General features: G+C 61.0%; 45 protein-coding genes (1 of these 45 running past the window's edge). 23 read left to right on the forward strand and 22 right to left on the reverse strand.

The window, feature by feature from the left end; all coding sequences use genetic code 11:
• Together DXT77_RS16225 and rlmKL are read right to left on the reverse strand one after the other, a co-directional pair.
• Positions 1-2383: diguanylate cyclase (locus DXT77_RS16225; RefSeq protein WP_119428398.1), on the reverse strand; the 2383-nt coding region annotated here is incomplete at its 3' end.
• A gap of 144 nt (positions 2384-2527) precedes the next feature.
• Positions 2528-4798, reverse strand: coding sequence for a bifunctional 23S rRNA (guanine(2069)-N(7))-methyltransferase RlmK/23S rRNA (guanine(2445)-N(2))-methyltransferase RlmL (gene rlmKL, locus DXT77_RS16230; protein WP_119428399.1), 2271 nt, complete (start codon positions 4796-4798; stop codon positions 2528-2530).
• A gap of 529 nt (positions 4799-5327) precedes the next feature.
• Here rlmKL and rmf point away from each other — a divergent pair.
• Positions 5328-5543, forward strand: coding sequence for a ribosome modulation factor (rmf, locus tag DXT77_RS16235; RefSeq protein ID WP_003223300.1), 216 nt, complete (start codon positions 5328-5330; stop codon positions 5541-5543).
• Positions 5544-5682: 139 nt separating this feature from the next.
• On the opposite strand, the gene DXT77_RS16240 is transcribed toward rmf, so the two are convergent.
• The gene (locus DXT77_RS16240) at positions 5683-6702 is read right to left on the reverse strand and encodes a quinone-dependent dihydroorotate dehydrogenase (protein WP_119428400.1); all 1020 of its coding nucleotides are present in this window, start codon (positions 6700-6702) and stop codon (positions 5683-5685) included.
• Positions 6703-6923: 221 nt separating this feature from the next.
• Between DXT77_RS16240 and DXT77_RS16245 the strand changes: the two genes are divergently transcribed.
• From DXT77_RS16245 to cobA, 8 genes are all read left to right on the forward strand, one after another.
• Positions 6924-8135 carry a CmpA/NrtA family ABC transporter substrate-binding protein gene (locus tag DXT77_RS16245; protein WP_119428464.1) on the forward strand — a complete coding sequence of 404 codons (1212 nt, stop codon included), beginning with the start codon at positions 6924-6926 and terminating at the stop codon, positions 8133-8135.
• 15 nt (positions 8136-8150) lie between these two features.
• Complete coding sequence (locus DXT77_RS16250) at positions 8151-8726, forward strand: ANTAR domain-containing response regulator (RefSeq protein ID WP_007916390.1); 576 nt, start codon at positions 8151-8153, stop codon at positions 8724-8726.
• Between the two features lie 334 nt (positions 8727-9060).
• The gene (locus DXT77_RS16255) at positions 9061-10272 is read left to right on the forward strand and encodes a NarK/NasA family nitrate transporter (RefSeq protein ID WP_119428401.1); all 1212 of its coding nucleotides are present in this window, start codon (positions 9061-9063) and stop codon (positions 10270-10272) included.
• A gap of 7 nt (positions 10273-10279) precedes the next feature.
• Positions 10280-11950, forward strand: a complete 1671-nt coding sequence (locus DXT77_RS16260) for a bifunctional protein-serine/threonine kinase/phosphatase (protein WP_119428402.1) — start codon at positions 10280-10282, stop codon at positions 11948-11950.
• Positions 11951-12261: 311 nt separating this feature from the next.
• Complete coding sequence (gene nirB, locus DXT77_RS16265) at positions 12262-14730, forward strand: nitrite reductase large subunit NirB (protein WP_119428403.1); 2469 nt, start codon at positions 12262-12264, stop codon at positions 14728-14730.
• Positions 14727-15044 (forward strand): nitrite reductase small subunit NirD, encoded by a 318-nt coding sequence (gene nirD, locus DXT77_RS16270; protein WP_064586764.1) that lies wholly within the window; start codon positions 14727-14729, stop codon positions 15042-15044. Before nirB ends, nirD begins: the two co-directional genes overlap by 4 nt.
• Entirely contained in the window at positions 15044-17758 is a 2715-nt protein-coding gene (locus tag DXT77_RS16275) for a nitrate reductase (protein WP_119428404.1), read from the forward strand. The genes nirD and DXT77_RS16275 overlap by 1 nt, the downstream gene beginning before the upstream one ends.
• A gap of 13 nt (positions 17759-17771) precedes the next feature.
• On the forward strand, positions 17772-18524 hold the full coding sequence (gene cobA, locus DXT77_RS16280; RefSeq protein WP_119428405.1) for a uroporphyrinogen-III C-methyltransferase: 753 nt from the start codon (positions 17772-17774) through the stop codon (positions 18522-18524).
• A 74-nt stretch (positions 18525-18598) separates the two neighbouring features.
• Here the strand turns inward: cobA and DXT77_RS16285 are convergent, their stop codons facing one another.
• From DXT77_RS16285 to ppsA, 8 genes are all read right to left on the reverse strand, one after another.
• The gene (locus tag DXT77_RS16285) at positions 18599-19648 is read right to left on the reverse strand and encodes an OmpA family protein (protein WP_085711904.1); all 1050 of its coding nucleotides are present in this window, start codon (positions 19646-19648) and stop codon (positions 18599-18601) included.
• A gap of 107 nt (positions 19649-19755) precedes the next feature.
• Positions 19756-20346 (reverse strand): RNA polymerase sigma factor SigX, encoded by a 591-nt coding sequence (sigX, locus tag DXT77_RS16290; RefSeq protein ID WP_011333251.1) that lies wholly within the window; start codon positions 20344-20346, stop codon positions 19756-19758.
• A 90-nt stretch (positions 20347-20436) separates the two neighbouring features.
• The gene (locus DXT77_RS16295) at positions 20437-21261 is read right to left on the reverse strand and encodes a mechanosensitive ion channel domain-containing protein (protein WP_065259736.1); all 825 of its coding nucleotides are present in this window, start codon (positions 21259-21261) and stop codon (positions 20437-20439) included.
• Between the two features lie 2 nt (positions 21262-21263).
• A complete protein-coding gene (locus DXT77_RS16300) occupies positions 21264-21512 on the reverse strand; it encodes a CrfX protein (protein ID WP_119428406.1) in 249 nt (82 codons plus the stop codon).
• 63 nt (positions 21513-21575) lie between these two features.
• Entirely contained in the window at positions 21576-22571 is a 996-nt protein-coding gene (locus tag DXT77_RS16305; protein WP_119428407.1) for a zinc transporter ZntB, read from the reverse strand.
• A 24-nt stretch (positions 22572-22595) separates the two neighbouring features.
• Positions 22596-23087 carry a ribonuclease E activity regulator RraA gene (rraA, locus tag DXT77_RS16310; RefSeq protein WP_085711902.1) on the reverse strand — a complete coding sequence of 164 codons (492 nt, stop codon included), beginning with the start codon at positions 23085-23087 and terminating at the stop codon, positions 22596-22598.
• A gap of 226 nt (positions 23088-23313) precedes the next feature.
• The gene (locus tag DXT77_RS16315) at positions 23314-24303 is read right to left on the reverse strand and encodes an alpha/beta fold hydrolase (RefSeq protein WP_119428408.1); all 990 of its coding nucleotides are present in this window, start codon (positions 24301-24303) and stop codon (positions 23314-23316) included.
• A 98-nt stretch (positions 24304-24401) separates the two neighbouring features.
• Positions 24402-26774 (reverse strand): phosphoenolpyruvate synthase, encoded by a 2373-nt coding sequence (gene ppsA, locus DXT77_RS16320; RefSeq protein WP_085711900.1) that lies wholly within the window; start codon positions 26772-26774, stop codon positions 24402-24404.
• Between the two features lie 174 nt (positions 26775-26948).
• On the opposite strand from ppsA, the gene DXT77_RS16325 reads away from it, so the two are divergent.
• From DXT77_RS16325 to DXT77_RS16335, 3 genes are all read left to right on the forward strand, one after another.
• Positions 26949-27767 carry a pyruvate, water dikinase regulatory protein gene (locus tag DXT77_RS16325; protein ID WP_085711899.1) on the forward strand — a complete coding sequence of 273 codons (819 nt, stop codon included), beginning with the start codon at positions 26949-26951 and terminating at the stop codon, positions 27765-27767.
• Positions 27768-28063: 296 nt separating this feature from the next.
• The gene (locus tag DXT77_RS16330; protein WP_119428409.1) at positions 28064-29809 is read left to right on the forward strand and encodes an ABC transporter permease subunit; all 1746 of its coding nucleotides are present in this window, start codon (positions 28064-28066) and stop codon (positions 29807-29809) included.
• 14 nt (positions 29810-29823) lie between these two features.
• Positions 29824-31146 carry an AAA-associated domain-containing protein gene (locus DXT77_RS16335; protein ID WP_119428410.1) on the forward strand — a complete coding sequence of 441 codons (1323 nt, stop codon included), beginning with the start codon at positions 29824-29826 and terminating at the stop codon, positions 31144-31146.
• A 20-nt stretch (positions 31147-31166) separates the two neighbouring features.
• Here DXT77_RS16335 and prpD read toward each other — a convergent pair whose 3' ends face one another.
• The 6 genes from prpD to DXT77_RS16365 form a co-directional block, all read right to left on the reverse strand.
• A complete protein-coding gene (gene prpD, locus DXT77_RS16340; RefSeq protein WP_119428411.1) occupies positions 31167-32651 on the reverse strand; it encodes a 2-methylcitrate dehydratase in 1485 nt (494 codons plus the stop codon).
• Between the two features lie 118 nt (positions 32652-32769).
• Positions 32770-33972, reverse strand: coding sequence for a 2-methylaconitate cis-trans isomerase PrpF (prpF, locus tag DXT77_RS16345; protein ID WP_119428412.1), 1203 nt, complete (start codon positions 33970-33972; stop codon positions 32770-32772).
• A 54-nt stretch (positions 33973-34026) separates the two neighbouring features.
• A complete protein-coding gene (gene acnD / locus DXT77_RS16350) occupies positions 34027-36621 on the reverse strand; it encodes a Fe/S-dependent 2-methylisocitrate dehydratase AcnD (protein WP_119428413.1) in 2595 nt (864 codons plus the stop codon).
• A 216-nt stretch (positions 36622-36837) separates the two neighbouring features.
• Positions 36838-37965 carry a 2-methylcitrate synthase gene (prpC, locus tag DXT77_RS16355; protein WP_119428414.1) on the reverse strand — a complete coding sequence of 376 codons (1128 nt, stop codon included), beginning with the start codon at positions 37963-37965 and terminating at the stop codon, positions 36838-36840.
• A gap of 43 nt (positions 37966-38008) precedes the next feature.
• Positions 38009-38899: a methylisocitrate lyase gene (gene prpB, locus DXT77_RS16360; RefSeq protein ID WP_085732387.1), complete on the reverse strand. Its 891-nt coding sequence runs from the start codon at positions 38897-38899 to the stop codon at positions 38009-38011.
• Positions 38896-39618, reverse strand: a complete 723-nt coding sequence (locus tag DXT77_RS16365) for a GntR family transcriptional regulator (protein WP_169432611.1) — start codon at positions 39616-39618, stop codon at positions 38896-38898. The genes prpB and DXT77_RS16365 overlap by 4 nt, the downstream gene beginning before the upstream one ends.
• Before the next feature lie 298 nt (positions 39619-39916).
• On the opposite strand from DXT77_RS16365, the gene DXT77_RS16370 reads away from it, so the two are divergent.
• The 4 genes from DXT77_RS16370 (at position 39917) to pabB (ending at position 44432) form a co-directional block, all read left to right on the forward strand.
• On the forward strand, positions 39917-40453 hold the full coding sequence (locus DXT77_RS16370) for an ATP-dependent zinc protease (RefSeq protein WP_065258027.1): 537 nt from the start codon (positions 39917-39919) through the stop codon (positions 40451-40453).
• A gap of 5 nt (positions 40454-40458) precedes the next feature.
• On the forward strand, positions 40459-41994 hold the full coding sequence (locus DXT77_RS16375; protein ID WP_085711890.1) for an inactive transglutaminase family protein: 1536 nt from the start codon (positions 40459-40461) through the stop codon (positions 41992-41994).
• The gene (locus tag DXT77_RS16380; RefSeq protein WP_119428415.1) at positions 41994-42980 is read left to right on the forward strand and encodes an alpha-L-glutamate ligase-like protein; all 987 of its coding nucleotides are present in this window, start codon (positions 41994-41996) and stop codon (positions 42978-42980) included. Before DXT77_RS16375 ends, DXT77_RS16380 begins: the two co-directional genes overlap by 1 nt.
• Positions 42981-43088: 108 nt before the next feature.
• Positions 43089-44432, forward strand: coding sequence for an aminodeoxychorismate synthase component I (gene pabB, locus DXT77_RS16385; RefSeq protein WP_119428416.1), 1344 nt, complete (start codon positions 43089-43091; stop codon positions 44430-44432).
• Between the two features lie 41 nt (positions 44433-44473).
• Here pabB and thrH read toward each other — a convergent pair whose 3' ends face one another.
• On the reverse strand, positions 44474-45091 hold the full coding sequence (thrH, locus tag DXT77_RS16390; RefSeq protein WP_119428417.1) for a bifunctional phosphoserine phosphatase/homoserine phosphotransferase ThrH: 618 nt from the start codon (positions 45089-45091) through the stop codon (positions 44474-44476).
• A 162-nt stretch (positions 45092-45253) separates the two neighbouring features.
• Here thrH and DXT77_RS16395 point away from each other — a divergent pair, with 162 nt between their 5' ends.
• The 3 genes from DXT77_RS16395 to DXT77_RS16405 all read left to right on the forward strand — a co-directional run bounded on the left by DXT77_RS16395 (position 45254) and on the right by DXT77_RS16405 (position 48795).
• Positions 45254-45988, forward strand: coding sequence for a phosphoadenylyl-sulfate reductase (locus DXT77_RS16395; protein ID WP_085711886.1), 735 nt, complete (start codon positions 45254-45256; stop codon positions 45986-45988).
• A 479-nt stretch (positions 45989-46467) separates the two neighbouring features.
• On the forward strand, positions 46468-48012 hold the full coding sequence (locus DXT77_RS16400) for an NCS1 family nucleobase:cation symporter-1 (protein WP_119428418.1): 1545 nt from the start codon (positions 46468-46470) through the stop codon (positions 48010-48012).
• Positions 48013-48066: 54 nt separating this feature from the next.
• The gene (locus tag DXT77_RS16405; protein ID WP_119428419.1) at positions 48067-48795 is read left to right on the forward strand and encodes an aspartate/glutamate racemase family protein; all 729 of its coding nucleotides are present in this window, start codon (positions 48067-48069) and stop codon (positions 48793-48795) included.
• On the opposite strand, the gene DXT77_RS16410 is transcribed toward DXT77_RS16405, so the two are convergent.
• The gene (locus DXT77_RS16410) at positions 48764-49705 is read right to left on the reverse strand and encodes a LysR family transcriptional regulator (RefSeq protein WP_119428420.1); all 942 of its coding nucleotides are present in this window, start codon (positions 49703-49705) and stop codon (positions 48764-48766) included. The genes DXT77_RS16405 and DXT77_RS16410 overlap by 32 nt on opposite strands.
• Before the next feature lie 125 nt (positions 49706-49830).
• On the opposite strand from DXT77_RS16410, the gene DXT77_RS16415 reads away from it, so the two are divergent.
• Positions 49831-50577 carry a 3-oxoacyl-ACP reductase family protein gene (locus DXT77_RS16415; RefSeq protein WP_119428421.1) on the forward strand — a complete coding sequence of 249 codons (747 nt, stop codon included), beginning with the start codon at positions 49831-49833 and terminating at the stop codon, positions 50575-50577.
• A gap of 76 nt (positions 50578-50653) precedes the next feature.
• On the opposite strand, the gene DXT77_RS16420 is transcribed toward DXT77_RS16415, so the two are convergent.
• Positions 50654-51349, reverse strand: coding sequence for an HAD-IA family hydrolase (locus DXT77_RS16420; protein ID WP_007960113.1), 696 nt, complete (start codon positions 51347-51349; stop codon positions 50654-50656).
• A 238-nt stretch (positions 51350-51587) separates the two neighbouring features.
• On the opposite strand from DXT77_RS16420, the gene DXT77_RS16425 reads away from it, so the two are divergent.
• Genes DXT77_RS16425 through DXT77_RS16435 form a run of 3 tightly spaced genes read left to right on the forward strand, consistent with a single transcriptional unit; the run spans position 51588 to position 57193 of the window.
• Positions 51588-56372, forward strand: coding sequence for an RHS repeat-associated core domain-containing protein (locus DXT77_RS16425; protein ID WP_119428422.1), 4785 nt, complete (start codon positions 51588-51590; stop codon positions 56370-56372).
• A 2-nt stretch (positions 56373-56374) separates the two neighbouring features.
• Positions 56375-56770: an Imm50 family immunity protein gene (locus tag DXT77_RS16430; RefSeq protein ID WP_119428423.1), complete on the forward strand. Its 396-nt coding sequence runs from the start codon at positions 56375-56377 to the stop codon at positions 56768-56770.
• A 42-nt stretch (positions 56771-56812) separates the two neighbouring features.
• Complete coding sequence (locus DXT77_RS16435) at positions 56813-57193, forward strand: hypothetical protein (protein WP_119428424.1); 381 nt, start codon at positions 56813-56815, stop codon at positions 57191-57193.
• Between the two features lie 79 nt (positions 57194-57272).
• Here DXT77_RS16435 and DXT77_RS29925 read toward each other — a convergent pair whose 3' ends face one another.
• Both DXT77_RS29925 and DXT77_RS16445 read right to left on the reverse strand, forming a co-directional pair.
• Positions 57273-57440 (reverse strand): hypothetical protein, encoded by a 168-nt coding sequence (locus DXT77_RS29925; RefSeq protein ID WP_167443766.1) that lies wholly within the window; start codon positions 57438-57440, stop codon positions 57273-57275.
• A 120-nt stretch (positions 57441-57560) separates the two neighbouring features.
• Positions 57561-57671, reverse strand: partial view of a hypothetical protein gene (locus DXT77_RS16445; RefSeq protein WP_085710667.1) — the end only. It continues 306 nt past the right edge of the window; only the last 111 of its 417 coding nucleotides appear in the window; the start codon falls outside the window, past its right edge; the stop codon is at positions 57561-57563.

Consider the following 57671-nt stretch of genomic DNA (forward strand, 5'->3'; position numbering starts at 1 on the left):
CGTCGGCAGCGTCAGATGTGTATAAGAGACAGCCCTGCTTCGCCGCGTAAACCCCCGAATCCGCCCGCAACAACAGCGAATCGGCGCCCTCTCCCGGCCGCCAGCTGGCAATCCCGAAACTCGCCGTCACCACACCCACCACATCCACCGGCGCCCCGCGCAGGCCTTGCCACAACTCCACGGCCAGCATGTACGCGTGATCACCGTCGATGTCCGGGCACAGCACCATAAACTCTTCGCCACCCAGACGACAGAACACATCGGTCCGCCGCAGGCGATGGCCGATGCGCTCGCACACCGCCTGCAACACCCGGTCGCCGACCGCGTGGCCGTACTGATCGTTAATCCGTTTGAAGTGGTCGATATCGAGCATGATCACCGACAGTTCGCCACCGCCACGCTCGACCCGGGCCATTTCGGTGGTCAGGCGCTCCTGGAAATAGCGCCGGTTGTGGATGCCGGTCAGCGCATCGGTCACCGACAGTGCGCGCAGTTCTTCCTCCACGCGCTTCAGGTCGGAGATGTCCGAGATGTAGCCATGCCAGAGCACGCCGCCGCCCGGCAGTTCCTCCGGTGTCGCTTCGCCGCGCACCCAGCGCAGGCCACGCTCGGGCAATTGCACGCGGTACTCTTCACGCCACGGACTGAGATGGTCCGCCGAGGCACGGATCGACTTGCGCACGCGGCTGACGTCCTGCGGATGAATCCGGGTGAAGATTGATTCGGCATTGAGCAGCAGCACGTCGGGTTCCAGCTCGTAGATCTCGCGAATGCCGTCGCTGGCGTAAATCACGCTGAAGCGCCCGTCGAATTCCATCTTGAACTGATAGATGCCGCCGGGAACGTGGGCACTGAGCTTCTTCAGCAGCACGTCCCGCGCCGCCAGGGCCTCGTGTACGCGCTTGCGTTCGGTGATATCGATGCAGATCGCCAGGTGCCCGACCCACAGACCCTGCTCGTCCAGCACCGGGGTGGCGAGCATGTTCACCGGCAGATGGCTGCCATCCTTGCGCACCAGCGTCCACTCGCGCGCCTCATGCCCGCCGACTTCGCCGCCCTCTACCAGCATCGCCTGGCAGGTCGGGATGGCCTTGCCATAGCGGGCGCTCAGCTCCGCCGCTCGGGTAATCAGCTCACGGGGGAAATGCAGGTTTTCCAGGGTCATGTGGCCGACCACTTCAGCGCTGCGATAGCCGAGCATCTGCTCCGCGCCGGGGTTGAAGGTGTTGATCACGCCGCGCAGGTCAGTGGCGATGATCGCCACTTGCGTGGCCGCGTTTAGCACTCCGCGCAACTGGCCATGGGTGCCCCGCAGTTCCTGCTCGCGCTCATGCAGCTCCTGAGTGCGCAACTCGACCATGCGCAAGGCCCGCTGACGCTGACTGACCAGCACATACAGCAGCGCACTGAGCAGCAGGCTGAGCAAGCCACCCAGAATGACCACGCTGCCAACCGACGAATGGTTGGCTTGCAGGAAGGCATCGCTGGGTGTGATATCAACCTGATAATCATGGTCGGCCATGCGCACCAATTGCGTGGCCGACAGATCACTGGGTGCCGGCTCATTGGTCGACTCGAACAGGACCTCATGCTGATCGTTGGTCGACAGATCGAGGATGCGTACCGACAGGTAATCATGCAGCGCGTCCGGCAATCCATCGGCGAGCAACTGGCGCATGCTGATCACCGCCATCACATAACCGAAGGACTTGGGCTCACCCTCGCGCCGCACCGGCGCCACCAGCAGCACGCCCCGCGCATAGGCCGGTTCGATACTGACCAGATGCATCGGCTGCGACACCGCCAGGCCGCCGAGCTGATCGGCGCGCTCCAGGGTCGAACGACGCAGCGGCTGGGCCAGCAAGTCATAACCCAGCGGTGAACCGAGGCGGCTCTGGGTCTGGCTGTACACCACGACGACGTATTCATCCCGGGCGGCGGCCAGTTGCAGTTCGCCGCGGGCATTGAGTTCGCGCACGCTGAAGGTGGTAATGCCTTCGTCACGCACCCGCTGCTCGAAAGCGGCGCGCTCGGCACCGCTCACCCGCAAGGCGAACGAATAGGCCTGGGTGCGCAGCAATAAAGGTTGGGTGTAGCCGTCGAATTCGGCGCGGGACACCGATTCGGAGTTGGCGAAGAACCGGCGCAGGCCGTCGAGGCGTTGTTCCTGATCCTGAAAGCGTTCTTCAATGCGGCTGTAGCGCTCGTTGGCCAGCAGTTGAAAACGCTGGCGCAACTGGCTGTGAAACTGATTGAGGGTGGCCCAGGCCAGCAGTCCCGTGAGAATCCCGCCGGCGAGCAATACCAGCAGCGCGACCAGCCAGGCCGAGACTTCTTCGCTGATGAAACCCAGAATCTTTGGGCGCACGGGGTGCAACGACATATGGGCCACTCACTACGCCAGTACTTGCGGGATAACCCCATTGGCCGTGAGTGAGTTATAGCTATTAGCCATTAATTTGGCTAGCTCTGATCGGATCCAAGAACCTTTAAAATCAAGGCTCTGTGGATCCAATCAGACAGAGCGTCAACGAGCCGTGATTTTCCAGGCGCGGTGGATCTTGCCGTTGCGGGCGAAATCCGGGTCGATGGTGCTGGCAGTGATCTCCTCGACCGCGTAACGCTCGGCCAGGTTGTCTTCCAGCTGGAACTTGCGGAAGTTGTTGGAGAAGTACAACACCCCGCCCGCAGCCAGACGGGCCATGGCCAGGTCGATCAATTGCACCTGGTCACGCTGCACGTCGAAGATCCCTTCCATGCGCTTGGAGTTGGAGAAGGTCGGCGGGTCGATGAAGATCAGGTCGTACTCTTCCCGGCTGCTTTCCAGCCACGCCATAACGTCGCCCTGCTCCAGACGGTTCTTGTCGGAGAAACCGTTGAGCGACAGGTTGCGGCGCGCCCAGTCGAGGTAGGTTTTCGACAGATCGACGCTGGTGGTGCTGCGCGCGCCGCCCTTGGCCGCGTGCACACTGGCGGTCGCGGTGTAGCAGAACAGGTTGAGGAAGCGCTTGCCGGCCGCCTCTTTCTGGATCCGCATGCGCATCGGCCGGTGATCGAGGAACAGACCGGTGTCGAGGTAGTCGGTGAGGTTCACCAGCAACTTCACGCCGCCTTCGGTGACTTCGTTGAACTTGCCCTGGGCCGCCTGACGCTCGTACTGCTTGGTGCCGCTCTGACGCTCGCGGCGCTTGACCACTACGCGGCTCTTGTCGATGTTCAGTGCCTGCGGGATGGCCGCCAGGGCGTCGAACATGCGGATCGAGGCTTTTTCCGGATCGATCGACTTCGGCGCGGCGTATTCCTGGACGTGCACCCAGTCGTGGTACAGGTCGATGGCCATGGCGTATTCCGGCATGTCCGCATCGTAGACGCGGTAGCAGTCGATGCCTTCGCGCTTGACCCACTTGCCCATGGCCTTGAGGTTCTTTTGCAGGCGGTTGGCAAACATCTGCCCGCCTTCACTCAGGCGTGGCTGCTCGATCACCGGAGCCGGGGCCGGCGTCGGTTTGATCGGGTTGCCGTTCTTGTTGAACTTGCGCTCTTGCGGCTCGTTCGGCGTCTGATCATAGGCAGCCTGCTCGCGTTCGGCCTGACGCTGCTCCGGGGTACGACGCTCGCCGGTGACGAACTGGTCCGGCAGCACTTTGATCAACAGCAGCTTGCACGGCAGCGCGCCGTTCCAGAACGAATACTGTTTGTGGCTGCGGATGCCCATGCGCTTGCCCAGGTCCGGCGCGCCGGTGAACACCGCCGCTTCCCAGTTCAGGCAGGCCTGACGCAGGCGCTCGCCAAGGTTCTGGTAGAGGTACAACAGGCTGGCTTCGTCACCCAGACGCTCGCCGTACGGCGGGTTGCAGATGACCAGACCTTTCTGGTTCTGGTCCGGACGCGGCTCGAATGTCGCGACTTCGCCCTGATAGATCTTGATCCACTCGCTCAGGCCGGCGCGCTCGACGTTGTTGCGGCCCGGCTGGATCAGCCGTGGGTCCGCTTCATAACCACGGATCCACAGCGGCGGCTTGGCCAGACCGGCGGCAGCACGCTCGACGGCTTCTTCGTGCAGTTTCTTCCACAGCGCCGGTACGTGACCCAGCCAAGCGGTGAAACCCCACTGCTCGCGGCGCAGGTTCGGCGCCATATCGGCAGCGATCATGCCGGCTTCCACCAGGAACGTGCCGACACCGCACATCGGGTCAGCCAGCGCGCCACCTTCGGCAGCAATGCGCGGCCAGCCGGAACGGATCAGGATCGCGGCTGCCAGGTTTTCCTTCAGCGGTGCAGCACCCTGCTGCAAGCGGTAGCCGCGCTGGTGCAGGCTGTGGCCGGAGAGATCGAGAGAGAGGATCGCTTCGCCGCGATCCAGACGCAGGTGAATGCGCAGGTCCGGGTTGAGCTTGTCGATGCTCGGGCGGTCGCCCTGCGGGGTGCGCAGTTTGTCGACGATGGCATCCTTGACCTTCAGGGCGCCGAAATGGGTGTTGTCGATGCCCGAACCGTGGCCGCTGAATTCAACGGCCAGGGTGCCGTCGGCGAGCATGTGGTCCTGCCAGTCGACGTCGAGTACGCCGTGATACAGGTCTTCGGCGTTTTTCATCGGGAAGCGCTTGAGCACCAGCAACACGCGGTTGGCCAGACGCGACCAGAGGCACAGGCGATAAGCGGTTTCCATGGTCGCCATGCCACGCACGGCGGAGGTGTGCTCGCGGGCGTCTTCAAGGCCAAGCCCGACGGCTTCCTCGATGAGCAGGCCTTCAAGGCCTTTGGGGCAAGTGAGGAAGAGTTCGAAACGGTCGGACATGGTTTTTCCAGAGCCTTTGGCTAATGAACCGGCAACGCATTGCCGATCCGGTTTTCAATCAGGCGCTTTTCTACAAGAGCGCCCGCGTGGCACGAAGTGTGCCGTTCCATCCCCGCTGCTCGGGTCAAAGGAGCTTAGATGCCGGGACAGATAAAAAAGTTGATGCAACAAAATGACTCAAAGCAACCCTTCGTCGAAAAGTACCCGACGGTAAACGTGGGTCATTCTCACTAAGGCATTAAACCTGTCATACAGCGCAGGGCCGATCATACCGGGGTTTGGTGAATAAACATTCATGAAACCTGCCGTTACTTATCGCCATAGCACCCTTTTCGTTACGTCCTTATGACAAAACGGTCATTCCCTCGATGTGACTCATTGGTTAGAACTGGACACAGGTTGACGTCGCAACGGCGTCAACACCTTGGCTCGCCACGCCGGCAGCGAGCCGCCAACGGCAGAGTTTTTCTGCCAGACCTCAATTGAGGTCGACGCGACAAAAACAGTCAACAAGTGAGGGAAACACCCTATGAGAAGACTTAAGCGTGATCCGTTGGAAAGAGCATTTTTGCGCGGATATCAATATGGCGTTGGTGGCAAATCCCGTGAGCTTTGCCCATTTACTCTACCGTCGGTACGTCAAGCCTGGATCAACGGCTGGCGAGAAGGACGCGGCGACAACTGGGACGGTATGACCGGCACTGCGGGAATCCACAGACTCAACGAACTTCACGCCGTCGGCTGACACAGGGCACTTATTCCGACACGACAATCTGATTTCGCAACACCCTGATCACCATGCACGTCCTTCCCGGACGGCGGGCTACGGCCCAGGGGCTCCTTCGAGGAGCCCTTTTTTATGCCTGCCTTTTAATGTCCGAAGATCAGCGTTTGGCGGCGATGGCATCCACGGACTCGCGGATCAGCGCCGGGCCCTTATAGATGAAACCAGAGTAGATCTGCACCAGGCTCGCGCCGGCAGCGATCTTCTCGGCCGCATGCTTGCCTTCGGTGATACCGCCCGCCGCGATGATCGGCAGTTTGCCGACCAGCTCGGACGCCAGCACTTTCACGGTGTGAGTGCTCTTCTCACGCACCGGCGCACCGGACAGACCGCCCGCCTCGTCACCGTGTTCCATGCCTTCGACGCCCACGCGGCTGAGGGTGGTGTTGGTGGCGATTACCGCGTCCATCCCGGTTTCGATCAGTGCTTGCGCGACTTGCGCGGTTTCTTCGTCGGTCATGTCCGGCGCGATTTTGATTGCCAGCGGTACGTGTTTGCCGTGGCGCAGGGCCAGTTCGGCGCGGCGTGTGGCCAGATCTGCCAGCAATTGCTTGAGCGAATCGCCGAATTGCAGGCTGCGCAGGCCCGGGGTGTTCGGCGAACTGACGTTGACCGTGACGTAACTGGCGTGGGCGTAGACCTTGTCCAGGCAGATCAGGTAGTCATCCACAGCACGCTCGACCGGGGTGTCGAAGTTCTTTCCGATGTTGATCCCCAGCACGCCCTTGTATTTGGCCGCCGCCACCCGCGCCAGCAGGTTATCCACACCGAGGTTGTTGAAACCCATGCGGTTGATGATCGCCTCGGCTTCCGGCAGGCGGAAAATCCGTGGTTTCGGGTTGCCCGGCTGCGGACGCGGAGTCACGGTGCCGATTTCGACAAAACCGAAACCCAACTGCGCGAAGCCGTCGATGGCCGCGCCGTTCTTGTCCAGACCAGCCGCCAGACCCACCGGGTTCGGGAACTGCAGGCCCATCACGTTCACCGGCAGCGACGCCGGCGCCTTGCACAGCAAGCCGTTGAGGCCCAAACGCCCGCCCGCGCCGATCAGATCCAGCGACAGATCGTGGGAGGTTTCCGGGGAAAGTTTGAACAACAGCTGACGGGCCAGGGTGTACATGGGCGGCTATGACTCGGGCGGCGAAAAGAGGCGGCGATTATAGCCGGGCATCGCCCCGCCGCGCGAGGCGCATGCGCAAATCCGCTGCGCTGGCATATGCCTTGCACCTGCTCCTGCATCAGCCCGCAGGCCAATGGTGGCGTGCAGGCAAGGACAATGGCGTCGTCTCTCGGTTTTGCGCGGGCAAAGCCTCGGACGGCGTTTTTTTTGAGGGTGGCTTCATGACTCAAACCTCCGTCGGGCCACTGGCCTGGGTCAACGGCAGCGATGCCCCGGAAAAAAGCGCGATCAACCTGGGTTTCATGGCCCTGAGCGACTGCGCTTCGGTGGTGGTCGCCGCCACGCAGGGCTTTGCCCAGCCTTACGGCCTGACCCTGAACCTCAAACGCCAGAGCTCATGGGCCAACCTGCGGGACAATCTGGTCAGCGGCGAACTCGATGCCACCCACAGCCTGTACGGTTTGATCTACGCGGTACATCTGGGCATCGGCGGCATCGCACCGACCGACATGGCGGTGCTGATGGGCCTGAACCAGAACGGCCAGAGCCTCAACCTGTCACACGGCTTGCAGGGGCTGGGCGTGACCGGTCCTGAGGCGCTGCACCGCCATGTGCACCAAACCCGCGCAAGGCTGACCTTCGCCCAGACCTTCCCCACCGGCACCCATGCCATGTGGCTGTATTACTGGCTGGCGAGTCAGGGCATCCATCCGTTGCAGGATGTCGACAGCGTGGTAGTGCCGCCGCCGCAAATGGTCGCGCACCTGCAGGCCGGTCGCATCGACGGTTTCTGCGTGGGCGAGCCGTGGGCCGCCAGCGCCGTACAGCAAAATCTAGGGTTCACCCTGGCGACCAGCCAGACCATCTGGCCCGACCATCCGGAAAAAGTCCTCGGCTGCACCCGCGCCTTCGTCGAGCAATACCCCAACACGGCCCGGGCGCTGGTGATGGCGATCCTCGAAGCCAGCCGTTTCATCGAAGAAAGCCCGGAAAACCGCCGCAGCACCGCGCAACTGCTCAGCGCCGCCGAGTACCTCGACGCTCCGGTTTCATGCATCGAGCCGCGTTTTCTCGGCGCCTACGACGACGGTCTGGGCAACCGCTGGCAAGACCCGCACGCCCTGCGCTTTCACGGCGATGGTGCGGTGAATCTGCCGTATCTGTCGGACGGCATGTGGTTCATGACCCAGTTCCGCCGCTGGGGATTGCTGCGCGATGACCCGGACTACCTCGCCGTTGCACGTCAGGTGCAGCAACTGACGCTGTACCGCGACGCCGCCAGCGCGGTCGGTGTGCCGGTCGGCACCGAGGACTTGCGCAGCAGCCAGTTGATCGACGGCAAGGTCTGGGACGGCAGCGACCCGGCCGCTTACGCGCAGAGTTTCAAGTTGCATGCGTTGAGCAACAACGCCCCTCTTCTCGCCCGTTGCTGACAGGAGACCGCGAACATGTTGCGCATTCTGCTGATCAACGACACCGCCAAAAAAGTCGGGCGCCTGAAAGCTGCGCTGACCGAGGCCGGTTTCGAGGTCATCGACGAGTCCGGCCTGACCATCGACCTGCCGGCGCGCGTCGAAACGGTGCGCCCGGACGTGATCCTGATCGATACCGAGTCACCGAGCCGCGATGTGATGGAGCAAGTGGTGCTGGTCAGCCGCGACCAGCCCCGACCGATCGTGATGTTCACCGACGAGCACGACCCTGGCGTGATGCGTCAGGCGATCAAGTCCGGGGTCAGTGCCTACATCGTCGAAGGCATCCACGCACAACGCCTGCAGCCGATTCTCGATGTCGCCATGGCCCGCTTCGAAAGCGACCAGGCCCTGCGCGCCCAGCTTCAGGCCCGCGACCAGCAACTGGCCGAGCGCAAGCGCATCGAACTGGCCAAAGGGCTGTTGATGAAAATGAAGGACTGCAACGAAGAAGAGGCCTACACCCTGATGCGCCGCCAGGCCATGAGCCGTCAGCAGAAACTGATTCAGGTGGCGGAGCAGATCATTGCCATGAGCGAGTTGCTTGGCTGAAGGGCTGCGCCGCTTGCCATACCGCAATCGCGAGCAGGCTCGCTCCCACAAGGGATTGCATTTCAAATGTGGGAGCGAGCCTGCTCGCGATTGGCCGCAACGCGGTTTCAGACTGTTGGCACAAATCTCGCTAAGCAACTCTTACAGGTAACCAACGGCGGTTGCCCCACCCACGACAAAGACGTCGCTCACCTTCTTCGCCCCTTTCGGCGATCCGGGTAGCGGCGTTTTTGCGTTTTGGCCCCATTGACCGGGGCCGGTGGTGCGGCCGAGGCGGCGCCCCACTGTGCTGGTTCTGACTCCTTCTCGAGATTCTCTACCGCTGAGGTGCGCGATGAATAAAAGCTTCTGGAAATCCGGCCACACCCCGACCCTGTTCGCGGCCTTCCTGTATTTCGACCTGAGCTTCATGGTCTGGTATCTGCTCGGCCCGTTGGCGGTGCAGATTGCCGCCGACTTGCACCTGACCACCCAACAGCGCGGCCTGGTGGTGGCCACGCCGATTCTGGCTGGCGCCGTGTTGCGCTTTGCGATGGGCATGCTCGCCGATCGCCTGTCGCCGAAAACCGCCGGGCTGATCGGTCAGGTGATCGTGATTGGCGCGCTGTTCGGTGCCTGGAAACTCGGTATCCACAGCTACGAACAGGCCCTGCTGCTTGGCTTGTTCCTCGGCATGGCCGGCGCCTCGTTCGCCGTGGCCCTGCCGCTGGCCTCGCAGTGGTATCCGCCGGAGCATCAGGGCAAGGCGATGGGCATCGCCGGGGCCGGCAACTCCGGCACCGTGTTCGCGGCGCTGATCGCACCGGTACTCGCGGCGGCGTTCGGCTGGAGCAATGTGTTCGGTTTCGCCCTGATCCCGCTGATCCTGACCCTGGTGCTGTTTGCCTGGCTGGCGAAAAACGCCCCGGAGCGACCAAAAGCCAAATCCACGGCCGACTACTTCAAAGCCCTGGGCGACCGCGATAGCTGGTGGTTCATGTTTTTCTACAGCGTCACCTTCGGCGGTTTCATCGGCCTGGCCAGCGCCCTGCCCGGCTACTTCAACGATCAATACGGCTTGAGCCCGGTCACCGCCGGTTACTACACCGCTGCCTGCGTGTTCGGCGGTAGCCTGATGCGCCCGCTGGGCGGCGCGCTGGCCGACCGTTTCGGCGGAATTCGCACGTTGTTGGCGATGTACACGGTAGCCGCAGTTTGTATCGCAGCGGTTGGATTCAACCTGCCAAGTTCCTACGCGGCGCTGGCACTTTTCGTCTGCACCATGCTCGGTCTCGGCGCGGGTAATGGCGCGGTGTTCCAACTGGTGCCGCAGCGCTTTCGCCAGGAGATCGGCGTGATGACCGGGCTGATCGGCATGGCCGGCGGCATCGGCGGTTTTGCGTTGGCGGCGGGCATGGGCGCGATCAAGCAAAGTACCGGCAGCTATCAACTGGCGCTGTGGTTGTTTGCCAGCCTTGGCGTGTTGGCATGGTTCGGCCTGCACGGGGTCAAACGTCGCTGGAGAACCACCTGGGGTTCGGCGGCCGTGACCGCTGCCCGGGTCTGAGGCCCGCATGGCCCTGCAACTGAGCTTCGCCGAAGCCAGCGCCACCGGACCACGCGCGGAGAATCAGGACGCCTTGCGCCTGGTCACGCCGGCCCCGGCGCTGGCCGCCAGCAAGGGTTTTCTGTTCGCCATCGCCGACGGCGTCAGCCAGTGCGCCGATGGCGGGCTGGCGGCGCGCTCGACCTTGCAGGCGTTGGCGCTGGACTACTACGCCACCCCGCAGACCTGGAGCGTGGCCCAGGCGCTGGATCGCCTGTTGCTCGCGCAAAACCGCTGGTTGCAGGCCAATGGCGGCGGCCAGCCGTTGCTCACCACCGTCAGCGCCCTGGTTCTGCGCGGCAGACGCTTCACGCTGGCGCATGTGGGGGATTGTCGAATCTATCGCTGGCACGCCGCCACCCTGCAGCGGATCACCGAGGATCACGTCTGGGAGCAACCGGGCATGCAGCACGTGCTCAAGCGTGCACTGGGCCTGGATCAGCATCTGGTGCTGGATTTTCTCGACGGCGAACTGCGTGAGGGCGAAAGCTTCGTGCTGCTCAGCGACGGTGTCTGGGCCGCACTTGGCGACACGGCCATCGCCGGGATCCTGCGTGATCAACCGGATCTGCACAGTGCGGCACAAACGCTGGTCAACGCCGCGCATCTGGCCGGCAGCCAGGACAACGCCAGCGCCTTGCTGGTGCGGGTGGATACCGTGGGGGAAGCGAGCATCGGCGATGCGCTGATCCAGCTGCAGCAATGGCCGCTGCCCCCGACGCTCAAACCGGGTCAGACCTTCGAAGGCTGGCAAGTGCAAGGCATCGTCAGCCAGAGCCAGCAATCGTTGCTGTATCGCCTCCTCGACAACCAAGGCCAGGCGTGGCTGTTGAAGACCTTGCCTACACGGCTGGCGGACGATGCCCACGCAGGTCAGGCCTTGCTGGCGGAGGAATGGTTTCTCAAACGCGTGGCCGGGCGACACTTCCCTGAAGTCCATGGCGCAAGTCAGCGTCAGCATTTGTACTACGTGATGCGTGAATATTCGGGGATTACATTGGCGCAGCTGTTCGAGCGAGCCGGCCCACTGCCGCTGGCTCAGTGGCAGGACGTGGCCGAACGCCTGTTGCGGGCCGTCGGCCTGCTGCATCGGCGGCAGATTCTGCACCGCGACATCAAACCGGAGAACCTGCTGCTGGGGGATGACGGCGAGTTGCGTCTGCTGGATTTCGGTCTGGCGTATTGTCCCGGCCTGTCGCAGGACACTCCGTCGACGCTGCCGGGAACCCCTAGTTATATCGCCCCGGAGTCTTTTCGGGGCGATGCGCCCGAGGCTCGTCAGGATCTGTATGCGGTGGGCGTGACGTTGTATTTCCTGCTCACCGGGCACTATCCCTACGGCGAGATCGAAGCGTTTCAGCGACCGCGCTTCGGTGTGCCGGTGAGTGCGGCGCGTTATCGGCCGGATCTGCCGGAGTGGCTGGCGCAATGTCTGGAACGTGGCGTCTCGGCCGATCCGTTGCAACGTTATGAAACCGCCGAAGAATGGCTGCTGACGCTGGAAAAGGGTGAACGCCGTAGCCTGAATGTACGCCCTCGCCCCTTGCTCGAACGGGAGCCGCTGAAGGTCTGGCGGACATTGGCGTTACTGGCACTGCTGGGCAATCTGGTGCTGATGTTTCTGTTGTTTCATGGTTAATCCAGCGCTCCATTAACGGGCGTACCGCTTCCATTCAGTGCAAAAACCACAATGAACATCTGGCCAATTCCAGCACTCCCCCAGTGAATTCGGGGCTCACCGCGACTTGGCACAACCACTGCATTATCGTTTTCAACTGACATAAAGCCCGACCTTCAACGACGAAGGCCAGGCTTCCCGAGAGAACGGGACAAGGACAAAGGCGTCCTCGCTAGGTAACTGGCGGGACGCCTTTTTTGTTTGCGCCATTTTTTGTCGAGCAAGGCCTGACCGCCCACAAGAGGCAAGCCCGAAGCTCCCCGGAGAACCTGATGAAAAAACTCAAACTGGTGATGATCGGCAATGGCATGGCCGGGGTCCGTACTCTGGAAGAACTGCTCAAGCTGAGCAACGAGCTGTACGAGATCACGGTCTTCGGCGCCGAACCCCACACCAACTACAACCGCATCCTGCTGTCACCGGTGCTGGCCGGCGAACAGACCTTCGAAGAGATCGTGCTCAACGACCTCGACTGGTACCTGGAAAACGGCATCAAATTACTGCTCAACCGCAAAGTGGTGGAGATCGACCGGGTCAGGCGCCGGGTGATCGCCGAGGACGGCACCGAGGCCGAGTACGATCGCCTGCTGATCGCCACCGGCTCGACCCCGTTCATCCTGCCGATCCCCGGCAACACCTTGCAGGGCGTGATCGGTTACCGCGACATCGCCGACACCCAGGCGATGATCGACACCGCCAGGACCCACAAGCACGCCGTGGTGATCGGCGGCGGCCTGCTCGGCCTCGAAGCAGCCAACGGCCTGATGCTGCGCGGCATGCACGTCACCGTGGTGCACCTCGGTGAATGGCTGCTGGAACGGCAACTGGACAAGACCAGCGGCCAGCTCCTGCAAACCGCCCTCGAATCCCGTGGCCTGCACTTTCGTCTGTGCGAACAGACCCAGGCCCTGCACGACGCCGGCAACGGCCGGGTCGGCTCGGTGCAATTCAAGAACGGCGACATCATCCCTGCCGACCTGGTAGTGATGGCTGCCGGCATTCGCCCCAACACCGAACTGGCAGAAAAGGCCGGCATCCCGTGCAATCGCGGGATTCTGGTCAACGATACCCTGCAGACCTACGACCCGCGCATCTACGCCATCGGTGAATGCGCCAGCCACCGCGGCATCGCCTACGGTCTGGTCGCGCCGTTGTTCGAACAGGCCAAGGTCTGCGCCAACCACCTGGCGCAACTGGGTTTTGCCCGTTATCAGGGCTCGGTGACGTCAACCAAATTGAAGGTCACCGGCATCGACCTGTTTTCCGCCGGCGACTTCATGGGCGGCGAAGGCACCGAGACCATCACCCTCTCCGACCCGATCGGCGGGGTGTACAAAAAACTGGTGATCAAGGATGACGTTTTGGTCGGCGCCTGTCTGTACGGCGATACGGCAGATGGCGGTTGGTATTTCCGGCAGATTCGTGAGAATCACGACATTCGGCAGATCCGCGATCACCTCATGTTCGGCGGCTCTTCTTCTATGGAGCATGCCCTCGGCGATGTAGGACATCAGGGCCAGGACAAAGCCATGAGCATGGCCGACAACGCCGAAGTCTGCGGCTGCAACGGCGTGTGCAAGGGCACCATCGTCAAGGCGATTCAGGAACACGGTCTGTTCAGCGTCGACGAAGTGAAGAAACACACCAAGGCCGCCAGCTCCTGCGGCTCCTGCGCCGGGCTGGTCGAGCAGATCCTGATCAACACCGTTGGCGGTGCAGCCGACGTCAAACCGAAAAGCGAAAAAGCCATCTGCGGTTGCAGCGACCTCAACCACGGCCAGATCCGCCAGGCCATTCGCGAGCAGCACCTGCTGACCATCGCCGGCACCATGAGCTACCTCAACTGGCGCACCCCGAACGGCTGCGCCACCTGCCGCCCGGCCCTCAACTACTACCTGATTTCCACCTGGCCCGGTGAGGCCAAGGACGATCCGCAGTCGCGGCTGATCAACGAACGGGCCCACGCCAACATTCAAAAGGACGGCACCTACTCGGTGGTGCCGAGGATGTGGGGCGGCGTGACCAACCCGTCGGAACTGCGACGGATCGCCGACGTGGCGGACAAATACCAGGTGCCGATGGTCAAGGTCACCGGCGGCCAGCGCATCGACCTGCTGGGGATCAAGAAGCAGGACCTGCCCGGCGTGTGGAAAGACCTCGACATGCCGTCCGGCCATGCCTACGGCAAGTCGATCCGCACCGTCAAAACCTGCGTCGGCAGCGAGTTCTGCCGCTTCGGCACGCAGAATTCGACCCAGTTGGGCATCGAACTCGAACACGACCTGTTCAACATGTGGTCGCCGCACAAAGTGAAGCTGGCGGTCTCCGGATGCCCACGCAACTGCTCGGAAGCGGGGATCAAGGACGTAGGAATCATCGGCGTCGATTCCGGTTGGGAGATGTACATCGGTGGCAACGGCGGGATAAAGACCGAAGTCGCCGAGTTCTTCGTCAAGCTCAAGACCGCCGAAGAAGTGCGCGAATACAACGGCGCCTTCCTGCAGCTATACCGCGAAGAAGCCTTCTACCTCGAACGCACCGTGCACTACCTGCAACGGGTCGGCATGGAGCACATCAAGAAAGCCGTGCTGGAAGATCCCGAGCGCCGCAAGGCCCTCAACGAGCGCCTGCAATTCTCCCTGTCGTTCGAACAGGACCCGTGGAAAGAACGCCTCGCCCAGCCGCAACTGAAAAAAGAGTTCGACGTGATTCCCGTGAAAAACCTGGAGGTGCCGGCATGAACTGGCTCGATATCTGCGCCCTGGAAGAGATCAACGCCCTCGGTTCGCGGATCATCGCCGGGCCCAAAGGTGACATCGCGATCTTTCGCACAAGCGACGACGAAGTTTTCGCACTCGATGACCGCTGCCCACACAAGGGCGGTCCGCTGTCACAAGGCCTGATCTACGGCAAACGTGTCGCCTGCCCGCTGCACAACTGGCAGATCGACCTGCAATCCGGCGAAGCCCAGGCCCCGGATATCGGCTGCGCCCACCATCACCCCGCCCGGGTCGAAAATGGCCGTGTGCAACTGGCCCTGCGGGACGCCGTCTGATGAACCGCCAGACGACCGCCTCGACCTGCTGCTACTGCGGGGTCGGCTGCGGCGTGCTGATCGAGCATGACGGCGAGCGCATCCTCGGCGTCAGCGGCGATCCGGCGCACCCGGCCAACTTCGGCAAATTGTGCAGCAAAGGCTCGACCCTGCACCTGACCGGCGATCTGGCGGCGCGGGCGCTGTACCCGGAATTGCGCCTGGGCAAAGGTCTTGCGCGTAGTCGCTGCGACTGGGACACCGCGCTGGAACATGCCGCCAATGTATTCGCCGCCACCATCGCCAAACACGGCCCGGACAGCGTGGCGTTCTACATCTCCGGACAGTTGCTGACCGAGGACTACTACGCCTTCAACAAGCTGGCGCGGGCGCTGGTCGGCACCAACAACATCGACAGCAATTCGCGGCTTTGCATGTCCTCAGCGGTGGTCGGCTACAAGCGCAGCCTCGGCGCCGACGCACCACCGTGCAGCTACGAGGACCTGGAGCTGAGCGACTGCGTGATGATCGTCGGCAGTAACATGGCCTACGCCCACCCGGTACTGTTTCGTCGTCTCGAAGAGGCGAAATCCCGCCGCCCGCAGATGAAAGTCATCGTCATCGATCCACGGCGCACCGACACCTGCGATCTCGCTGACCTGCATCTGGCGATTCTGCCGGGCACCGATGTCGCTTTGTTCCATGGAATTTTGCATCTGTTGTTGTGGGAAGACTGGATCGACCGCGACTTCATCAAGGCGCACACCGAAGGCCTCGCCGAGCTGAAAAGCCTGGTGCGCGATTACACGCCGGCCATGGTTTCGCAGTTGTGCGGGATCAGTGTCGAGCAGTTGCAGCAATGCGCCGAGTGGATCGGCACCGCGCCGAGCTTTCTATCGCTGTGGTGCATGGGCTTGAACCAGTCCACCGCCGGCAGCGCGAAGAACAGCGCCCTGATCAACCTGCACCTGGCCACCGGGCAAATCGGCCGGCCCGGCGCAGGACCTTTCTCCCTGACCGGTCAGCCGAATGCCATGGGCGGGCGGGAAACCGGCAGCCTCTCCAACCTGTTGCCCGGTCATCGTGAGGCTGCCAATCCGGAGCACCGCGCAGAAGTGGCAGCGTATTGGGGCGTGGATTCGCTGCCGGAAAACACCGGTCTCAGCGCCATCGAACTGTTTGAACAGGCGCGCAACGGCAAGATCAAGGCGTTGTGGATTGCCTGCACCAACCCGGCGCAATCGATGCCGGACCAGAATACTGTGCGGGCCGCGCTCGAGGCGTGTCCGTTCGTGGTGTTGCAGGAGGCGTTTCGCACCACCGAAACCGCAGCGTTTGCCGACCTGCTGTTGCCGGCGGCCAGTTGGGGTGAGAAGGAAGGCTCGGTGACCAACTCCGAGCGGCGCATTTCCCACGTCCGCAAAGCCATTGCCGCACCGGGTGAAGCGCGACCGGACTGGGCGATAACGGTGGATTTCGCACAACGCCTGGAGAAACGTCTGCGCCCGCAACAGCCGGGCCTGTTTGCGTTTGATCGCCCCGCGCAGTTGTTCGATGAATTCAAGGCACTGACCCGTGGCCGCGATCTGGACTTGTCTGGCATCAGCCACGAGTTGATCGATGAAATTGGTCCGCAGCAATGGCCGTTTCCTCAGGGCGCCCGGCAAGGTACGTCACGGCTGTACTGCGACGGCATATTTCCTACGGCCAGTGGTCGCGCGCAGTTCGTTGCCGATCCTTATCGTGCTGCCAGGGAGCAACGGGACGCGCGCTTTCCGTTGACACTGATCACCGGTCGCCTGCGTGATCAATGGCACGGTATGAGCCGCACCGGCACAGCGGCGCAGTTGTTCGGGCATGTCAGTGAAGCCGTGCTGAGTCTGCACCCGGACGAATTGCGCCGGCACCGTTTGCAGCCGGGGGATCTGGTGAATCTGAAGAGCCGCCGGGGAGCGGTGATCGTAGCGGTCGCCAGCGATGACAGTGTGCGTCCGGGCCAGGCCTTTCTGCCGATGCACTGGGGTGATCGCTTTCTCAAGGGCGGCGTGAATTGCCTGACCCTGCCCGCTTTTGATCCCTTGTCGAAACAACCGGAACTCAAGCACAGCGGTGTACGCCTGGAGCCGGTGAATCTGCCCTGGCAGCTTTTCGCACTGATCGAGGGCGATGTTCAACGGCACTTCGAGGCGCTTCGACCGCTGTGTGAGGCGTTTTCCTACGTCAGCCTCAGCCTTGTCGGTCGCGAGCGTCCGGCGTTGCTGATACGCGCTGCCAGCGTCGCCGCGCCCGATCCGCAATTGCTGCGCGAAATCGACCAGTGCCTGGCCCTGATCGAGGGCCCGGTACTGGCCTATGACGATCCGCGCCGGGCCATCGGCAAACGGGTACGCATCGAGAGCGGGCGAATCACGGCGATCCGCCTCGCTGGCGAGACCCTCGCCCAACATTGGCTGCAAGGCCTCTGGCTGGAGGGTCGCGCGGACGAACAACTGCGGCGCTGGCTGCTGGCGCCGATGAGTGCGCCTCCGGGCAATGCCGGCGTGCAAAGCGTTGCCGACAAGACCTTGTGCAATTGCAGGAACGTCAGCCACGGCGCGGTCTGCGCCGGGATTCGTGAAGGTCTGGATTTGCAGGGTTTGAAAAACACACTGGGCTGCGGCACGCAATGCGGTTCCTGCGTCCCGGAAATCAAGCGTTTGCTGGCCGCCGAAGTACGGCCGGTCGCCGTTATCTGAAGAGGAAAACACCATGAACGCAAAAGTCTGGCTGGTGGGCGCAGGTCCTGGCGACCCTGAATTGCTGACGCTCAAAGCCGTGCGTGCCCTGCACGAAGCGGATGTGGTGCTGATCGACGATCTGGTCAATGACGCAGTGCTGGAGCACTGCCCTGGCGCGCGGATCATACCGGTCGGCAAGCGCGGCGGCTGCCGCTCGACGCCTCAGGCATTCATTCATCGGCTGATGCTGCGTTATGCGCGTCAGGGCAAATGCGTGGTTCGCCTCAAGGGCGGCGATCCCTGCATCTTCGGCCGTGGCGGCGAGGAAGCGCAGTGGCTGCGTGAACATGGGGTTGAAGTGGAACTGGTCAACGGCATCACTGCCGGGCTGGCCGGGGCAACGCAGTGCGATATTCCACTGACTTTGCGCGGCGTGGCGCGGGGTGTGACGCTGGTCACCGCACACACGCAGGACGACAGCCAGTTGAACTGGCAGGCCCTGGCACAAAGCGGTACGACGCTGGTGATCTACATGGGCGTAGCCAAACTCAGCGAGATTCGTGAGCAATTGCTGGCAGGCGGGATGGCGATGGAGACGCCGGTGGCGATGATCGAGAACGCATCCCTGCCGCAGCAGCGGGAATGCCGGAGCGATCTGACGGGGATGGAGGAAGCGGCCTGCAGCTTCCAGCTCAAGAGTCCGGCCATTCTGGTGATTGGTGCGGTGGCAGCCTCTGCGGCTCAGTCCGGATTGCTCGCCTGGACAGCCGATCAGTCAGCCTGAGCATCTGGTCTCACCATATCGCAGACAAAGAAAAGCCCGGCATAAGCCGGGCTTTTCTCAAAGCAGCGAGCTAATTACTTAGCTTGAGCTTCAACCTGAGCTTCTACGCGACGGTTAACGGCGCGGCCAGCTTCGGTTTTGTTGTCAGCAACTGGACGGGTTTCGCCGTAGCCAATCGACTGAACGCGGGACGATTCAACACCGTACTGGTTAACCAGAACTTGCTTAACGGCGTTTGCACGACGCTCGGACAGTTTCTGGTTGTAAGCGTCAGGACCGACGGAGTCAGTGTGACCTTCAACAGTGGTGTGAGTCGATGGGTACTGCTTCATGAAGTCAGCCAGGTTCTTGATGTCAGCGTAGCTGTTTGGCTTGACGACCGACTTGTCGAAGTCGAACTTCACGTCCAGCTCTACACGAACAACTTCAGCAACTGCCGGGCAGCCATCAGCGTCAACAGTTACGTTGGCCGGGGTGTTCGGGCACTTGTCAACGTTGTCGCAAACGCCATCGTTGTCGCTGTCGGAGCAGACTTCAGCCGGTGCTGGAACTGGAGCAGCAGCAGGCTTGTTGCCGCCACCGAAGTTCACGCCCAGACCGATTACTGGAGCGTAGTTCCAGCGACCGTTGTCCAGTTTGTAGTCAGCGTCTACACCAGCACGGGCGTAGAAGTTTTCAGCGAAGTAGTACTTAACGCCAGCGCCAGCGTTCAGGTAGGTCGACTGGTCGCGACCGGTGTGGCCGTCAGCGGCTACGTTGGTCAGGCTGCCGTGCTTCACACCGCCAGCAACGTAAGGACGCAGAGCGTCACCAGCGTTGTTGAAGTGGTACTGAGCGATCAGGCCGAAGTTGTCGCCATCCAGCTTCTGGCTGCCAGTGCCGTCGTTCGAACGGGTGTGGTTGTTCTTGTCGTAGGTGAAGTTCAACGACACGTCGTCGGTCAAGAAGTAACCGATAGAGGCGCCTGGGTTGAAGCCGTCTTCGACATGGTTAACGCTGTCGTTGTACTGCTTCTTGTAGAACAGTTCGCCTTCAACTGCGCCTTGGCCTTGTGCCAGTGCGCCGAACGAAGTAGCGGCAATCAAAGAACCAATGGCCAAGCCCAAGGTGTTTTTCAGTTTCATCCGTTAAATCCCCATCTGGTGATTGTGAAGCAGTCCCGCAAACCGGGGGACAACTCGGCGGCAAGTCTATCAGAACTTGCCTACACGTAAGAGATATTTGCGCCGAACTAAGTTTCAGCAATGCCTGCAAATTTCTCACGCAATTTATCTAGAGCACGTTTGTACCGCATTTTTGTAGCACTCAAACCCATGTGCATGATGTCTGCGATCTCCTGAAATTCCAGCTCTGCGACAAAACGTAGCACCAGAATTTCACGGTCAATCGGGTTCACATACACCAGCCAGCGATCAAGTCCGCCCTTCTCCTCGGGTTTCGGCGCCTTTTCTTCGGACGCTTCCTCGAGGGGGTCAAGACTCAGTGCGTCCATCAAGCGACGCTTTCGCCGTTCCTTCCGATACTGCGTGATGCATTCGTTGTAAGTGATGCTATATAGCCATGTCTTGAACTTCGATTTCCCCTCGAAGTTCTTCAGGCCGTACAGCACCTTCAGCATCACTTCCTGACAGACATCGTCTGCGTCGCGATCGTTCCCAAGATACCGCGCACAAACGTTAAATAGTGTTCGCTGGTAACGCCGCATCAGTTCTTCATAGGCGCGCGTCACGTGAAACAGCTCGGTATGCGAGCGCGCGACCAACTCCTCGTCAGAGAGCTCGCGGGGGTCGTAGCGCGTGGATAGCGTTTGGGCTTTATTCAAAACAAGTCGTGCCGACAGTCAGGTCAATGTCCACCGCAGCCAGCGTTAGCTGGCATTTTGCGGCGGCATACATTAGCAGGGTTTGCCGGATTAGCGGCTACTCACATGCTGTTCCAGCAGGATCCGATTGGAGAGAGAGACTAGCTCACCCTCATCGGTCAGCAATGTGGTCTTAACCGTGCCGATCTCTTCGATCTGGCCTTCGACCTCGCCAACACGCACTTGTTGCCCAACCTGATACAACTCACGCACATAGATTCCCGCAAGAATCTGACCGGCAATTTCCCGGCTTCCCAAACCCATGGCCAGCGCAACCGCCAGACCAACGGTAATCAATACGATGACGATCACATGGTTCAGCAGGTCGGTCTTGACCTCGAGCTGACTGATCGCGACCGAGATACTGATGATGATCACCAGGCCCTGGGCAATACGCCCAAGTCCTGAAGCGTAGTCCAGTCCTACGCCTTCTGCCGCACCGCGCACCAGACCGTTGGCCAGTTGCGCCAGCAATACACCCACCAGCAGCACCAGTGCAGCACCGAAAACTTTCGGCACATACAGCGCCAACATGTCCAGCGTAGCTGAAACCCGCTCAAGTCCAAGAGATTCTGCCGCAGAAACCAGGAAAATCAGCAGAACGAACCAGTAGACTATTTTTCCGATCAGGGTCGAGATCGGCACTTGCAGTCCCGCACGGGACATCAATTTGGTCAGGCCGGTGCCGCCCATCAGGCGGTCGAGGCCGAGTTTGGCGAGCAACTTGGACAGCAAGGTGTCCAGCAACTTGGCCACGACGAAGCCCAACAGCAGCACCACCAGTGCGCCGAACAGGTTCGGGATGAAATTAGCGACTTTGGTCCACAACGCAGTCATTGCCGTGACGAGGCTCTGAGTCCAGAGATCAAGTTCCATATTCAATCAGCCTTATCAGCAGTGCGAGCGTTAGGTTTACGAAGACGGGAAACCGGCGCGACATGAGCCGAGCCGTTGTTCAGGGCGATCATCAGCGCGGGCAGCCAGCGGCCCAGCAGGCTGAACAGATCACCAGCGCCGACCTGGCGGTTGGCGGTTTTGAGTACGCGGCCCAGGCAGGCATCGTCGTCGCGGACGGACGGCGAGGCGTTGAGCATGTCGCGCAAAGACTGTTCAAACGGATCGTGCATACGCACCTCTCGTGATGTCTGTGAAAGACGCGGGCAGATCTGGTCGGGTCACATGATGCATCGTCATACCCAGCGCAATCGGCGGAACAACCACCATTGTCCGAGGGCCACCAGAACCATCAGCAGGCATGCCACCAGGAAGCCGTAAGGGTTTCCGGAAAGCGGAATTCCGCCGACATTGATCCCCAGCAGGCCAGTGAGAAAACTCATCGGCAGGAAGATCCCGGTGATGATCCCGAAACGGTACATCGTGCGATTCATGCGCACGCTCAAACGCCGGTCTTCGGTGTCCAGCACAAGCCCCACGCGCTCTCGGGTCAATTCGAGCTCTTCGAGATAGCGGGTCAGGCTGTTGTTCAATTCGTTCCAGTAGTCCGCGTCGTCATCGACGAACCATGGCAGTTTTATCCGGGTCAGCTGTCCGAAAATATCCCGCTGCGGTGCGAGAAAACGCTTCAGTCCGGCCGCCCGGCGACGGATGTGCAAAACCGCCCCATGCTCAGGGGTATACCGTTCGTCGGCATCCAGCTTTTCTTCCTCATCATCGACCACTTCCGAGAGGCAAGTGACCAGATCCTGCACCTTGTTGGTGAGGTATTGCGCCAGATAAAGAATGAGTTCGGACGAGGTTTTCGGGCCCTTGCCCTCCCCGAGCATCACCAACAGTTCATCGGTGGCGCGCAAGGGGCGCAGACGCAGGGAAATCACACGCTGGGCCGACGCGAAAATCCGTACCGAGACCATGTCTTCCGGCTCGGCACCGGGATTGAGGTTGACCCCGCGCAAAAACAGCAGCAATTCGGAATCGGGCAACGGCAGCAGCCGTGGACGCGTGTTCTCTTCCAGCAGCAGATCGCAGGTGAATTCGTTGAGTCCACTGGACTTGCGCAGCCAGGTCTGGGTCTGCGGGTGACTGCGATCCCAATGCAGCCACAGGCTTTCATGGGCCTGCAGCTGCAGATCGTCGAGTTCAGTCCGGGCTATCGAACGCGCACCGCCTTTACCGTCCAGCACCAGGGCATGCACCAGCCCCCATTGCGCGTTTTCTTCCTCGAACATCCTCACCCCGGTAGTTGCCGCGATTTATTCAGGCATTTTCAGCGGACTCGGCGAGATGATCACGCCGTTGTTGTCCGCATAAATGTATTGGCCCGGATGAAAGGTGACGCCCGCGAAAGTCACCGGCACGTTGAGGTCGCCGATACCGCGTTTGTCGGTCTTCATCGGGTGGCTGGCCAGCGCCTGCACGCCGAGATCGGTCTGGGCGATGACATCCACGTCACGGATGCAACCGTAGATCACCAGCCCTTCCCAACCGTTTTTCGAGGCCTTGTCGGCCAGCATGTCGCCCAGCAACGCACGCCGCAAGGAACCGCCGCCATCGACCACCAGCACCTTGCCGTTGCCCTTGAGTTCGACCTGTTCCTTGACCAGCGAGTTGTCTTCGAAGCATTTGATGGTCACGATTTCGCCGCCGAAGGAATCACGGCCGCCGAAATTGCTGAACATCGGTTCCAGCACCTGCACCAGCTCCGGATAGGCGTCGCACAGGTCAGGCGTAAGGTAATGGTTCATCGAATAACTCCTGTAACAAGGAAGACGATCAAGGATGTCGCACTCTTTTGAAACGAGATCCGGCGGTCGCTGTTTACCTTAGTTCATGCAATGGTCGCTGAGCGAACCTGAACACAAGCTGAAACGTAATAGCGAAACAGTCACCAAATGTGACCGGAACCGTCCAATGCGTCATATCTTAGCCGCAAGACGACTTGAACGAAATGCCCTTTTCAGAGCCTTGCGCTCATCCTGCCGCCGCCAGATCCACCTTTTCGCCGACCAATGGCGTGTGCTGGTCAGTCAACCAGCGCGACACCAGCGGCCAGACTTCAGCCTGGGCAGCCTTGCTCACCAGCATCTCGACATGGCCGAAATTGTCGCTGAAGCCCTGCTCGCGCCCCAGATTGATGAATTGCTTGTGCTCGGAGCCGATCTGCTCGAACAACTTGCGGCAGGCCCACGCCGGATCCTGATGATCACCGGCCGCCGTCACCGCCAACACCGGCACCTGAACATCGGCAAGCCCCGCCCACCAATCCTTGTCCTTGTCGCCGAAACGCCCGAACAGGCCGTACCAGCGCATGCTTTCCAGCGCGAGACCGATCGGCTCGTCTTCCGGGCCACGCTTGAGCCGTGAACCGGACAACTGGGCAAAACGCTTGAGAATGAAGCGCCCGCTCCACTCCACCGGCGGAATTTTCAGCGGCCAGTACGTGCGGCTGACCTGCGTGCCGAAAAACGCCGCCGACGCCACGGCCGGTTCGCCGAGGTATTCGCCGCCCAGCGCTGCCGCGAGCGTAATGCCGCCCAGCGAATGACCGATCCAGTGCGGGATCTGCCCGCTCTGTTCACGCACGAACGCGGCGATGGCCGGCAGATCGTAACGGGCGTAGTCGGCGACGCGGTTGCGGCGGTAGTCCTCGTTACGCTGGGACATGCCGTGGCCACGCATTTCCGGGATCCACACGTCGAAGCCCAGACGCGTCAGATGCGCACCCAGACCCAGGCCTTTCGGAGAGAACCAGAAACGTCGGTTGGAGAAGCTGCCATGCAGCAGGATCACCGGCACACCGCGTGTCGCCGGCTCATCGGCCATGCCGAGACGGGTCACCGCGATTTCCACGGACCAGTCGGGGCTGTTGCCCGGTTTCAAACGGTAGATGTCTTCGCTCAGATCACCGCGGCGTTCGGCGCTGATCAGAGCGACAGGAAAAAGGTTGCTGCTGCTTTGCATAATGCTCTTGCACAAAAAAGGGCGGCATCCGGAGAGCTCGCCCTGTTTCAATCTTAAAGCCCCGACCCGGTTCAGCAGGCCAGGGCTTCATTCACGACTTATTCCGCCTGACCTTCGGCCAGGAAGAACCAGGTTTCCAGCACGGTGTCCGGGTTCAGGGACACGCTTTCGATGCCCTGTTCCATCAGCCACTTGGCCAGGTCCGGGTGGTCCGAAGGACCCTGACCACAGATACCGATGTACTTGCCGGCCTTGTTGCACGCGGCAATGGCGTTGGCCAACAGCTTCTTGACCGCCGGATTACGCTCGTCGAACAGGTGCGCGATGATCCCGGAGTCACGGTCCAGGCCCAGTGTCAGCTGGGTCAGGTCGTTGGAACCGATCGAGAAACCGTCGAAGAATTCGAGGAATTCTTCAGCCAGGATCGCGTTGGACGGCAGTTCGCACATCATGATCACACGCAGGCCATTGTCGCCGCGCTTCAAGCCGTTTTCTGCCAGCAGATCGACCACCTGGCTGGCTTCGCCCAGGGTACGGACGAACGGCACCATGATTTCGACGTTGGTCAGGCCCATCTCGTTGCGCACGCGTTTCAGCGCGCGGCATTCGAGTTCGAAGCAGTCACGGAACGATTCGCTGATGTAACGCGAAGCGCCACGGAAGCCCAGCATCGGGTTTTCTTCTTCCGGCTCGTACAGTTTGCCGCCGATCAGGTTGGCGTATTCGTTGGACTTGAAGTCCGACAGACGCACGATGACTTTCTTCGGTGCGAATGCAGCCGCCAGGGTGCTGATGCCTTCAACCAGTTTCTCGACATAGAAGCCGACCGGATCGTCGTAACCGGCGATGCGCTTGTCGACGCTTTCCTTGATGTCCTGCGGCAGGCCGTCGTAGTTCAACAGCGCTTTCGGGTGCACGCCGATCATGCGGTTGATGATGAATTCCAGACGGGCCAAGCCCACACCGGCGTTCGGCAACTGCGCGAAGTCAAAGGCGCGGTCCGGGTTGCCGACGTTCATCATGATCTTGAACGGCAGCTCCGGCATCGCGTCCACGGAGTTCTTCTTGATGTCGAAGCCCAGTTCACCTTCGAAGATGTAACCGGTGTCGCCTTCGGCGCAGGACACGGTCACGCCCTGGCCATCCTTCAGCAGTTGGGTGGCGTTGCCGCAACCGACAACAGCAGGAATACCCAGCTCACGGGCGATGATCGCCGCGTGGCAGGTACGACCGCCACGGTTGGTGACGATGGCGCTGGCGCGCTTCATCACCGGTTCCCAGTCCGGGTCGGTCATGTCGGAGACCAGCACGTCGCCCGGCTGCACTTTGTCCATTTCCGACACGTCGCGGATGATCCGCACCTTGCCCGCGCCGATGCGCTGGCCGATGGCACGACCTTCCACCAGCACGGTGCCGGTTTCCTTCAGCAGGTAACGTTCCATGACGTTGGCCTGGGTACGGCTCTTCACGGTTTCCGGACGGGCCTGCACGATGTACAGCTTGCCGTCGTCACCGTCCTTGGCCCATTCGATGTCCATCGGGCAGCCGTAGTGCTTCTCGATGATCATCGCCTGCTTGGCCAGTTCGCTGACTTCGGCGTCGGTCAGGCAGAAACGCGCGCGGTCGGCCTTGTCGACATCGACGGTCTTCACGGAACGACCGGCCTTGGCCTCGTCGCCGTAGATCATCTTGATGGCCTTGCTGCCCAGGTTGCGACGCAGGATCGCCGGACGACCGGCCTCCAGCGTGCCCTTGTGGACATAGAATTCGTCCGGGTTCACCGCGCCTTGTACGACGGTTTCGCCCAGGCCGTAGGCGCCGGTGATGAACACCACGTCACGGAAGCCGGATTCGGTATCGAGGGTGAACATCACGCCGGCGGTGCCGGTTTCCGAACGCACCATGCGCTGCACGCCGGCAGACAGGGCGACCAGTTTGTGGTCGAAGCCCTGGTGCACGCGGTAGGAAATGGCACGGTCGTTGAACAGGGAAGCAAACACTTCCTTGGCTGCGCGGATGACGTTTTCCACGCCACGGATGTTCAGGAAGGTTTCCTGCTGACCGGCGAACGAAGCGTCCGGCAGGTCTTCGGCGGTGGCGGAGGAACGCACGGCCACGGCCACATCGGGATTGCCGGCCGACAGCGCGGCGAACGCGGTGCGGATCTCGGTGTTCAGTTTTTCAGGGAATTCGGCTTCCATGATCCATTGGCGGATCTGGGCGCCAGTCTTGGCCAGCGCGTTGACGTCATCGACGTCCAGGGCGTCGAGAGCCTTGTGGATCTGGTCGTTGAGGCCGCTCAGCTCGAGAAAGTCGCGATAGGCCTGCGCGGTGGTGGCGAAACCGCCGGGGACCGACACACCGGCACCGGCCAGGTTGCTGATCATCTCGCCCAGGGATGCGTTCTTGCCCCCCACATGCTCAACATCGTGTTTGCCGAGCTTATCGAGGGAAACTACGTACTCTACCAAGGTGATCTCTCCACTAACTGTGTTGGAAAAGCTCAGAAACCGGCGGCTCGGGGGAGCATCGGCCGGTTGTATGGCCTGGACCTGGAAAATAAGTGAGAATGCGGGCCATCGGCGGCCGACAAATCGCGCCTATCATATCCAGAAATACTCATTAGCTTAAGGCCCAAGGTGCAAATGAAACGATCTGCTTTCTTTATCTCCGATGGCACCGGCATTACTGCCGAAACCCTGGGTCAAAGCCTTCTGGCGCAGTTCGAAAACATTACCTTCACCAAACTCACGCGGCCCTACATCGACAACGCGGACAAAGCGCGGGCCATGGTACAACAAATCAACAAAGCCGCTGAAACCGATGGTTTCCGGCCGATTATCTTCGACACCATCGTCAATCAGGACATCCGTGAGATTCTCGCAACCTCCAATGGTTTCATGATCGACATTTTCTCGACGTTCCTCGCCCCGCTCGAACAGGAACTGACCGAGCATTCTTCCTACACCGTCGGCAAATCCCACTCGATCGGCCACAACTCCAACTACATGGAGCGGATCGAGGCAGTGAACTTCGCGCTCGACAACGACGACGGCGCGCGCACCCACTATTACGACAAGGCCGACCTGATACTAGTGGGCGTGTCGCGTTGTGGTAAGACGCCGACGTGTCTGTACATGGCGATGCAATTCGGCATCCGCGCGGCCAACTACCCGCTGACCGAAGACGACATGGAACGCCTGCAACTGCCGGCTGCCCTGCGCGCCCATCAGCACAAGCTGTTCGGCCTGACCATCGACCCGGACCGCCTCACCGCGATCCGCAACGAACGCAAACCCAACAGCCGCTATTCGAGCTACGCCCAGTGCGAATTCGAAGTGCGCGAAGTGGAGAACCTGTTCCGCCGTGAAAACATCCCGCACATCAACTCCACGCATTTTTCCGTGGAAGAGATTTCGGCGAAGATCCTGGTGGAAAAAGGCGTGGAACGGCGGTTCAAGTAACCCCGCCCCGGCCAACCTGTCCGCAGGCTGAATGAAGTATCACTAGCCCGCCCCCGGGCCGTGTTTTTTACGCCTCTGTAACATTCCGAAATATACAATCCGCGCAAGTTGCGTATCCGGCCGCAAACCGGGTGCGCCAACCCTCTCGGCCCGCTGAATTCAACGGGCCCGCAGCATCCAGCCTCCCCATTGAAGTCAAGGAATGAGCGTCCGTTCATTCCCGGGTGCGCCGTGCAGTCTGAAGCTACGCTCAGACTGCCGCGACTCCATTCAGAGCACTGCAGGAATCACTGCTTATGAATAAAGTGTTCCGTCACTACATACCGGCCTCGACCCGACGCCTGCTGCCCAATCGCTGGGACTTGATCGCCATGCCGCTGGTGATCGGTTTCCTGCTTTTTTTCTCCATCGGCGCCCGGGAAACCTGGGCCCCGATCGGCACGCTGCAAAGTGAAGTGGTCTCGCTCGACCCCGCCAACCTGCCGGAATACGCCATGCGCACCACTTTGCGCATGCTCGCGGCGATGGTCGCGGCACTGGTGTTCACCCTGCTCTACGGCACGCTGGCCGCGAAAAGCCGCCGCGCCGAAAAACTGCTGGTGCCGGTGCTGGACATCCTGCAATCGGTGCCGGTGCTGGGTTACATCTCCTTCACCGTAACCTTCTTTCTGTTGCTGTTTCCCGGCCGGGTTCTGGGGGCGGAATTCGCCGCGATTTTTGCCATTTTCACCAGTCAGGCCTGGAACATGACGTTCAGCTTCTATCAGTCGCTGCGCATGCTGCCGGGGGATCTGGTGGAGGTCTCGACCAACCTGCAACTGTCCGGCTGGCAGAAATTCTGGAAGCTCGACGTGCCCTTCGCGATGCCCGGACTGGTCTGGAACATGATGATGAGCATGTCCGGTGGCTGGTTCTTCGTGGTGGCCTCCGAAGCGATCACCGTCGGCGACCAGACCATCACCTTGCCAGGGATCGGCTCGTTCCTGGCCCTGGCCATCGCGCAAAAAGACATGCACGCCGTGGGCTACGTCATCCTGACGATGATCGTGGTCATCCTGATCTATGACCAGTTCCTGTTTCGCCCGCTGGTGGCCTGGGCCGACAAGTTCCGCATGGAAAACACCGCCTCGCAGACCGCTGCGCCGGAGTCCTGGGTACTGAATCTGATCCAGCGCACCCGGATGATCCAGCGCATTCTGCGCCCCATCAGCCGCGCCATCAGCCGTCTCGGCAACATGCGCCTGAACCTGCCACGCACGGCGCGCAAGGTCATGACCTCGGAAAGCCCCGCCACCACCAAGGCCATCGACTGGATCTGGGGCTCGTTTATCGCACTGCTGACTGCTTATGCGCTGTACCACATCGTGCTGTATGTCGGCACGGAAGTGACATTCGCCGAAGTCGGGCATGTGTTGCTGCTGGGGCTGTACACCCTGTTGCGGGTCGCCGGGTTGATCTTTATCGCCTCGCTGATCTGGGTGCCGCTGGGCGTAATGATCGGGCTGCGTCCGGCCCTGGCGGAAAAGATCCAGCCGCTGGCGCAGTTTCTCGCGGCGTTCCCGGCGAACCTGCTGTTCCCGGTGTTTGTCATCGTGATCCTGCGTTACCAGTTGAACCCGGATATCTGGCTAAGCCCGCTGATCGTGCTCGGGACGCAGTGGTACATCCTGTTCAACGTGATCGCCGGGGCCAGCGCCTTCCCCAATGACTTCAAGGAAGCCGCCGCCAACTTCCGCATTCGCGGCTGGCTGTGGTGGCGCAAGGTCATGCTGCCGGGAATCTTCCCGTACTACGTGACCGGCGCCATCACCGCTTCGGGCGGCGCGTGGAACGCCAGCATCGTTTCCGAATTCGTTTCCTGGGGGCAGGACAAGGTCGTCGCCCATGGCCTCGGCGCCTATATCGCGCAAACCACGGCCGCCGGCGACTTCCCGAAAATCACCCTCGGCGTGGTGGTCATGGCGTTTTTTGTCGTGGCCTTCAATCGCCTGGTCTGGCGGCCGATGTACGCCATGGCCGAAAACAAACTTCGCCTGAACTGACGGGATTCGATGTGATGAATACCTATACCGAACACACTGGCGCCACACCCGAAATCTACTCGCTCACCGACGTGAACCGGGTGTTCGGCAAGGGCAAGGACGAGCTGCAAGTGCTCAGCGGGGTCAACCTGGCCCTGCACGAAGGCGAGATTGTCGGCATGCTTGGACGCTCCGGCTCGGGCAAGTCGACCCTGCTGCGGATCATCGCGGGGCTGATCGAGCCGTCGTCGGGCGAGGTCCTGTACAACGGCAAGCCGCTGGACGGCCCGGCCGAAGGCGTGGCCATGGTGTTCCAGACCTTTGCCCTGTTCCCGTGGCTGACCGTGCTGGAAAACGTCGAGGCCGGCCTGCAAGCCTTGCAGGTCGAACGCAACGAAGCCCGCAAGCGTGCGCTGGCGGCCATCGACCTGATCGGCCTGGACGGTTTCGAAAACGCTTACCCTCGCGAACTGTCCGGCGGCATGCGCCAGCGCGTGGGTTTCGCTCGCGGGCTGGTGGTCAACCCGACGCTGCTGTTGATGGACGAACCTTTCTCGGCGCTGGACGTGCTGACCGCCGAAACCCTGAGAAACGATCTGCTGGACCTGTGGAGCGGCAAGCAACTGCCGATCAAATCGATCCTGATCGTCACCCACAACATCGAAGAAGCGGTGCTGATGTGCGACCGCATTATGGTGCTGTCGTCCAACCCGGGGCGGCTGGTGGCGGAAATCAAGGTGCCCTTCGCCCATCCGCGCAATCGTCTGGACCCGTCGTTCCGGCAGATGGTCGATGACATCTACGCGCAGATGACCGACCGCCGCAGCGCCGATGCCAGCACCGGCAAACCCGAACTGAAAATCAGCAGCCCGCTGCAGGAAGTCTCCACCAACCTCATGGCGGGCCTGATCGAAACCCTGGCGGCCGAGCCCTACAACGGCCACGCCGGCCTGCCCACCGTGGCCGAGCGTCGTTTGCTGGAAGTGGACGACCTGTTCCCGGTGGCCGAGATGCTCGAATACCTGGGCTTCGCCGAACTCAAGGGCGCGGACATCACCCTGACCGAAGCCGGCAAACTGTTCGCCGACTATGGCACCCAGGAGCGCAAGACCCTGTTTGCCGAACACCTGATCCGCTACATACCGCTGGCCGCGCGGATCCGCCAGGTATTGCTGGAGCGCAACGGCCACCGGGCGCCACGGGTGCGTTTCGAGCAGGAACTGGAAGACTCGCTGACCGAAGCCTTCGTCGAGAAAAACCTGGAAATCGTGATCGCCTGGGGCCGTTACGCCGAGATTTTCTCCTACGACGACCACACCGAAACGTTCAGCCTGGAAGATGTCGAGGGCAGCGTGTAGCCCTCGACAATCCCGGCGTTTCAGATCACGAACAGATCGACAAAACGGTTCACCGGCGTCGCCGCAAGTCGCGCCTGATCCTTGCACAGCGCAAGGATCTCGGCGCTGCGCTGGCCGGTGAAACGCGTGGCCAGGTTCGCCCTGAACTTGTCCTCCAGCAACGGAATGCCCTCGGCCCGGCGCCGGCGGTGACCGATCGGGTATTCCACCACCACGTTTTCGGTACTGGAACCGTCCTTGAAAAACACCTGCACCGCGTTGGCAATCGAGCGCTTGTCGGCTTCCAGGTATTCGCGGGTGAAACGCGGATCCTCGACGATGACCATTTTTTCGCGCAGCACATCGATGATCGGATGCGCCGAGTGGAAATCATCCTCGTACTGCTCGGCCACCAGATTGCCGAACGCCAGCGGCACGGCGGTCATGTACTGGATACAGTGATCGCGGTCGGCGGCGTTGGCCAACGGGCCGACCTTGGAAATGATGCGGATCGCCGATTCGTGGGTGGTGATGACGATCCTGTCGATCTCATGCAGACGATTGCGCACCTGCGGGTGCAGGGTCACGGCGGCTTCGCAGGCGGTTTGCGCGTGGAATTCGGCGGGGAAGCTGATCTTGAACAGCACGTTTTCCATCACGTAACTGCCGAATGGACGCGAGAAGCTGAAGGCACGCTTGTCTTCAGGCTTGAGCGCCAGATCGTTGTTGGTGTGGCTGAACAGCACGTCGTAGAAACCCCACTGCTTTGCCGTCAGCACACCGGGAATGCCCATCTCGCCGCGCATCGCGATATCCGCCAGACGCACGCCGCGACTCGACGCATCCCCCGCTGCCCAGGATTTTCGCGAACCGGCGTTCGGCGCATGCCGGTAAGTGCGCAGCGCCTGACCATCGGCAAACGCATGGGACAACGCCGAGAGCAATTGCTCGCGATTGGCGCCCATCAACTTGGCGACAACGGCGGTCGAGGCGACTTTCACCAGAATCACATGGTCGAGGCCTACCCGGTTGAAGGAGTTTTCCAGGGCGATCACGCCCTGAATCTCGTGGGCCATGATCATCGCTTCAAGCATATCGCGCACCGTCAGCGGCGCCTCGCCATTGGCCAGACGCTTTTGCGACAAATGATCGGCCACCGCGAGAATCCCGCCGAGGTTGTCCGATGGATGCCCCCATTCGGCGGCGAGCCAGGTGTCGTTGTAATCGAGCCAGCGCACGATGCAGCCGATGTCCCACGCGGCTTTTACCGGATCGAGCCGATAGGATGTGCCCGGCACCCGGGCGCCGAACGGCACGACGGTGCCTTCGACGATGGGGCCCAGGTGTTTGGTGCATTCGGGGAAACGCAGGGCCAGCAGGCCGCAGCCCAAAGTATCCATCAGGCAGTTGCGGGCGGTGTCGAGGGCTTCGGTGGATTCGATTTTGTAAGTGAGGACGTAATCGGCGATGTCCTGCAGGACACGGTCGTAGTCGGGGCGGTTGTTCAGGTCGACGTTGGCGCTCATGTTCGATTCACTCTTCAAAGTGGTTCGTTGATGGGACCTCGGTTCAGGACTAATTTTTCTTGTTATTGAAATACGCAAAGCGCCGAGAGCGATCAGGCTCGCTCTCGGCGACTGTTCGTCAGAACGAATCTCCAGGCACGCGGACGAAGCCTTCCATCAGTACCCGCGCACTACGGCTCATGATCGCTTTCTTCACGACCCATTCACCGTTTTCCAGGCTGGCCTCGGCCCCGACGCGCAACGTTCCGGACGGATGCCCGAAGCGCACGGCATTGCGCTCAACACCACCGGCCGCGAGGTTGACCAAGGTGCCGGAAATCGCCGCCGCAGTGCCAATCGCCACCGCCGCCGTACCCATCATCGCGTGGTGCAACTTGCCCATCGACAACGCGCGTACCAGCAGATCCACATCCCCGGCCGCAATCGCCTTGCCACTGGACGCCACGTAATCCGCAGGCCGAGCCACGAAAGCCACCTTCGGCGTGTGCTGACGCTTGGCCGCTTCGTCGATGTTGGAAATCAGCCCCATGCGCAAGGCACCGTAGGCACGGATGGTCTCGAACATCTGCAGCGCTTTCGGATCGCTGTTGATCGCACTCTGCAGTTCGGTACCGGTGTAGCCGATGTCTTCGGCGTTGACGAAGATCGTCGGGATACCCGCGTTGATCATGGTCGCCTTGAAGGTGCCGACGCCCGGGACTTCCAGTTCGTCGATCAGGTTGCCGGTGGGGAACATCGAGCCACCGCCGCCCTCTTCTTCCGCCGCCGGGTCCATGAATTCGACCTGCACTTCGGCAGCCGGAAAGGTCACGCCGTCGAGTTCGAAATCACCGGTTTCCTGGACTTCACCATTGGTGATCGGCACGTGGGCAATGATCGTTTTACCGATGTTGGCCTGCCACACGCGAACCACCGCCACACCGTTGTGCGGAATGCGGCTGGCGTCCACCAGACCGTTGCTGATGGCGAACGAGCCGACCGCCGCCGACAGGTTGCCGCAGTTGCCGCTCCAGTCCACGAACGGTTTGTCGATGGACACCTGACCGAACAGGTAATCGACGTCGTGATCGGCCTTGATGCTTTTCGACAGGATCACGGTTTTGCTGGTGCTGGAGGTGGCGCCGCCCATGCCGTCGATCTGTTTGTCGTAGGGGTCGGGGCTGCCGATTACCCGTAGTAACAGCGCATCGCGGGTCGGGCCGGGAATTTGCGCCGCCTCAGGCAGGTCGGTGAGGCTGAAAAACACGCCTTTGCTGGTGCCGCCGCGCATGTAGGTGGCGGGGATTTTGATCTGCGGTGCGAACTTAGCTGCGTGAGCCATGGTGCTCCTTAACGAAGACATGGGACTTGAAGTCCCATGCCCACATCGATTGATTTAAACGGCAACCGCCGACTCTTCGAGGAAGTCCTGGGCGAAGCGTTGCAACACGCCGCCGGCCTCGTAGATCGACACTTCTTCGGCGGTGTCGAGGCGGCAGGTCACCGGCACGTCGACGCGCTCGCCGTTCTTGCGATGGATCACCAGCGTCAGGTCGGCGCGCGGCGTACGGGCGCCGATCACGTCGTAGGTTTCGCTGCCGTCGATGCCCAATGTTTTACGGTCGGTGCCCGGTTTGAACTCCAGCGGCAACACGCCCATGCCCACCAGGTTGGTGCGGTGAATGCGCTCGAAACCTTCGGCGGCAATCGCTTCCACACCCGCCAGACGCACGCCTTTGGCCGCCCAGTCCCGGGACGAACCCTGGCCGTAGTCGGCGCCGGCGATGATGATCAGCGGCTGCTTGCGTTCCATGTAGGTTTCGATGGCTTCCCACATGCGCATCACTTTGCCTTCCGGCTCCACACGGGCCAGCGAGCCCTGCTTGACCTTGCCGTTTTCCACGACCATTTCGTTGAACAGTTTCGGGTTGGCAAACGTTGCTCGCTGCGCGGTCAGGTGGTCGCCACGGTGGGTTGCGTAAGAGTTGAAGTCCTCTTCCGGCAGGCCCATTTTCGCCAGGTATTCGCCGGCGGCGCTGTCGAGCATGATCGCGTTCGACGGCGACAGGTGATCGGTGGTGATGTTGTCCGGCAGCACCGCCAGCGGGCGCATGCCCTTGAGCGGACGCGCCCCGGCCAGCGCGCCTTCCCAGTACGGCGGACGGCGGATGTAGGTGCTCATCTCGCGCCAGTCATACAGCGGCGTGACTTTCGGGCCGGTGTCTTCGTGGATGGCGAACATCGGGATGTAGACCTGGCGGAACTGCTCGGGCTTGACCGACGACTTCACCACCGCGTCGATTTCTTCGTCGCTCGGCCAGATGTCCTTCAGGCGGATTTCCTTGCCGTCGACCACGCCGAGCACGTCTTTTTCGATGTCGAAACGGATGGTGCCGGCAATCGCGTAGGCCACCACCAGCGGCGGCGAAGCGAGGAACGCCTGCTTGGCGTACGGGTGAATCCGGCCGTCGAAGTTGCGGTTGCCGGACAGCACGGCGGTGGCGTACAGATCACGGTCGATGATCTCTTGCTGGATCACCGGATCCAGCGCGCCGGACATGCCGTTGCAAGTGGTGCAGGCGAAGGCGACGACGCCGAAACCGAGTTGCTCCAGCTCCGTGGTCAACCCCGCTTCATCGAGGTACAGCGCCACGGTTTTCGAGCCCGGCGCCAGCGACGACTTGACCCACGGCTTGCGGGTCAGGCCGAGCTTGTTGGCATTGCGCGCCAGCAGGCCGGCGGCGATCACGTTGCGCGGGTTGCTGGTGTTGGTGCAACTGGTGATGGCCGCGATGATCACCGCGCCGTCGGGCATCTGGCCGGGCACGTCTTCCCATTTCCCGGAGATGCCTTTGGCCGCCAGATCCGACACTGCCACGCGGGCGTGCGGGTTGCTCGGGCCAGCCATGTTGCGCACCACCGAAGACAGGTCGAAGGTCAGGCCGCGCTCGTACTGCGCGCCTTTCAGGCTGTCGGCCCACAGACCGATCTGCTTGGCGTATTGCTCGACCAGTTGCACTTGCTGGTCTTCACGACCGGTCAGTTTCAGGTAATCGATGGTCTGCTGGTCGATGTAGAACATCGCGGCAGTAGCGCCATATTCCGGGGCCATGTTGGAGATGGTCGCGCGGTCGCCGAGGGTCAGTGCCGAAGCACCTTCGCCGAAAAACTCCAGCCACGCACCGACCACTTTCTGTTTGCGCAGGTACTCGGTCAGCGCCAGCACCATGTCGGTGGCGGTGATGCCCGGTTGCAGCTTGCCGGTCAGTTCGACGCCGACGCTTTCCGGCAGACGCATCCACGACGCGCGGCCGAGCATCACGCTCTCGGCTTCAAGCCCACCGACGCCGATGGCAATCACGCCCAGCGCATCGACGTGCGGGGTGTGGCTATCGGTGCCGACGCAGGTATCCGGGAATGCCACGCCGTCGCGCACCTGAATCACCGGAGACATTTTCTCCAGGTTGATCTGGTGCATGATGCCGTTGCCCGGCGGGATCACGTCGACGTTCTTGAACGCCTTTTTGGTCCAGTTGATGAAGTGGAAGCGGTCTTCGTTGCGACGGTCTTCGATGGCGCGGTTCTTCTCGAACGCCTGGGCGTCAAAACCACCCGCCTCCACCGCCAGCGAGTGGTCGACGATCAGTTGCGTCGGCACCACCGGGTTGACCTGCGCCGGGTCGCCGCCCTGCTGGGCAATCGCGTCACGCAGGCCGGCCAGGTCCACCAGCGCGGTCTGGCCGAGAATGTCGTGGCACACCACACGGGCCGGGAACCACGGGAAGTCGAGGTCGCGCTTGCGCTCGATCAGTTGCTTCAGGGAATCGGTGAGCGTGGCCGGGTCGCAGCGACGCACGAGGTTTTCCGCCAGCACGCGAGAGGTGTACGGCAGGGTGTCGTAGCTGCCCGGCTGGATCGCATCGACAGCCGCACGGACGTCGAAAAAGTCCAGCGGCGTGCCGGGCAGGTTCTTGCGAAATTCTGTGTTCATCGGTCAGGACTCGGTCACGGTGATAACAAAAAGGTGGGGCCAGACGCAGCCTTTGAACTCAACACACTCCACTGTGGGAGCGAGCTTGCTCCGGGCGGCGTTCCGACGATAGCGGTTAATCAGTCGACATCTTTGTTGAATGTCTGTCCGTCATCGCGAGCAGGCTCGCTCCCACAGGGTTTATCGGTGTTCTCAAGCTCCGGGGCAGCCCACCATTCAGCGACGTTCGATTGGCACGAACTTGCGCTGTTCGACGCCGACGTACTCGGCGCTTGGACGGATGATGCGGTTGTTGGCGCGCTGTTCGAATACGTGCGCCGCCCAGCCGGTCAGGCGCGAGCAGACGAAGATCGGGGTGAACAGCTTGGTCGGGATGCCCATGAAGTGGTACGCCGAGGCATGGTAGAAGTCGGCGTTGGGGAACAGTTTCTTTTGCTCCCACATGGTCTTGTCGATGGCTTCCGAAACCGCGAACAACACCTTGTCGCCCACTTCGTCGGCGAGTTTTTTCGACCAGCCCTTGATCACCTCGTTGCGCGGATCGCTGTCCTTATAGATCGCATGGCCGAAGCCCATGATCTTGTCCTTGCGCTCGAGCATGCCGAGGGTGCCCTTGATCGCCTCTTCCGGCGACGAGAAGCGCTCGATCATTTCCATCGCCGCTTCGTTGGCGCCGCCGTGCAGCGGGCCGCGCAGCGAGCCGATGGCTGCCGTGACGCAGGAATACAGGTCGGACAGGGTCGACGCACAGACGCGTGCGGTGAAAGTCGAGGCGTTGAATTCGTGCTCGGCGTAGAGGATCAGCGAGACGTTCATCACTTTGACGTGCAGTTCGCTCGGCTTCTTGTCGTGCAGCAGGTGCAGGAAGTGGCCGCCGATGGACGGCTCGTCGCTCACGCAGTTGATGCGTTTGCCGTCGTGGCTGAAGCGATACCAGTAGCACATGATCGCCGGGAACGCGGCCAGCAGGCGATCGGTCTTGTCGCGTTGCTCGGAGAAGTCCTTCTCCGGCTCGATGTTGCCCAGGAACGAGCAACCGGTGCGCATCACGTCCATCGGGTGGGCGTCGGCGGGGATGCGTTCCAGCACTTCTTTCAGCGCTTGCGGCAGGTCGCGCAGTTTGCTCAGTTTGCCTTGATATTCGGTGAGCTGGGCCTTGGTCGGCAGCTCTCCGTAGAGCAGCAGGTACGCCACTTCTTCAAACTGTGCGTCTGCCGCCAGTTCGCGCACGTCGTAGCCGCGATAGGTCAGCCCGGCACCGGCCTGGCCCACGGTGGACAGTGCGGTTTGCCCGGCGACCTGGCCCCGGAGCCCGGCGCCACTGAGTACTTTTGCTTCGGCCATTGTTGTCTCCAATCTTGAATTTGTTAGGGAGTACGGTTGCGGCTTACTTCTTCGCCGCAAACAACGCGTCGAGCTTCTGCTCGAAGGTGTGGTAATCGATGCGATCGTAGAGCTCCATGCGAGTCTGCATGGTGTCGATGACATTCTGCTGGGTGCCGTCGCGGCGGATCGCGGTGTAGACGTTTTCCGCCGCCTTGTTCATCGCGCGGAACGCCGACAGCGGGTACAGCACCAGCGACACATCCGCTCCGGCCAACTGCTCGGTGGTGTACAGCGGCGTCGAGCCGAACTCGGTGATGTTGGCCAGGATCGGCGCTTTCACGCGGTTGGCGAACAGCTTGTACATCTCCAGTTCAGTGATGGCTTCCGGGAAGATCATGTCGGCGCCGGCCTCGATACAAGCGGCGGCGCGATCCAGTGCCGAGTCCAGACCTTCAACGGCCAACGCGTCGGTGCGGGCCATGATCACGAAGCTGTCGTCGGTACGGGCATCGACGGCGGCCTTGATGCGATCGACCATTTCCTGCTGGGTGACGATCTCTTTGTTCGGACGGTGGCCACAGCGCTTGGCGCCGACCTGGTCTTCGATGTGGATCGCCGCGGCGCCGAACTTGATCATCGACTTCACGGTACGCGCAACGTTGAACGCCGAGGCGCCGAAACCGGTGTCGACGTCCACCAGCAGCGGCAGATCGCAGACGTCGGTGATGCGGCGCACGTCGGTCAGCACGTCATCCAGACCAGTGATGCCCAGGTCCGGCACGCCGAGGGAGCCGGCAGCCACCCCGCCACCGGACAGGTAAATCGCCTTGAAACCGGCGCGCTTGGCCAGCAGCGCGTGGTTGGCGTTGATCGCGCCGACCACTTGCAACGGATGTTCGCTGGCGACCGCATCGCGGAAACGCTGGCCTGGAGTGCTCTTGTTGGAACTCATGACTCACCTCGTTCAGTGGCTGTCTTATTGTCGGCGCCGTCCTGGTAATGACGGGCGATGTTGCGTTTCGAGGCGCCGATGTGGCGGCGCATCAACAATTCCGCGAGCTCGCCGTCACGGTCGGCGATGGCATCGAGAATCCGGTGGTGTTCGGCAAAGGCCTGGCGCGGGCGGTTGGGCGTGGTGGAAAACTGGATGCGGTACATGCGCACCAGTTGATAGAGCTCGCCGCAGAGCATTTGCGTGAGGGTGCGGTTGCCGCTGCCCTGGATGATCCGGTAGTGAAAGTCGAAATCGCCTTCCTGCTGGTAGTAGCCGACGCCGGCCTGGAACGCGGCATCGCGCTCGTGGGTTTCCAGAACCCGGCGCAGTTCGTCGATTTCTTCGACGCTCATGCGTTCGGCCGCCAGACGGCAGGCCATGCCTTCGAGGGATTCGCGGATTTCGTAGAGTTCGAGCAATTCGGCATGGCTCAACGAGACCACCCGCGCGCCGACATGCGGCACACGCACCAGCAGGCGCTGGCCTTCGAGGCGGTGAATCGCCTCGCGCAGCGGCCCGCGACTGATGCCGTATGTACGCGCCAGTTCCGGCTCGGAGATCTTGCTGCCCGGGGCGATTTCGCCTTTGACGATGGCGGCCTGGATACGCCTGAAGACGTTTTCGGACAGGGTTTCCGAATCGTCGCCGCTGATGACCGGGGGATCGAGTTGATCCAGCATATTGTCGACACCTTCAAATCCAATGCGGCAAAAACTAGCGAATCAGCCTGCATCAGTCAAAGGATAAATGGATATTGTCGACAATCGTCTAATAACGCCCGATATCAGCCCCAAGGGTTATAGACCCGCTCGGGCGCTGGCGCCATAAAACCACCGTGCTAGAATGCCGCCCGCATTTGCCAGTCACTTGCACGGCTTGTCATAAAAAGCTGATAGGCACACGAAGGCGCGCGCAGACAGGATCTCCTGATGCCGTGGCCCTGAACCGAGAACGGAACGCTGCTCGCCAGGATTTATGAGACTCAAGCCCTTCCCCACCTTTTTCTATCTGTTTTGCCTGCCCGGCCTGGCTGTGGCGGGGGAAAAGACTGTGTACGGCCTCAACGAGTACGCCGCCCTCGACGGGATCAACCTGGAAGTGGCGGCGAAACTCGACACCGGAGCGAAAACCGCCTCCCTGAGCGCCCGCGACATCAAACGCTTCAAGCGCAACGGCGAGTCCTGGGTGCGTTTCTACCTGGCCATCGACGCTGCGCATTCGCACCCGATCGAACGGCCGCTGGCCCGGGTCAGCAAGATCAAGCGCCGCGCCGGCGACTACGACCCGGAAGAAGGCAAGAAGTACACCGCGCGCCCGGTGATCGAGCTGGATATCTGCATGGGTTCGGCGATGCGCAGCATCGAAGTGAACCTGACCGACCGCAGTGCGTTCCAATACCCGCTTTTGATCGGCTCCGAGGCGCTGAAACGCTTCGATGCGCTGGTCGATCCCAGTCTTAAATACGCTGCCGGCAAACCCGCCTGCGCCATCGCCGCTCATACCGCCGAGTAATTTCCATGCGTTCTCTAACCTTCCACCTGAAAATCCTGATCACCATCCTGGTGCTCCTGGGCGTTTCGGTTACGGCCTATCAGATTTTCGTGCTCGGCATTCCGGTGACCGAAGACGCCACCGACGACTTGTGGAACATCGACGCCAAGGTCGAGTTCGTCGCCAGCACCAAGGATCCGGTGAAGATCCAGATGTTCGTGCCGCCCCTGAGCCGCGATTACGTCAGCCTCAATGAGAGCTTTATCTCCAACAACTACGGTGTGGCGGTCAACCGTGTCGACGGCAACCGCAAGGTCACCTGGTCGGCGCGCCGGGCCAAGGGCAACCAGACCCTTTATTACCGTCTGGTGCTGACCAAGCGTTACACCGCCGAGAAAACCAAGGTCAAAGGCCCGACTTTCCGCGACAGCATGGCCATCGAAGGCCCGGAAAAAATCGCCGCCGAAGCCCTGCTCGCGCCGATCCGCCAGCACTCGGCCGACGTCGAAACTTTCATCGGCGAAGCGATCAAACGTGTCAACAACACCAACGACGACAACGTGAAACTGCTGCTGGCCGGCGATCCGTCGACGGCCCACAAGGCAAAAATCGTTGAGCTGCTGCTGTCCATCGCCCACGTTCCTGTCGAGAAAGTCCACACCATCCGCCTCGTCGCCGATCAGCCGCAAACCCCTGAACTGTGGCTGCGCAGCTTCAACGGCAACGACTGGCTGTACTTCAACCCGGAAACCGGCGAACAAGGCCTGCCGACCGACCGCCTGCTATGGTGGACCGGCGATGAAAACCTGATCACCGTCGACGGCGCGAAGAAAGCCAACGTGACCTTCAGCCTGAACAACAGCGAGATGAACGCGATTCGTCTGGCCAAACTGACCGACGAAAACACCGACGCCAACTTCCTCGAATACTCGCTGTACGGCCTGCCGCTGCAAACCCAGCAGACGTTCATGATCATGGTGATGATCCCGATCGGCGTACTGGTGATCCTGATCCTGCGCAACCTGGTCGGCCTGCAGACCCTCGGCACATTCACCCCGGTGCTGATCGCCCTGGCTTTCCGCGAGACGCAGCTGGGCTTCGGCATCCTGCTGTTTACCGTGATCACCGCGCTGGGGCTGTCGCTGCGCTCGTATCTGGAACACCTGAAGCTGCAAATGCTGCCTCGACTCTCGGTGGTGCTGACCTTCGTGGTGGTGCTGATCGCGGCGATCAGTCTGTTCAGTCATAAGCTCGGTCTGGAGCGCGGTCTGTCGGTGGCACTGTTCCCGATGGTGATTCTGACCATGACTATCGAACGCCTGTCGATCACCTGGGAAGAGCGCGGCGCCAGCCATGCCTTGAAAGTGGCGATCGGCACGCTGTTCGCGGCGTCCCTGGCACACCTGATCATGACCGTGCCGGAGCTGGTGTACTTCGTGTTCACTTTCCCGGCGATCCTGCTGATCCTGGTGGGCTTCATGCTGGCCATGGGTCGCTATCGCGGTTATCGCCTGACCGAACTGGTGCGCTTCAAGGCTTTCCTGAAGAAGGCTGACGCCTGATGTTCGGTTTCTGGAAGACCTGGAAGGCCCTGGAAGCCCGGGGCATCATGGGCATCAATCGGCGTAACGCGGACTACGTGCTCAAGTACAACAAGCGCAGTCTGTACCCGATTGTCGATGACAAGATCATCACCAAGGAGCGCGCGATCAAGGCCGGCATTCATGTGCCGGAACTGTATGGCGTGATTTCCACGGAGAAGGAAATCGACAAGCTCGACGAGATCATCGGCGGGCGCAACGACTTCGTGATCAAGCCGGCCCAGGGCGCCGGCGGTGACGGCATCATCGTTATCGCCGACCGTTTCGAGGGCCGCTATCGCACGGTGTCGGGCAAAATCCTCACCCACGAAGAGCTGGAGCACCATATCTCCAGCATCCTCACCGGCCTGTATTCGCTCGGCGGCCACCGCGACCGGGCGCTGATCGAATACCGGGTGACCCCTGACCAGATCTTCAAGAGCATCAGCTACGAAGGCGTGCCGGACATCCGCATCATCGTGCTGATGGGCTATCCGGTGATGGCCATGCTGCGCCTGCCGACCCGGCAGTCCGGCGGCAAGGCCAACCTGCACCAGGGCGCCATCGGCGTCGGCGTAGACCTGGCGACCGGCCTGACGTTGCGCGGCACCTGGCTGAACAACATCATCGCCAAACACCCGGACACCACCAACGCAGTGGACGGCGTGCAACTGCCCTACTGGGACGGTTTCATGAGGCTCGCCGCCGGTTGCTATGAGCTGTGCGGCCTGGGTTACATCGGCGTGGACATGGTGCTGGACCAGGAGAAAGGCCCGCTGATTCTGGAACTGAATGCGCGGCCGGGGCTGAATATCCAGATTGCCAATGACTGCGGGCTGACGGCACGGACCCATGCGGTGGAAGCGCATCTGGAGGATCTCAAGACCCGCGGTGTGACTGAAACGGTTGAAGAGCGGGTGGCGTTTGCTCAGGAACTGTTCGGGCATATTCCGGCGGTCGAGGGCTGAGTCGCGCTACCGGCCTCCGATCTGCCAATCCCCGACATCCCCTCTAGGAGCAATTCCTCGAGGGGACTACAATCCCCACCCCGCCTCGATGGCCGATCTGCCCCGCCCATGCTGACCTGTTCCGTACACCCGCTGCCCTACCGTGCCAACCCCGCCGACTATTTCGCGGCAATCCGCCATGCGCCCGGCGCCGTGCTGCTCGACAGCGGCCGGCCGAGTGCCGACCGTGGCCGTTATGACTTGCTCAGCGCCTGGCCGCTGGAACAACTGGCGGTGTTGCCCGACGAACGTGGCGACGATTTCCTGCAACGCCTGCGGGACAATCTGGCGCGCCTCGGCGAGGCACAGTTGCCTTCGGAATACGAGCTGCCGTTCGCCGGAGGCCTGATCGGTTACCTGAGTTACGACTTCGGCCGGCATCTGGAAAATCTGCCAAGTCAGGCGCTGGATGATCTGCAACTGCCGGATGCGCGTTTTGGCTTGTACGACTGGGCCCTGATCAGCGATCACCACAAAGCCACCAGCCAACTGGTGTTTCATCCGTCGCTCAGCGCCAGTGAAAAACAACGGTTAATCGATCTGTTCAGCCAACCGGTGATCGTTGAGCTGACGCCGTTCAAACTGAACACGCCGATGACCGCCGACCTTTCGGCTGACGACTATCGTCAGGCGCTCGAACGCATTCATCAATACATCCAGGCCGGCGACTGCTATCAGGTCAACTTCGCCCAGCGTTTCCGCGCGCCGTGTGAAGGTGACCCGTGGCTGGCTTACTGTGCGTTGCGCGAGGCCTGCCCGACGCCGTTTTCCGGGTTCCAGAGCCTGCCCGACGGCAACGCGGTGCTGAGTCTCTCGCCCGAGCGCTTTGTCAAAGTCAGTCAGCGTCAGGTGGAAACCCGCCCGATCAAAGGCACACGCCCCCGTGGCGCGAACCCGGCCGAAGATGCCGCCAACGCCGCCGAACTGTTGGCCAGCCCCAAGGATCGTGCGGAAAACCTGATGATCGTCGATCTGCTGCGCAACGATCTCGGCCGCACCTGCCGAATCGGCTCCGTGCGGGTGCCGGAGCTGTTCAGCCTGGAAAGTTATCCGAACGTGCATCACCTGGTCAGCAGCGTGACCGGTGAACTGGCGGATGATCGCGATGCCCTGGACCTGATTGCCGGCAGCTTCCCCGGCGGCTCGATCACCGGCGCACCGAAGATTCGTGCGATGCAGATCATCGACGAACTGGAACCGACCCGACGCGGTTTGTATTGCGGTTCGTTGCTGTACCTGGACGTGCGCGGCGAGATGGACAGCTCGATCGCCATTCGCAGCCTGTTGGTAAAGGATGGGCAGGTGTGCTGCTGGGGCGGTGGCGGGATCGTCGCCGATTCGGATTGGGAGGCGGAGTATCAGGAGTCGATTACCAAGGTCAGAGTCCTGCTTGAAACCTTGCAGAACCTCTGACGCTTGCGGCGAGGGCGGTTGCGCCCTCGCCACAGCATGACTTACAGGCTCAGATCGCGGTTCGAAGCCTTGAGAAACTCCTGCTTCAACTCGGCAAAACTGTGCACCGCCGGAAACTGCGGGAACTCGCGGATCACGTTATCCGGCGCATGAAACAGAATCCCCGCATCCGCTTCGCCCAGCATGCTGGTGTCGTTGTAGGAATCCCCTGCCGCAATCACCCGGTAATACAGGCTCTTGAAGGCCAGGACCGACTGACGTTTCGGATCTTTCTGACGCAACTGATAGCCCGTGACCCGCCCGCTTTCGTCAGTGATCAGACGGTGGCAGAGCAAGGTCGGGAAACCCAGCTGGCGCATCAGCGGCTGGGAAAACTCATAGAACGTATCCGACAGAATCACCACCTGAAACCGCTCGCGCAGCCAGTTGACGAACTCCACCGCGCCGTCCAGCGGCTTGAGAGTGGCGATCACTTCCTGAATGTCCGAAAGCTTCAGGCCATGTTCATCGAGGATGCGCAGGCGCTGTTTCATCAGCACGTCGTAGTCGGGAATGTCCCGGGTGGTGGCCTTGAGCGATTCGATTCCGGTTTTTTCGGCGAAGGCGATCCAGATTTCCGGTACCAGCACTCCTTCAAGGTCAAGACAGGCAATTTCCACAGGACACTCCGTTTGTAATGTTTATTGAGTCGAGCGAGCCCGAACTCTAGCGGCTCGACCTGGACCGTGCAACGCAGAGGCCACCCCGGCGGGCGTTGCTTTTTGTTAACATCGGCGCCATATAGAGCGCCCAGCGCCACCGACCTGTAGGAAGCCGCCCTGATGAGCCCAACGTTCGACGTCGTGGAACTCGCCACGACCTATGCCAACAAATCCGCCCAGGACATCCTCAAGCTCGCATTTGCCGAGTTCGGCGATGACCTGTGGATATCTTTCAGCGGCGCCGAGGATGTGGTGCTGGTGGACATGGCCTGGAAGCTGAACAAGAACGTCAAGGTGTTCAGTCTCGACACCGGCCGTCTGCACCCGGAAACCTACCGTTTCATCGATCAGGTGCGCGAGCACTACAAGATCGACATCGAACTGGTCTCGCCGGACTACACGAAACTCGAACCGTTCGTGAAGGAAAAAGGCCTGTTCAGTTTCTACAAGGACGGCCATGGCGAGTGCTGTGGCATCCGCAAGATCGAGCCGCTGCGCCGCAAACTGTCCGGCGTCAAAGCCTGGGCCACCGGCCAGCGCCGCGACCAGAGCCCGGGCACCCGCAGCGCAGTCGCGGTGATGGAAATCGACAGCGCGTTCTCCACCCCGGAGCGCACGCTGTACAAGTTCAACCCGCTGGCGCAGATGACCAGCGAGGAAATCTGGGGCTACATCCGCATGCTGGAGCTGCCGTACAACAGCCTGCATGAACGCGGTTTCATCAGCATCGGCTGCGAACCCTGCACCCGCCCTGTCCTGCCGAACCAGCACGAGCGCGAAGGCCGCTGGTGGTGGGAAGAAGCGACCCAGAAAGAATGCGGGTTGCACGCCGGGAATATCATCAGCAAGGCGTAAACCGCTCGCCCCACAGTTGTCTCTGCCAGACATGAAAAATGTGTACACACGAATGTCACCATCGGTGCCATTTATGTGTGCACTTTTCATTTCCGCGCCCTGAAAAGTTACATCCCGCTGCCAAAGCGATCCCTTCCGGCGTCCGCCAAAATCCCTTCCGAAAAATAAATACCTGTTCGAACGGTCAATTTATATCGCCTGAATTTCAGCGACTTAGCGCTATTCAATAACTTTTCGAAATCAGTGGTGGTTTTCATAGATCGCTGACTGGCACAGATCTGGCTTTAGTGCATACATGTTTTGTATACAAAGTTGCAAAACATGAACCCACACTTTCGATCCGCAAGCCTGAAGCGCCCTATCCCGTACAGGCTGCAGATGCCCCGTAACCAGTGATGTTTCACCGCTGCGACGAAGATCTGCCGAGCCTGAGCGCTCATGCACAGTCATCGCGGCCCGAACATCAGGAGCCTGCCGGAATGCGTACGAGTCTTTCGAACAACAACATCGCGCTGAATCTGCCCTCCTCCTCAACCCTCGATCACACCGCGCCCGGTGACGGCATCACCGAACCGCTGCAACTGAGCCCGCGCCTGCACAACAGCGACCTCGCACCGACCAAGGTCGAAGGACGGCGCTGGGGCAAATACAGCATCTTTGCCCTGTGGACCAACGATGTGCACAACATCGCCAACTATTCGTTTGCCATCGGTCTGTACGCCCTGGGCCTGGGCGGCTGGCAGATTCTGCTGTCGCTGGGGATCGGCGCGGCGCTGGTGTATTTCTTCATGAATCTGTCCGGCTACATGGGGCAGAAAACCGGGGTGCCGTTTCCGGTGATCAGCCGGATCAGTTTCGGCATTCACGGGGCGCAGATTCCTGCATTGATCCGGGCGGTAATCGCCATCGCCTGGTTCGGGATTCAGACGTACCTGGCATCGGTGGTATTTCGCGTGTTGCTCACGGCGATCCATCCCGGATTTGCCGACTACGACCACAACTCGATCCTCGGCCTGTCGAGCCTGGGCTGGGTGTGTTTCGTGGCGATCTGGTTCGTGCAACTGGGGATTCTGGCCTACGGCATGGAAATGGTCCGCCGCTACGAAGCCTTCGCCGGGCCGGTGATTCTGCTGACCGTCGCCTGCCTCGCCGCGTGGATGTACACCCAGGCCAACGCGACCATCGCCTGGTCGATCCGCGAACCGCTGACCGGTGGCGAGATGTGGCGCAACATCTTTGCCGGCGGCGCCTTGTGGCTGGCGATCTACGGCACGCTGATCCTCAACTTCTGCGACTTCGCTCGCTCTTCGCCGTGCCGCAAAACCATCAAGATTGGAAATTTCTGGGGGCTGCCGGTGAATATTCTGGTGTTCGCCGGGATCACCGTCCTGCTGTGCGGTGCGCAATTTCAGATCAACGGGCGGATCATCGAAAGCCCGACCGAAATCATCGCCTCGATCCCCAACACGTTCTTTCTGGTGCTCGGTTGCCTGGCGTTCCTGATCGTCACCGTGGCGGTAAACATCATGGCCAATTTCGTCGCTCCGGCCTTCGTGCTCAGCAACCTGGCACCTAAATACCTGACCTTCCGCCGTGCCGGACTGATCAGCGCAACGATTGCGGTGCTGATCCTGCCGTGGAACCTCTACAACAGCCCGCTGGTGATCGTGTATTTCCTGTCCGGCCTCGGCGCCCTGCTCGGCCCGTTGTACGGCGTGATCATGGTCGACTACTGGCTGATCCGCAAAAGCCGGATTCACGTGCCACAGCTGTACAGCGAAGACCCGAACGGCGCGTATTTCTACAGCCGCGGGGTCAATCTGCGGGCGGTGGCGGCGTTCATTCCGGCCGCTCTGATCGCCATCGTCCTGGCATTGGTGCCGGGCTTCCACAACGTTTCGCCCTTCTCCTGGCTGATCGGTGCCGGCATCGCCGGGATGCTTTACCTGATCGTCGCCAAACGCCAGCCGCACTACGCCGACGTGGACGGTGAAGCCATCGCCGTCGACAACGTCAGCCACTGAAACTTTTGGCGGCCCTTCGCGGGGCCGCAGAACCAACCGTAATAAGGACTTCCCATGCGAATTCTCGTGGTCAACGTCAACACCACCGAATCCATCACCCAAGCCATCGCCCGCTCGGCGCAGGCTGTGGCCTCCCCCGGCACCGAGATCGTCGGCCTGACGCCGTACTTCGGGGCTGATTCCGTCGAGGGCAATTTCGAAAGTTACCTGGCCGCCATTGCCGTGATGGACCGGGTCATGTCCTACGACCAGCCGTTCGACGCAGTAATCCAGGCCGGCTACGGCGAACACGGTCGCGAAGGTTTGCAGGAATTGCTCAACGTGCCGGTGGTGGACATCACCGATGCGGCGGCCAGCACTGCGATGTTTCTGGGCCACGCCTATTCGGTGGTCACCACACTGGATCGCACCGTGCCGTTGATCGAGGATCGGCTGAAACTCTCGGGCCTGTGGGATCGCTGCGCCTCGGTACGGGCCAGCGGCCTGGCGGTTCTGGAGCTGGAACACGAACCTCAGCGCGCACTGGAGGCGATCGTGCATCAGGCCGAACTGGCGGTGAATCAGGATAAAGCCGAGGTGATCTGCCTCGGTTGCGGCGGCATGGCCGGGCTCGATGAAAAGATTCGTCAGCGCACCGGGGTGCCAGTGATCGATGGCGTCACCGCTGCCGTGACCATCGCCGAGTCGCTGGTGCGCCTGGGGCTGTCGACGTCCAAGGTGCGGACGTATGCGACCCCACGGCCAAAAACCATCATCGGCTGGCCAGCACGTTTTGCGCGTTGAACCGCTCGGCGAGACCCAGGGTTGAAAACTGTTCGATGATGAAATCGACGAACGCCCGGGTCTTGCCCGGCAGCAGTTTGTGCTCGGCGTAATAGATGGAGATGTTGCCGTCGTCGACGTACCAGTCGGGCAAGACCCGCTGTAACGTTCCCGCCTCCAGATAGCCGACGGCAAACGGCATGCTCACCAACGCAATCCCCAGCCCCTGCGCCGCCGTGGCGCAGGCGGCTTCGGAATCGCTCATGGTCATTCGCGCCGTGAGGGTCAACGGGCTGTGTTGCTGCGTGCGATGGGTCAACTGCCAGGAACGCACACGACCGGTCTGCGGTGAGCGGATCAGGATGCCCTCGTGCAGTTTGAGGTCGTCCGGTTCGCTGATCGGCGCGTGCCGATCCAGATATGCCGCCGAAGCCACCAACACCCGATGCGCCGGCGTCAGCCTGCGCGCCACCACGCCTTGGGGCAGCTCGAAGCCACCGCCAATCGCCGCATCAAAACCCTGGCCGATCAGATCGACCTGGCGGTTATCGAAGTGCCAGTCCGGGTTGATCGCCGGGAACCTTGCCAGAAACTCACCCAGCAACGGCACGATATACAAACGGCCGAACACCGTGCCCATGCTGACTTTCAGCGTGCCGGCCGGTTGCCCCCCGGCGCTGGCCAGATTACTCACGGCATTCTGGATGGTGGTCAGGCTGCCGCTGACCTCACTCAGAAACAATTGCCCCGCTTCCGTCAGGGTCAATCTTCGGGTGCTACGCTGGAACAGCCTCACGCCGAGGCGCGCTTCCAGTTTCGCCACGCTTTTGCCCACGGCGGCCGGTGTCAGGCTCAGGCGTCGCGCGGCTTCGGCAAAGCTGCCGACTTCGGCGCTGCGAACGAAGCATTCGATACTGCTGAAGGTTTCCATGGCCGCCATTCCAAACTTTTGGTTTACACAGACTATAGCAACCACGGTCTACTCGCCCGGTGGCGAGGGGCAGATACTCGACACCACACCAAGGCAGCCTGCCTTGAAATTTCTGGAGATCGAACATGACCACTCAACACCTCAGCGGTAAAGTCGCTCTGATTCAAGGCGGCTCTCGCGGCATCGGTGCCGCCATCGTCAAGCGCCTGGCCGCCGAAGGCGCCGCGGTTGCCTTCACCTACGTCAGCTCCGCCGCCAAGGCTGAAGAACTGCAAAACAGCATCACCGCCACTGGCGGCAAAGCCCTGGCGATCAAGGCCGACAGCGCCGATGCCGGTGCCATCCGCAACGCCGTGAACGCGACCGTCGAAACCTTTGGCCGCCTCGACATTCTGGTCAACAACGCCGGTGTGCTGGCCGTCGCCCCGCTGGAAGACTTCAAACTGGAAGACTTCGACCAGACCCTGGCAATCAACGTCCGCAGCGTATTCATCGCCAGCCAGGAAGCCGCCAGACACATGGGCGAAGGCTCGCGCATCATCAACATCGGCAGCACCAACGCCGACCGCATGCCCTTCGCCGGCGGCGGCGTGTATGCGATGAGCAAATCCGCCCTGGTGGGCCTGACCAAAGGCCTGGCCCGCGACCTCGGCCCACGGGGCATCACCATCAACAACGTGCAGCCCGGCCCGGTGGACACCGACATGAACCCGGCCCACGGCGACTTTGCCGAAAGCCTGATTCCGCTGATGGCGGTCGGTCGTTACGGCAAAGCCGAGGAAATCGCCAGCTTCGTCGCCTACCTCGCAGGCCCGGAAGCCGGTTACATCACCGGTGCCAGCCTGAGCATCGACGGTGGTTTCGGCGCCTGATTGATCAGATTGTCGATAACGAAAAACGCCGCCCCTCCTTTAACAGAGCGGCGGCGTTTTTATGTTTGCGGTTTGATCAGGCCCAATCCAGCGCCGGTAAACCACAGGCACTCGGCGTGAAAGCCTTCAACGTACGAAGAATCCCGTCGGCGTGTGCGTATTTTTCATCGGCCATGGCGGCATCAGGGATCGCGATGGCGGTCATGCCGGCTGCTTTCGCGGCTGTCACGCCGAATGGCGAATCTTCGAACACCAGGCAATCTTCCGGCGCCACACCCAGGCGGCGAGCGGCGGTGAGGAAAATGTCCGGCGCCGGTTTGGCCGCGCCGACTTCCGGGTCGTCGGCGGTAACGATGAAGTCGAACAACGCGAACCAGTCTCGGTGCAAGGTGGTTTTCTGACCGAACGACTGGCGCGATGAACTGGTACCCACCGCAATCGGAATGTTGTGCGCCTTGAGATGGCGGATCAGTTCCTCGGCGCCGGGCATGGCTTGCGCAGTCGGAAAACGCTCGCGCATCAGCGGCTCGCGGATTACCAGAAACTCTTCGGCGGTAATCGGCAGATCCAGCGCTTCGACCACATAACGGGCCAGATCGCCGGCACCGCGACCGATGATGTTCTGCTTGATGCTCCAGTCGAAGGTGCGCCCGTAACGTTCGGCAATCAGCGAGGTGACCTCGGTGTAGATGCCCTCGGTGTCCAGCAGCAAACCGTCCATATCGAAAATCACGGCCTTGATCGGGCCGAACGCCTTCAGCGGTGCATTCATCATCGGATCCGTTATCAAAAACATCCCAGGCGGCATCGGGTACCGCTGCTCGGATCTGATTAAAGGGTTCAGCAGCATAACGAGCGTGGCCGAGGTTGGGCAACGGGCAATGTCGGCTGTCCGCCGAATCGCATTTAGAGAATTGCCCTACAGACATCGCCTACTTGCCTGACTTCTTTCCTGTTTGATCCCCCGCAAAGTTTCGCGCCATCCCCTTGATGCGCGCGAGTGACTGCGAATGCTTCCATCTGACCAACTCCTGAAACTGAACAACAGCATCGGTTTGCTGGTGGTCGCTGCGCTGAACCCTGACCAGCCTGACGCCGAGAAGCTGTTTCAGGAGTTCCGCCTCTGCCTCAATAACTATGAAAGCTGGGCCGAGCAGTTCTGGACGGGAACCGCGCTGGATGTCGATCAGGTGTTCAAGGTCGGCAACGATGTCCAGCTCAGTGCGCCGATTACCAGCCGAAAACCCGTCAGCTCCTCAGTGGCCATGTGTTCCGCCACTGGCTCCCTGACGCTGGTGCACATGTTCGAAGCTGCGCGCTTCGTGCCGATCGGCGATACGCCGGTGACCCTGGAACCGGTCATTTCCGATATCGGCGGTGTGCTGAAATTCGGCGAACCGCAGCATTACACCATCGGCCCCAGCGGCATTCTCGAGGTCGAGAACTGCGACCGGGGCCAGCGTTATCGCATCACCTTCTTTCCCGATGTTTCCAGTTCGCATGTCCAGACGCTGTACGCCTCGTATCAGGGGCTCATTGATGGCCTGGAAAAATGGTTGCGTGAGGAATGGGTCGGGTTTCAACCGCAATGGGCGGAGTTTTCCAGCGCGGGTTTCCTGGAGCGTTACGGTCAGTTGCAACAGGCCGACTGGCGCGGTTTCGAAACGGCGCTGAATGGCGTCTGGGATGACGTGAAACAACTGTTCGCCCTGCTCGCCGACTTGCAGGCCAACAGCGAAAAACTTCTGCAATACCTGTCCAGCGTCGAGCTGGAAGCCTTGCTCGAGGCCTCCTCCGAAGCCATCGCCAATGGCCTGCTGATGCTCAGCGACGAGCCGTTGCTGTTCATTCATCTGGCGGCGTTCACCAGTTGGCTGAAGATGCTGCCACCGCAGTATCTGGCCGAGGTGGTGGCTGAAGTCCGGGTCGAATTGCTGATCGGTTTTCTGTTGATGCGCGTGTCGGCGGGCATGGGCGTGCCGCTGCGGTTGAGCGCCAAGGTGCTCGGCAAGGTCAAGTCGCCGCGCGCCCGGGAATGGCTGGCGGCTTCGGCGTTGCGGCTGGCGGAGCTGACCTCGGCACCCGATCTGACCCGGCATGCGGGCGCTTTAAAACCGTTGATGGTTAACGCACGCCCGGCCCCATTGCGGCCGACGCCTGCGGTTCCGCTGGAAATTCGCACGGCCGAGTCGTTGGTGCTGACGGTGCCCAATCCAGCGGCGATTGCGCGTAACAAGTCCCACGGCTCGACACGAATGGAGCGGCATGAGCCTCGCGACGATGCTTCGGCTCAGGCGAAGAATCCCAACGGCGACAGCGCCGACTGTGTACCCCGGACCTGCACCAACGGTTGTCCGGTGTCGATGGTCACTGGCGAAGAGCTGCTGACGCTGACCGATGGCGTGTTGGATGGATTGCTGCCGTTCGAGTTCAGTCGGTTGTATCGCACCAGTGCGGTTGAGGTCGATGTCGGGTTGGGGTTTGGCTGGAGTCACTCGCTGGCGCATCGGCTGGAGGTCGAGGGCGATGGCGTGGTCTGGGTTGACCACGAGAACCGGCGCACGCGGTTTCCGCTGCCGAGTGTCGAGCGGCCGGCGATTCACAACAGTCTGTCGCGGGCGGCGATCTTTCTTGGAAATGAGCCTGAAGAGTTGATTGTTGCGCTGGCGGGGGAGGCGGCGCGGTTTTATCACTTTCGGGCTGGACGTCTGACGCTTGTCAGCGATGCCTACGGCAACCGGCTGCGTATTTCGCGTGATCGTCTGGATCGCGTTGAGCGCCTCGACAACGGGGCCGGACGTTGTTTGTTGATGCGTTACGAGCGGGCGCATCTGGTGGCGGTCGATTATCAGATTTTTTGTGAATCCGCCTGGCGCACCGAGCAGACGCTGGTCAGCTACCGCTTTGATGCCCGTCATCGGCTGATCGAGGCGACCAACGCCGTTGGCGAAAACGAGCGTTACGACTACGACGATCAGCACGTCATCCTGCAACGGCAGCTCACCGGTGGTGCGAGCTTCTTCTGGGAGTGGGAGCGCGAGGGCAAGGCGTCGCGTTGCGTGCGGCACTGGGCGTCGTTTTCGCAGATGGACACGCGTTATGTCTGGGATGACGCCGGCAGCGTCACGGTGCGCTACGTCGACGGCCGCGAAGAGGTTTACGTCCACGACGACACGGCGCGGCTGGTGCGTCAGGTCGCCGCCGACGGTGGCGAGCAGCTCAAGGCCTACGATGCGCAAGGCCGACTGATCGGCGAGCAGGATGCGCTGGGGGCGGTCACCGAGTACCGCTACGACGACGTCGGACGGCTGATCGCGCTGATTCCGCCGGACGATGCGCCGACGTCCTACGAGTACCGCAACGGTTTCCTGCACAGCCGTTCGCGTGGCGATGCCGTGTGGACGTACCGGCGCAATGCCCAGGGTGATGTCACCGAAGCGGTCGATCCCGACGGCCATGTCACCCATTACCACTACGACCCGCAGGGGCGGCTGCTGTCGATCCGTTATCCGGACAGTGGTCGGCACGTGTTCGTGTGGAACGACCTAGGGCAACTGGTCGAGGAAAGCCTGCCCGACGGTGGGGTTCGGAAGTTTTCCTACGATGCCTTGGGGCGGCGGATTACTGCGCAGGACGAACACGGCGCGGTCACCCGTCATGCGTGGGACGCCGTAGGCCGGCTGATCCAGACCACCTCGCCGACCGGTGCCACCCGCGCCTGGTCCTACAGCGCCTACGGCCAGATCACCGCCGAACGCGATGAGCTGGGTCGGATCACCCGCTACGAGTATGACGACGACCTGCACCTGGTCAGCCGACGGATCAACCCCGACGGTACGCGGCTGCAGTATCGCTACGACCATGCGCAGCTGTTGCTCACGGAAATCGAGAACGAGTCCGGCGAGAAGTACCGGCTGGACTACACGCCCACCGGATTGATCCGACAGGAAACCGGTTTTGATGGCCGGCGCACCGCCTACGCCTACGACCGCAACGGTCATCTGCTGGAAAAAACCGAGTTCGGTGACGACGGCTCGACGCTGGTCACGACTTATGAGCGCGACAGCGCCGGGCGCCTGCTGCTCAAGACCCTGCCCGATGCCAGCACGGTTGAATACCGCTACGACCGTCTCGGTCGGCTGGTCGGTGTGGATGACGGCCAGGATCACCCACTGGCCTTCGAATACGACCTCCAGGACCGCCTGGTACGCGAGCATCAGGGCTGGGGCACCCTGCGTTACACCTACGACGCCTGCGGCCAGCTCAGCCGGATGCGTCTGCCGGACAACAGCAAGCTCGACTACCACTACGCCAAGGGCGGCGCGCTGACCGCGATCGACCTCAACGGCGCCTTGCTCACCCGTCACGTCTACCAGAACGGTCGCGAACAGCAGCGTCAGCAAGGCCTGCTGCTCAGCGAATATGCCTACGACGAACAGGGCCGCTTGTTGTCCCACGCCGTAGGCCATCAACGCAGTGCGCTGTACCGCCGCGACTTTGCCTACAGCGCCAACGGCAACCTTGAACACATCGCCGACACCCGCCACGGCCAGCGCAGCTACCAGTACGACGCCCTCGACCGGCTGATTCGCGTGCGCCACACCCGTGACGACGTACCGGAAAACTTCGCCCACGACCCGGCCGGCAACCTGCTGACGCAGGACCGCCCCGGCCCGGTCAGCATCAAAGGCAACCGCCTGCTGATGCAGGGCGACCGCCATTACGACTACGACGCCTTCGGCAACCTGATCCGCGAACGCCGTGGCCGCGCCCAACAACTGGTCACTGAATACCGCTACGACAGCCAGCACCGCCTGATCGGCCTCACCCGTCCCGACGGCACCAGCGCCACCTATCAATACGACGCCTTCGGCCGCCGTATCCGCAAGACCGTCGACGGCCAGACCACCGAGTTCTTCTGGCAAGGCGACCACCTGATCGCCGAAAGCAGCCCGACCCAACATCGCAGCTTCATCTACGAACCCGGCACCTTCCGCCCCCTGGCGATGCTCGACGGCAAAGGCCCGAAACGCGCCTGCCCGTTCTACTACCAGCTCGACCACTTGGGCACGCCGCAGGAACTGACCGATTACAGCGGTGAGATCGTCTGGTCAGCCAAATACAGCGCCTACGGCAAGGTCACCTCGCTGGAACTGGCGACGGACGATTACCTCAACCAGCCGCTGCGGTTTCAGGGACAGTACTTCGATGCGGAAAGCGGACTGCATTACAACCGGCATCGGTATTACGACCCGGACGTTGGACGGTACCTGACGCCGGATCCGGTGAAACTGGCGGGCGGGTTGAACCAGTACCGGTACGTGCCGAATCCGACGGGGTGGGTGGATCCGTTGGGATTGACCTCCAACTGTCCTCCAAAGAGTGAACGCTCAGCCATTTGCCCTAATCCGGGTGAACCTGAGCAGCCGGACATCTCAAGACGAGGAGCATTCAGACAGGCAAAAGCTGACGCTGGGATTCCGAGGGGTCAGCAGCCGGACATACAGATAGACAAGGTAAATGGACGCCAGCGTCAATATACTTACACGAACATGACTAATAAAAGTGGCAAAAATATTCTATCCAGCACCGGGATGCCGATCCCGACCAGACAGTACATGTTTACTAGAGAGGATGGGTTCATTGTGATACTGCAAGACCATACTGCCGGTCACAAATTCGGAGCAATTAACAATAAAGGCGATCAAGGCCCTCATTTTAACGTACGACCTGCAGACGACCCCAGAAATGGAAAGATTGACAACACACATGAACACTACCCATTCAGGAGGTAATCATGCAGTACTGGAACGACCTTGAAGGGAGCACTTTTTTCTCCATGGTGTTCAGCAATCGCATCGAGATTGGGGAAATAAAGCTGTTTTCCATAGATATTGATATTAATCAGTCCTTGGTAACGATGGCCTTCGATATAAGGGAGGTACCTGACAAACCGCCGAGAAAGTGGCAATCAGCTCAATACAATGCTTGCCGAATTGGAATCACCTGCAGTGAGGTTGAGAACATTACGATTAAAAATCTTCCGACCACTAAACCATTGAAATTGACAATCCTTGAAAATGGCCTTCGATTTAAGGTAACAGCTATTTCGGAGAATTCCGCCATTGAGTTCACGACATCATTTCTGAGCCTTAGAGACCCCACAGTTTATCTAACTCAGACTCCTTTTTGATTAGCAGAGCATATGCACAAGATAAAACAGTGAGGCCTGCCCATGACTAAGACACACAAAGTATTGGTCGTTGAAATAGACCATTTTGTAGATGACGCTATTTTGCTGGTTGTTGGGGGCGTTGAGATCAGATGCTTCGCAAGCTACAGCCCTTCGAAAATTGAGGTCGGAAAAACTTACGAAGCTGAGTTCGAAATGGTGTTGTCTGGTGAGGAATTTGTATCACCTACACAATGCGAAAAAATGCAGATCAAGATGCTCGGTAGTGGATTCCACTGTGAAGTTTATGGCTACCTGGATGGCGAGGTTTTCCGGTCGTTTGTTGATTTTATGGATCAGGATATCCACTACGAATACCCACATCTGAATGGGCAGTTCGTCAAAATTAACGCGGACAGGATTGACGTCTCGTTTGTTCAATAGCGAATGGAGGGGTTAGCCCGCTGCTCACTCCCTTAACGCTCTACATAAAATTTCCAATTTCCAACGAATCAAGTGTCCATCACTCATCATCATCAAAATCCTCATACTCAAGCTCTTCCCCCTCACCCTCCCAAAGCGGAACCGTCGCATCATCCATCAACGACCCCGGATCTTCATTCCCCGGATCATTGATAAACGGCAACCCGCTCGGGCCTTTTTCTTCCTTGCCTTCGGTTTCGGGAGTCATGGTGCACCTCGGAAGCTCAGCGTGTAGACGTTCGAAAAGTATGGTCGCTAAACGTTCCGGCGCATTACGCGGGAACACAAAAAACCCGGCACAAGGCCGGGTTTCAGTCATTCCGCTTGCTCAGCGGTGACGATATTTATGTTTGTGCTTGTGGCCGCCACCGGAATGCGATTTTCCGCCATCGCCTCCCAGGCTGTTGCCCACTGCACCACCTGCCGCGCCGCCGAGTCC

The organism is Pseudomonas sp. 91RF (assembly GCF_003576265.1).
In the GTDB taxonomy this organism is placed as follows: domain Bacteria; phylum Pseudomonadota; class Gammaproteobacteria; order Pseudomonadales; family Pseudomonadaceae; genus Aquipseudomonas; species Aquipseudomonas kribbensis.

What these genes read in the sequence shown, in the direction of transcription:
- rlmKL (WP_119428399.1), bottom strand. Translation starts at nt 4,798, where the DNA reads ATGTCCGACCGTTTCGAACTCTTCCTCACTTGCCCCAAAGGCCTTGAA.
- rmf (WP_003223300.1), top strand. Translation starts at nt 5,328, where the DNA reads ATGAGAAGACTTAAGCGTGATCCGTTGGAAAGAGCATTTTTGCGCGGA.
- DXT77_RS16240 (WP_119428400.1), bottom strand. Translation starts at nt 6,702, where the DNA reads ATGTACACCCTGGCCCGTCAGCTGTTGTTCAAACTTTCCCCGGAAACC.
- DXT77_RS16245 (WP_119428464.1), top strand. Translation starts at nt 6,924, where the DNA reads ATGACTCAAACCTCCGTCGGGCCACTGGCCTGGGTCAACGGCAGCGAT.
- DXT77_RS16250 (WP_007916390.1), top strand. Translation starts at nt 8,151, where the DNA reads ATGTTGCGCATTCTGCTGATCAACGACACCGCCAAAAAAGTCGGGCGC.
- DXT77_RS16255 (WP_119428401.1), top strand. Translation starts at nt 9,061, where the DNA reads ATGAATAAAAGCTTCTGGAAATCCGGCCACACCCCGACCCTGTTCGCG.
- DXT77_RS16260 (WP_119428402.1), top strand. Translation starts at nt 10,280, where the DNA reads ATGGCCCTGCAACTGAGCTTCGCCGAAGCCAGCGCCACCGGACCACGC.
- nirB (WP_119428403.1), top strand. Translation starts at nt 12,262, where the DNA reads ATGAAAAAACTCAAACTGGTGATGATCGGCAATGGCATGGCCGGGGTC.
- nirD (WP_064586764.1), top strand. Translation starts at nt 14,727, where the DNA reads ATGAACTGGCTCGATATCTGCGCCCTGGAAGAGATCAACGCCCTCGGT.
- DXT77_RS16275 (WP_119428404.1), top strand. Translation starts at nt 15,044, where the DNA reads ATGAACCGCCAGACGACCGCCTCGACCTGCTGCTACTGCGGGGTCGGC.
- cobA (WP_119428405.1), top strand. Translation starts at nt 17,772, where the DNA reads ATGAACGCAAAAGTCTGGCTGGTGGGCGCAGGTCCTGGCGACCCTGAA.
- DXT77_RS16285 (WP_085711904.1), bottom strand. Translation starts at nt 19,648, where the DNA reads ATGAAACTGAAAAACACCTTGGGCTTGGCCATTGGTTCTTTGATTGCC.
- DXT77_RS16295 (WP_065259736.1), bottom strand. Translation starts at nt 21,261, where the DNA reads ATGGAACTTGATCTCTGGACTCAGAGCCTCGTCACGGCAATGACTGCG.
- DXT77_RS16300 (WP_119428406.1), bottom strand. Translation starts at nt 21,512, where the DNA reads ATGCACGATCCGTTTGAACAGTCTTTGCGCGACATGCTCAACGCCTCG.
- DXT77_RS16305 (WP_119428407.1), bottom strand. Translation starts at nt 22,571, where the DNA reads ATGTTCGAGGAAGAAAACGCGCAATGGGGGCTGGTGCATGCCCTGGTG.
- rraA (WP_085711902.1), bottom strand. Translation starts at nt 23,087, where the DNA reads ATGAACCATTACCTTACGCCTGACCTGTGCGACGCCTATCCGGAGCTG.
- DXT77_RS16315 (WP_119428408.1), bottom strand. Translation starts at nt 24,303, where the DNA reads ATGCAAAGCAGCAGCAACCTTTTTCCTGTCGCTCTGATCAGCGCCGAA.
- DXT77_RS16325 (WP_085711899.1), top strand. Translation starts at nt 26,949, where the DNA reads ATGAAACGATCTGCTTTCTTTATCTCCGATGGCACCGGCATTACTGCC.
- DXT77_RS16330 (WP_119428409.1), top strand. Translation starts at nt 28,064, where the DNA reads ATGAATAAAGTGTTCCGTCACTACATACCGGCCTCGACCCGACGCCTG.
- DXT77_RS16335 (WP_119428410.1), top strand. Translation starts at nt 29,824, where the DNA reads ATGAATACCTATACCGAACACACTGGCGCCACACCCGAAATCTACTCG.
- prpD (WP_119428411.1), bottom strand. Translation starts at nt 32,651, where the DNA reads ATGAGCGCCAACGTCGACCTGAACAACCGCCCCGACTACGACCGTGTC.
- prpF (WP_119428412.1), bottom strand. Translation starts at nt 33,972, where the DNA reads ATGGCTCACGCAGCTAAGTTCGCACCGCAGATCAAAATCCCCGCCACC.
- acnD (WP_119428413.1), bottom strand. Translation starts at nt 36,621, where the DNA reads ATGAACACAGAATTTCGCAAGAACCTGCCCGGCACGCCGCTGGACTTT.
- prpC (WP_119428414.1), bottom strand. Translation starts at nt 37,965, where the DNA reads ATGGCCGAAGCAAAAGTACTCAGTGGCGCCGGGCTCCGGGGCCAGGTC.
- prpB (WP_085732387.1), bottom strand. Translation starts at nt 38,899, where the DNA reads ATGAGTTCCAACAAGAGCACTCCAGGCCAGCGTTTCCGCGATGCGGTC.
- DXT77_RS16370 (WP_065258027.1), top strand. Translation starts at nt 39,917, where the DNA reads ATGAGACTCAAGCCCTTCCCCACCTTTTTCTATCTGTTTTGCCTGCCC.
- DXT77_RS16375 (WP_085711890.1), top strand. Translation starts at nt 40,459, where the DNA reads ATGCGTTCTCTAACCTTCCACCTGAAAATCCTGATCACCATCCTGGTG.
- DXT77_RS16380 (WP_119428415.1), top strand. Translation starts at nt 41,994, where the DNA reads ATGTTCGGTTTCTGGAAGACCTGGAAGGCCCTGGAAGCCCGGGGCATC.
- pabB (WP_119428416.1), top strand. Translation starts at nt 43,089, where the DNA reads ATGCTGACCTGTTCCGTACACCCGCTGCCCTACCGTGCCAACCCCGCC.
- DXT77_RS16395 (WP_085711886.1), top strand. Translation starts at nt 45,254, where the DNA reads ATGAGCCCAACGTTCGACGTCGTGGAACTCGCCACGACCTATGCCAAC.
- DXT77_RS16400 (WP_119428418.1), top strand. Translation starts at nt 46,468, where the DNA reads ATGCGTACGAGTCTTTCGAACAACAACATCGCGCTGAATCTGCCCTCC.
- DXT77_RS16405 (WP_119428419.1), top strand. Translation starts at nt 48,067, where the DNA reads ATGCGAATTCTCGTGGTCAACGTCAACACCACCGAATCCATCACCCAA.
- DXT77_RS16410 (WP_119428420.1), bottom strand. Translation starts at nt 49,705, where the DNA reads ATGGAAACCTTCAGCAGTATCGAATGCTTCGTTCGCAGCGCCGAAGTC.
- DXT77_RS16415 (WP_119428421.1), top strand. Translation starts at nt 49,831, where the DNA reads ATGACCACTCAACACCTCAGCGGTAAAGTCGCTCTGATTCAAGGCGGC.
- DXT77_RS16420 (WP_007960113.1), bottom strand. Translation starts at nt 51,349, where the DNA reads ATGAATGCACCGCTGAAGGCGTTCGGCCCGATCAAGGCCGTGATTTTC.
- DXT77_RS16425 (WP_119428422.1), top strand. Translation starts at nt 51,588, where the DNA reads ATGCTTCCATCTGACCAACTCCTGAAACTGAACAACAGCATCGGTTTG.
- DXT77_RS16430 (WP_119428423.1), top strand. Translation starts at nt 56,375, where the DNA reads ATGCAGTACTGGAACGACCTTGAAGGGAGCACTTTTTTCTCCATGGTG.
- DXT77_RS16435 (WP_119428424.1), top strand. Translation starts at nt 56,813, where the DNA reads ATGACTAAGACACACAAAGTATTGGTCGTTGAAATAGACCATTTTGTA.
- DXT77_RS29925 (WP_167443766.1), bottom strand. Translation starts at nt 57,440, where the DNA reads ATGACTCCCGAAACCGAAGGCAAGGAAGAAAAAGGCCCGAGCGGGTTG.